At 50.7% G+C, this 55,252-nt stretch carries 62 protein-coding genes, 1 pseudogene and 1 riboswitch (2 of these 64 cut by a window edge); of the genes and pseudogenes, 47 read left to right on the top strand and 16 right to left on the bottom strand.

What is annotated here, in order from left to right; all coding sequences use genetic code 11:
• The 5 genes from JUF13_RS05515 to JUF13_RS05495 all read left to right on the top strand — a co-directional run.
• Positions 1 to 82, top strand: partial view of an EbsA family protein gene (locus JUF13_RS05515; protein ID WP_203638297.1) — the end only. It extends 335 nt beyond the left edge of the window; the window shows 82 of its 417 coding nt (coding positions 336-417); the start codon falls outside the window, past its left edge; its stop codon occupies positions 80 to 82.
• Entirely contained in the window at positions 82 to 1,737 is a 1,656-nt protein-coding gene (locus tag JUF13_RS05510) for a formate--tetrahydrofolate ligase (protein WP_203638296.1), read from the top strand. The genes JUF13_RS05515 and JUF13_RS05510 overlap by 1 nt, the downstream gene beginning before the upstream one ends.
• A gap of 757 nt (positions 1,738 to 2,494) precedes the next feature.
• Positions 2,495 to 4,069: an ATP-binding cassette domain-containing protein gene (locus JUF13_RS05505; RefSeq protein ID WP_203638294.1), complete on the top strand. Its 1,575-nt coding sequence runs from the start codon at positions 2,495 to 2,497 to the stop codon at positions 4,067 to 4,069.
• Between the two features lie 152 nt (positions 4,070 to 4,221).
• Complete coding sequence (locus JUF13_RS05500; RefSeq protein ID WP_203638292.1) at positions 4,222 to 4,575, top strand: YrdB family protein; 354 nt, start codon at positions 4,222 to 4,224, stop codon at positions 4,573 to 4,575.
• A 147-nt stretch (positions 4,576 to 4,722) separates the two neighbouring features.
• The gene (locus JUF13_RS05495; protein WP_203638290.1) at positions 4,723 to 5,943 is read left to right on the top strand and encodes an RNA-guided endonuclease InsQ/TnpB family protein; all 1,221 of its coding nucleotides are present in this window, start codon (positions 4,723 to 4,725) and stop codon (positions 5,941 to 5,943) included.
• A 120-nt stretch (positions 5,944 to 6,063) separates the two neighbouring features.
• Here JUF13_RS05495 and JUF13_RS05490 read toward each other — a convergent pair.
• Positions 6,064 to 6,393: pseudogene (locus JUF13_RS05490) on the bottom strand (transposase); the annotation flags it as partial.
• A 619-nt stretch (positions 6,394 to 7,012) separates the two neighbouring features.
• Between JUF13_RS05490 and lspA the strand changes: the two are divergent.
• From lspA to JUF13_RS05465, 5 genes are all read left to right on the top strand, one after another.
• Entirely contained in the window at positions 7,013 to 7,477 is a 465-nt protein-coding gene (gene lspA / locus JUF13_RS05485; RefSeq protein WP_125762514.1) for a signal peptidase II, read from the top strand.
• Positions 7,477 to 8,400: an RluA family pseudouridine synthase gene (locus tag JUF13_RS05480; protein ID WP_203638287.1), complete on the top strand. Its 924-nt coding sequence runs from the start codon at positions 7,477 to 7,479 to the stop codon at positions 8,398 to 8,400. Before lspA ends, JUF13_RS05480 begins: the two co-directional genes overlap by 1 nt.
• A gap of 137 nt (positions 8,401 to 8,537) precedes the next feature.
• Positions 8,538 to 9,071 carry a bifunctional pyr operon transcriptional regulator/uracil phosphoribosyltransferase PyrR gene (gene pyrR, locus JUF13_RS05475; RefSeq protein WP_203638285.1) on the top strand — a complete coding sequence of 178 codons (534 nt, stop codon included), beginning with the start codon at positions 8,538 to 8,540 and terminating at the stop codon, positions 9,069 to 9,071.
• Positions 9,072 to 9,093: 22 nt separating this feature from the next.
• Positions 9,094 to 10,173, top strand: coding sequence for a carbamoyl phosphate synthase small subunit (locus JUF13_RS05470; RefSeq protein WP_203638284.1), 1,080 nt, complete (start codon positions 9,094 to 9,096; stop codon positions 10,171 to 10,173).
• Positions 10,174 to 10,175: 2 nt separating this feature from the next.
• A complete protein-coding gene (locus JUF13_RS05465) occupies positions 10,176 to 12,749 on the top strand; it encodes a carbamoyl phosphate synthase preATP-grasp domain-containing protein (protein ID WP_203638282.1) in 2,574 nt (857 codons plus the stop codon).
• Positions 12,750 to 13,463: 714 nt separating this feature from the next.
• Here JUF13_RS05465 and JUF13_RS05460 read toward each other — a convergent pair.
• Positions 13,464 to 15,170 carry an NFACT RNA binding domain-containing protein gene (locus JUF13_RS05460; protein WP_203638281.1) on the bottom strand — a complete coding sequence of 569 codons (1,707 nt, stop codon included), beginning with the start codon at positions 15,168 to 15,170 and terminating at the stop codon, positions 13,464 to 13,466.
• A gap of 199 nt (positions 15,171 to 15,369) precedes the next feature.
• Between JUF13_RS05460 and JUF13_RS05455 the strand changes: the two genes are divergently transcribed.
• The 6 genes from JUF13_RS05455 to JUF13_RS05430 all read left to right on the top strand — a co-directional run bounded on the left by JUF13_RS05455 (position 15,370) and on the right by JUF13_RS05430 (position 20,859).
• Positions 15,370 to 15,798 (top strand): MarR family winged helix-turn-helix transcriptional regulator, encoded by a 429-nt coding sequence (locus JUF13_RS05455; RefSeq protein ID WP_125762526.1) that lies wholly within the window; start codon positions 15,370 to 15,372, stop codon positions 15,796 to 15,798.
• Between the two features lie 7 nt (positions 15,799 to 15,805).
• Positions 15,806 to 17,119 (top strand): alkaline phosphatase family protein, encoded by a 1,314-nt coding sequence (locus tag JUF13_RS05450; RefSeq protein WP_203638279.1) that lies wholly within the window; start codon positions 15,806 to 15,808, stop codon positions 17,117 to 17,119.
• A complete protein-coding gene (locus JUF13_RS05445; RefSeq protein WP_203638278.1) occupies positions 17,103 to 18,356 on the top strand; it encodes an MFS transporter in 1,254 nt (417 codons plus the stop codon). The genes JUF13_RS05450 and JUF13_RS05445 overlap by 17 nt, the downstream gene beginning before the upstream one ends.
• 195 nt (positions 18,357 to 18,551) lie before the next feature.
• Positions 18,552 to 19,418: a DegV family protein gene (fakB, locus tag JUF13_RS05440; RefSeq protein ID WP_203638276.1), complete on the top strand. Its 867-nt coding sequence runs from the start codon at positions 18,552 to 18,554 to the stop codon at positions 19,416 to 19,418.
• Positions 19,419 to 19,468: 50 nt separating this feature from the next.
• Positions 19,469 to 19,566: riboswitch (THF riboswitch) on the top strand.
• A 24-nt stretch (positions 19,567 to 19,590) separates the two neighbouring features.
• Entirely contained in the window at positions 19,591 to 20,133 is a 543-nt protein-coding gene (locus JUF13_RS05435; protein WP_203638275.1) for a folate family ECF transporter S component, read from the top strand.
• A gap of 285 nt (positions 20,134 to 20,418) precedes the next feature.
• Entirely contained in the window at positions 20,419 to 20,859 is a 441-nt protein-coding gene (locus tag JUF13_RS05430) for a GtrA family protein (protein WP_125762538.1), read from the top strand.
• A 103-nt stretch (positions 20,860 to 20,962) separates the two neighbouring features.
• On the opposite strand, the gene JUF13_RS05425 is transcribed toward JUF13_RS05430, so the two are convergent.
• Complete coding sequence (locus JUF13_RS05425) at positions 20,963 to 21,475, bottom strand: VanZ family protein (protein WP_203638274.1); 513 nt, start codon at positions 21,473 to 21,475, stop codon at positions 20,963 to 20,965.
• Between the two features lie 227 nt (positions 21,476 to 21,702).
• Positions 21,703 to 23,097 (bottom strand): YhgE/Pip family protein, encoded by a 1,395-nt coding sequence (locus JUF13_RS05420; protein WP_203638273.1) that lies wholly within the window; start codon positions 23,095 to 23,097, stop codon positions 21,703 to 21,705.
• 258 nt (positions 23,098 to 23,355) lie between these two features.
• On the opposite strand from JUF13_RS05420, the gene JUF13_RS05415 reads away from it, so the two are divergent.
• The 5 genes from JUF13_RS05415 to JUF13_RS05395 all read left to right on the top strand — a co-directional run bounded on the left by JUF13_RS05415 (position 23,356) and on the right by JUF13_RS05395 (position 26,877).
• The gene (locus JUF13_RS05415; RefSeq protein ID WP_203638272.1) at positions 23,356 to 23,913 is read left to right on the top strand and encodes a TetR/AcrR family transcriptional regulator; all 558 of its coding nucleotides are present in this window, start codon (positions 23,356 to 23,358) and stop codon (positions 23,911 to 23,913) included.
• 87 nt (positions 23,914 to 24,000) lie between these two features.
• Positions 24,001 to 24,870 (top strand): hypothetical protein, encoded by an 870-nt coding sequence (locus JUF13_RS05410; RefSeq protein ID WP_203638271.1) that lies wholly within the window; start codon positions 24,001 to 24,003, stop codon positions 24,868 to 24,870.
• A 252-nt stretch (positions 24,871 to 25,122) separates the two neighbouring features.
• Positions 25,123 to 25,464 carry a helix-turn-helix domain-containing protein gene (locus JUF13_RS05405; protein ID WP_203638270.1) on the top strand — a complete coding sequence of 114 codons (342 nt, stop codon included), beginning with the start codon at positions 25,123 to 25,125 and terminating at the stop codon, positions 25,462 to 25,464.
• On the top strand, positions 25,454 to 26,263 hold the full coding sequence (locus JUF13_RS05400) for an ImmA/IrrE family metallo-endopeptidase (protein WP_203638269.1): 810 nt from the start codon (positions 25,454 to 25,456) through the stop codon (positions 26,261 to 26,263). Before JUF13_RS05405 ends, JUF13_RS05400 begins: the two co-directional genes overlap by 11 nt.
• A 122-nt stretch (positions 26,264 to 26,385) precedes the next feature.
• The gene (locus tag JUF13_RS05395) at positions 26,386 to 26,877 is read left to right on the top strand and encodes a hypothetical protein (RefSeq protein WP_203638267.1); all 492 of its coding nucleotides are present in this window, start codon (positions 26,386 to 26,388) and stop codon (positions 26,875 to 26,877) included.
• Between the two features lie 117 nt (positions 26,878 to 26,994).
• Here JUF13_RS05395 and JUF13_RS05390 read toward each other — a convergent pair whose 3' ends face one another.
• A complete protein-coding gene (locus JUF13_RS05390) occupies positions 26,995 to 28,740 on the bottom strand; it encodes an MFS transporter (RefSeq protein WP_203638265.1) in 1,746 nt (581 codons plus the stop codon).
• 155 nt (positions 28,741 to 28,895) lie between these two features.
• Here JUF13_RS05390 and JUF13_RS05385 point away from each other — a divergent pair, with 155 nt between their 5' ends.
• Positions 28,896 to 29,459, top strand: coding sequence for a TetR/AcrR family transcriptional regulator (locus JUF13_RS05385; protein WP_203638263.1), 564 nt, complete (start codon positions 28,896 to 28,898; stop codon positions 29,457 to 29,459).
• Between the two features lie 250 nt (positions 29,460 to 29,709).
• A complete protein-coding gene (locus JUF13_RS05380; protein WP_203638261.1) occupies positions 29,710 to 31,233 on the top strand; it encodes an endonuclease MutS2 in 1,524 nt (507 codons plus the stop codon).
• A 58-nt stretch (positions 31,234 to 31,291) separates the two neighbouring features.
• Here JUF13_RS05380 and JUF13_RS05375 read toward each other — a convergent pair whose 3' ends face one another.
• Positions 31,292 to 32,194: a sensor histidine kinase gene (locus JUF13_RS05375; protein ID WP_203638260.1), complete on the bottom strand. Its 903-nt coding sequence runs from the start codon at positions 32,192 to 32,194 to the stop codon at positions 31,292 to 31,294.
• A 13-nt stretch (positions 32,195 to 32,207) separates the two neighbouring features.
• The gene (locus tag JUF13_RS05370) at positions 32,208 to 32,882 is read right to left on the bottom strand and encodes a response regulator transcription factor (RefSeq protein ID WP_203638258.1); all 675 of its coding nucleotides are present in this window, start codon (positions 32,880 to 32,882) and stop codon (positions 32,208 to 32,210) included.
• Positions 32,883 to 33,032: 150 nt separating this feature from the next.
• On the opposite strand from JUF13_RS05370, the gene JUF13_RS05365 reads away from it, so the two are divergent.
• From JUF13_RS05365 to JUF13_RS05335, 7 genes are all read left to right on the top strand, one after another.
• On the top strand, positions 33,033 to 33,965 hold the full coding sequence (locus JUF13_RS05365; protein ID WP_203638341.1) for an ABC transporter ATP-binding protein: 933 nt from the start codon (positions 33,033 to 33,035) through the stop codon (positions 33,963 to 33,965).
• Positions 33,949 to 34,713 carry an ABC-2 transporter permease family protein gene (locus JUF13_RS05360; RefSeq protein ID WP_203638256.1) on the top strand — a complete coding sequence of 255 codons (765 nt, stop codon included), beginning with the start codon at positions 33,949 to 33,951 and terminating at the stop codon, positions 34,711 to 34,713. Before JUF13_RS05365 ends, JUF13_RS05360 begins: the two co-directional genes overlap by 17 nt.
• A gap of 15 nt (positions 34,714 to 34,728) precedes the next feature.
• Positions 34,729 to 35,109 carry a hypothetical protein gene (locus tag JUF13_RS05355; protein ID WP_203638254.1) on the top strand — a complete coding sequence of 127 codons (381 nt, stop codon included), beginning with the start codon at positions 34,729 to 34,731 and terminating at the stop codon, positions 35,107 to 35,109.
• Entirely contained in the window at positions 35,109 to 35,291 is a 183-nt protein-coding gene (locus JUF13_RS05350; RefSeq protein WP_203638253.1) for a hypothetical protein, read from the top strand. Before JUF13_RS05355 ends, JUF13_RS05350 begins: the two co-directional genes overlap by 1 nt.
• A gap of 132 nt (positions 35,292 to 35,423) precedes the next feature.
• Complete coding sequence (locus tag JUF13_RS05345; RefSeq protein ID WP_203638252.1) at positions 35,424 to 35,783, top strand: hypothetical protein; 360 nt, start codon at positions 35,424 to 35,426, stop codon at positions 35,781 to 35,783.
• A 182-nt stretch (positions 35,784 to 35,965) separates the two neighbouring features.
• Positions 35,966 to 36,616, top strand: a complete 651-nt coding sequence (locus JUF13_RS05340; protein WP_203638251.1) for an endonuclease III domain-containing protein — start codon at positions 35,966 to 35,968, stop codon at positions 36,614 to 36,616.
• Positions 36,617 to 36,771: 155 nt separating this feature from the next.
• Positions 36,772 to 37,269, top strand: a complete 498-nt coding sequence (locus JUF13_RS05335; protein ID WP_203638250.1) for a cysteine hydrolase family protein — start codon at positions 36,772 to 36,774, stop codon at positions 37,267 to 37,269.
• Positions 37,270 to 37,346: 77 nt separating this feature from the next.
• On the opposite strand, the gene JUF13_RS05330 is transcribed toward JUF13_RS05335, so the two are convergent.
• From JUF13_RS05330 to JUF13_RS05315, 4 genes are all read right to left on the bottom strand, one after another.
• The gene (locus tag JUF13_RS05330; RefSeq protein WP_203638249.1) at positions 37,347 to 37,487 is read right to left on the bottom strand and encodes a hypothetical protein; all 141 of its coding nucleotides are present in this window, start codon (positions 37,485 to 37,487) and stop codon (positions 37,347 to 37,349) included.
• The gene (locus tag JUF13_RS05325; protein WP_203638248.1) at positions 37,465 to 38,421 is read right to left on the bottom strand and encodes a quinone oxidoreductase family protein; all 957 of its coding nucleotides are present in this window, start codon (positions 38,419 to 38,421) and stop codon (positions 37,465 to 37,467) included. Before JUF13_RS05325 ends, JUF13_RS05330 begins: the two co-directional genes overlap by 23 nt.
• On the bottom strand, positions 38,421 to 38,849 hold the full coding sequence (locus JUF13_RS05320; protein ID WP_203638246.1) for an SRPBCC family protein: 429 nt from the start codon (positions 38,847 to 38,849) through the stop codon (positions 38,421 to 38,423). The genes JUF13_RS05325 and JUF13_RS05320 overlap by 1 nt, the downstream gene beginning before the upstream one ends.
• A gap of 78 nt (positions 38,850 to 38,927) precedes the next feature.
• Positions 38,928 to 39,746 (bottom strand): helix-turn-helix transcriptional regulator, encoded by an 819-nt coding sequence (locus tag JUF13_RS05315; protein ID WP_203638244.1) that lies wholly within the window; start codon positions 39,744 to 39,746, stop codon positions 38,928 to 38,930.
• A gap of 167 nt (positions 39,747 to 39,913) precedes the next feature.
• On the opposite strand from JUF13_RS05315, the gene JUF13_RS05310 reads away from it, so the two are divergent.
• Together JUF13_RS05310 and JUF13_RS05305 are read left to right on the top strand one after the other, a co-directional pair.
• Entirely contained in the window at positions 39,914 to 40,177 is a 264-nt protein-coding gene (locus tag JUF13_RS05310; RefSeq protein WP_203638242.1) for an AbrB/MazE/SpoVT family DNA-binding domain-containing protein, read from the top strand.
• A complete protein-coding gene (locus tag JUF13_RS05305; protein ID WP_203638240.1) occupies positions 40,171 to 40,512 on the top strand; it encodes a type II toxin-antitoxin system PemK/MazF family toxin in 342 nt (113 codons plus the stop codon). Before JUF13_RS05310 ends, JUF13_RS05305 begins: the two co-directional genes overlap by 7 nt.
• Positions 40,513 to 40,840: 328 nt before the next feature.
• Here the strand turns inward: JUF13_RS05305 and JUF13_RS05300 are convergent, their stop codons facing one another.
• From JUF13_RS05300 to JUF13_RS05290, 3 genes are read right to left on the bottom strand one after another with little or no spacing between them, the layout of a single operon-like run.
• The gene (locus tag JUF13_RS05300) at positions 40,841 to 41,512 is read right to left on the bottom strand and encodes an ABC-2 transporter permease (RefSeq protein WP_203638238.1); all 672 of its coding nucleotides are present in this window, start codon (positions 41,510 to 41,512) and stop codon (positions 40,841 to 40,843) included.
• The gene (locus JUF13_RS05295; RefSeq protein WP_203638235.1) at positions 41,509 to 42,366 is read right to left on the bottom strand and encodes an ATP-binding cassette domain-containing protein; all 858 of its coding nucleotides are present in this window, start codon (positions 42,364 to 42,366) and stop codon (positions 41,509 to 41,511) included. Before JUF13_RS05295 ends, JUF13_RS05300 begins: the two co-directional genes overlap by 4 nt.
• Before the next feature lie 33 nt (positions 42,367 to 42,399).
• The gene (locus tag JUF13_RS05290) at positions 42,400 to 42,990 is read right to left on the bottom strand and encodes a TetR/AcrR family transcriptional regulator (protein ID WP_203638233.1); all 591 of its coding nucleotides are present in this window, start codon (positions 42,988 to 42,990) and stop codon (positions 42,400 to 42,402) included.
• A 339-nt stretch (positions 42,991 to 43,329) separates the two neighbouring features.
• Between JUF13_RS05290 and JUF13_RS05285 the strand changes: the two genes are divergently transcribed.
• A complete protein-coding gene (locus tag JUF13_RS05285; RefSeq protein WP_203638231.1) occupies positions 43,330 to 44,028 on the top strand; it encodes a hypothetical protein in 699 nt (232 codons plus the stop codon).
• A gap of 178 nt (positions 44,029 to 44,206) precedes the next feature.
• Here the strand turns inward: JUF13_RS05285 and JUF13_RS05280 are convergent, their stop codons facing one another.
• Positions 44,207 to 44,389 carry an antitoxin MazE gene (locus tag JUF13_RS05280; protein ID WP_225893671.1) on the bottom strand — a complete coding sequence of 61 codons (183 nt, stop codon included), beginning with the start codon at positions 44,387 to 44,389 and terminating at the stop codon, positions 44,207 to 44,209.
• Positions 44,390 to 44,549: 160 nt separating this feature from the next.
• Here JUF13_RS05280 and JUF13_RS05275 point away from each other — a divergent pair, with 160 nt between their 5' ends.
• From JUF13_RS05275 to JUF13_RS05225, 11 genes are all read left to right on the top strand, one after another.
• Positions 44,550 to 45,410: an ABC transporter ATP-binding protein gene (locus tag JUF13_RS05275; RefSeq protein ID WP_203638229.1), complete on the top strand. Its 861-nt coding sequence runs from the start codon at positions 44,550 to 44,552 to the stop codon at positions 45,408 to 45,410.
• A 1-nt stretch (position 45,411) separates the two neighbouring features.
• Positions 45,412 to 46,287, top strand: coding sequence for an ABC transporter permease (locus tag JUF13_RS05270; RefSeq protein WP_203638227.1), 876 nt, complete (start codon positions 45,412 to 45,414; stop codon positions 46,285 to 46,287).
• A 6-nt stretch (positions 46,288 to 46,293) separates the two neighbouring features.
• Entirely contained in the window at positions 46,294 to 46,764 is a 471-nt protein-coding gene (locus JUF13_RS05265) for a LytTR family DNA-binding domain-containing protein (RefSeq protein ID WP_373300832.1), read from the top strand.
• An 11-nt stretch (positions 46,765 to 46,775) separates the two neighbouring features.
• Positions 46,776 to 47,171, top strand: a complete 396-nt coding sequence (locus tag JUF13_RS05260; RefSeq protein ID WP_203638224.1) for a DUF3021 domain-containing protein — start codon at positions 46,776 to 46,778, stop codon at positions 47,169 to 47,171.
• 36 nt (positions 47,172 to 47,207) lie between these two features.
• The gene (locus JUF13_RS05255) at positions 47,208 to 47,852 is read left to right on the top strand and encodes a Vat family streptogramin A O-acetyltransferase (RefSeq protein WP_203638222.1); all 645 of its coding nucleotides are present in this window, start codon (positions 47,208 to 47,210) and stop codon (positions 47,850 to 47,852) included.
• Positions 47,853 to 47,893: 41 nt separating this feature from the next.
• Positions 47,894 to 48,181, top strand: a complete 288-nt coding sequence (locus JUF13_RS05250; protein WP_203638220.1) for an ArsR/SmtB family transcription factor — start codon at positions 47,894 to 47,896, stop codon at positions 48,179 to 48,181.
• Between the two features lie 137 nt (positions 48,182 to 48,318).
• Positions 48,319 to 49,665, top strand: coding sequence for an MFS transporter (locus JUF13_RS05245; RefSeq protein ID WP_203638218.1), 1,347 nt, complete (start codon positions 48,319 to 48,321; stop codon positions 49,663 to 49,665).
• A gap of 300 nt (positions 49,666 to 49,965) precedes the next feature.
• The gene (locus JUF13_RS05240) at positions 49,966 to 50,406 is read left to right on the top strand and encodes a hypothetical protein (protein ID WP_203638216.1); all 441 of its coding nucleotides are present in this window, start codon (positions 49,966 to 49,968) and stop codon (positions 50,404 to 50,406) included.
• Between the two features lie 149 nt (positions 50,407 to 50,555).
• Positions 50,556 to 50,999, top strand: a complete 444-nt coding sequence (locus JUF13_RS05235; protein ID WP_203638214.1) for an NUDIX hydrolase — start codon at positions 50,556 to 50,558, stop codon at positions 50,997 to 50,999.
• A 137-nt stretch (positions 51,000 to 51,136) separates the two neighbouring features.
• Positions 51,137 to 51,775: a TetR/AcrR family transcriptional regulator gene (locus tag JUF13_RS05230; RefSeq protein WP_203638212.1), complete on the top strand. Its 639-nt coding sequence runs from the start codon at positions 51,137 to 51,139 to the stop codon at positions 51,773 to 51,775.
• Between the two features lie 129 nt (positions 51,776 to 51,904).
• Complete coding sequence (locus tag JUF13_RS05225) at positions 51,905 to 53,197, top strand: YhgE/Pip domain-containing protein (RefSeq protein ID WP_203638211.1); 1,293 nt, start codon at positions 51,905 to 51,907, stop codon at positions 53,195 to 53,197.
• A gap of 68 nt (positions 53,198 to 53,265) precedes the next feature.
• On the opposite strand, the gene JUF13_RS05220 is transcribed toward JUF13_RS05225, so the two are convergent.
• Entirely contained in the window at positions 53,266 to 53,517 is a 252-nt protein-coding gene (locus JUF13_RS05220; RefSeq protein WP_125762601.1) for a fatty acid kinase subunit FakA-related protein, read from the bottom strand.
• Between the two features lie 107 nt (positions 53,518 to 53,624).
• On the opposite strand from JUF13_RS05220, the gene JUF13_RS05215 reads away from it, so the two are divergent.
• The 3 genes from JUF13_RS05215 to JUF13_RS05205 form a co-directional block, all read left to right on the top strand.
• A complete protein-coding gene (locus tag JUF13_RS05215) occupies positions 53,625 to 54,236 on the top strand; it encodes a TetR/AcrR family transcriptional regulator (protein WP_203638209.1) in 612 nt (203 codons plus the stop codon).
• An 8-nt stretch (positions 54,237 to 54,244) separates the two neighbouring features.
• Complete coding sequence (locus tag JUF13_RS05210; protein WP_203638207.1) at positions 54,245 to 54,517, top strand: AbrB/MazE/SpoVT family DNA-binding domain-containing protein; 273 nt, start codon at positions 54,245 to 54,247, stop codon at positions 54,515 to 54,517.
• A gap of 183 nt (positions 54,518 to 54,700) precedes the next feature.
• Positions 54,701 to 55,252 carry the 5' portion of an alpha/beta hydrolase gene (locus JUF13_RS05205; RefSeq protein ID WP_203638205.1) on the top strand. Its footprint extends 294 nt past the window's final position, so the window shows 552 of its 846 coding nt (coding positions 1-552); it begins with the start codon at positions 54,701 to 54,703; its stop codon lies off the right edge, out of view.

The raw sequence follows: 55,252 nt of genomic DNA, 5'->3' as shown, positions 1-55,252 counted from the left end.
ATTACCACGGAACTCGGCAATCGAACTCGCCAGCCTCTTGCAGGATGCGATGGTTGCCAACGGCGTGAAGGAGGAAAATTAGTGAGCGATATTGAAATTTCACAAAAAACACAGTTAGAACCCATTGAACAGGTCGCGGGCAAGGTCGGCTTGACCCCCGACCAGATCGAACCCTACGGCCATACCAAGGCCAAGATCAACCTCCCACTGACGGGCAACCATACCCCGGGTAAATTGGTGCTGGTCACCTCGATCAACCCCACACCCGCTGGTGAAGGCAAGTCGACCGTCGTTGTGGGGTTGGGGGATGCCCTGAACCTATTGGGTCATCAAACTGTTTTGGCCTTGCGGGAACCGTCGATGGGCCCCGTCATGGGGATGAAGGGTGGCGCGACCGGGGGTGGCTACGCCCAAGTGGTACCCATGGAAGACATCAACCTCCATTTTACCGGGGACATGCACGCGCTGACCGAGGCGCATGACACCCTGGCCGCTCTGATCGATAATCACATCCAACAGGGCAACGAGCTGAACCTGGACCCCCGCCAAATCGTGTGGAAACGGGTCTTGGACATCAACGACCGTGAGCTACGCCAGACCGTTATTGGCCTGGGTGGCCGGACGTCCGGGGTGCCCCGGCAAGATGGCTTTGACATTACCGTGGCCAGTGAATTAATGGCCGTGCTGTGTCTGAGTGAAGACCTGACGGACCTTAAGCGCCGGGTCAACCGCATCCTGATTGGCTACACTTATGACAAGGAACCGGTGACGGTCGGCGACTTGAAGGTCGGTGGGGCCATCACACTCCTGTTGAAGGACGCCATCAAGCCCAACCTGGTCCAAACGCTGGCGCACAACCCGGCCATCATTCACGGTGGGCCATTTGCCAACATCGCCCACGGCTGTAACTCGGTGCTCGCGACCCAGACGGCCCTGCAACTCGGCGATTTTGCCGTGACGGAAGCCGGCTTTGGGGCCGACCTCGGTGGGGAAAAGTTCATGGATATCAAGACCCCCGTGCTCGGTCAAACGCCAGATGCCGTGGTAATTGTCGCCACGGTACGGGCCCTCAAGTATAACGGTGGGGTCAAGCGCGCCGACCTGGAAGCAGAAAACCTCGACGCCCTGCAACAAGGGAGTGCCAACCTAAAGCGCCACATCACCAGCATGCAACAATACGGGGTGCCGGTCGTGGTCGCCATCAACCGTTTCACCAGCGATACGGACGCCGAAATTGCGGCCTTAACGGCTGACGTGACCGCCTGGGGCGTTCCCGTCGCCACCACGACCGTTTGGGCCGATGGGGGTGCCGGTGCCACTGATTTGGCCGAAAAGGTCGTCACGGCCACGCAACAGCCTAAACATTTCAAACGACTCGCACCAGCTGGCACGGACCTGATGACGCAAATGACGGCCATCACTCAGAAAATTTACGGTGGGGCCAAGGTCGAGTTGTCGGCTAAGGCCGCTCGCCAGTTGAAGACCTTTGCCAAGCACGGCTGGGACAAGTTGCCCGTCTGCATGGCCAAGACTCAATACTCCCTGACGGACGATGCCCACCAATTGGGTGCACCCACGGACTTCACGATTCACGTGCGCGAGTTTGCGCCACGGTTGGGGGCCGGGTTTGTGGTTGCCATGACGGGGAACGTGCTGACGATGCCAGGGCTGCCAAAGCACCCGGCCGCACTGGACATGGATATCGATGCAGACGGCAAGATCACTGGGTTGTTCTAAGGATTAAATCTGTCGTTGGTAGCGCCTCCGGGCCGGTGAAAATGGGCCGTGGCGCTGTGGGCGCACGTCTGGAGCCTGAGAAGCGGTCTCCAGACTTACTTTGAGCCGGAGAGCGCGTCTCAAAGATAGCAGTTACCTAAGCGGGAAACCCGCTAAGGTAACTCCCACGGCTGAGCCCATTTTCACCAGCCCTGCGGCTAACATGGATTTAGCCCGGCACAACGCCGTGACCTTTCCCAGAGTATTTTAGGATTGGACTGCATGTGTTGGCGTCGATGTCTGAAGGCGGTGTCTCGCTGGCTTCGATAGCAAGTCTATGGGCTGCCGTGAGAACCAGCCGTGCGCCTTGGCGCGCCTCTGGTCACTTCTACGACCGGCCCAGTTTTCCCAGCCCTGCGGCTGACACGGATTTAGCCCGGCACAACGCCGTATTTTTGCCATGGCTCTTGCCTGATTTCAATGTGACAGGATGGTTTGTCCAATCAAACTAGTCGAGCTGACACTAGTTGTTAAATTGTCAGTGGTTGAATCCAGTTTTAAATTAAAATAAACATTGCGTGTGTGATTTCGCGCAATTAATAATCGAAGAAGCGTTAGTTACCTTTCTAAATGATTGGGAACTAGCGCTTTTTGCTGTTCTTTGGGTGGGAGATTGGCATAATTAACGAAAAGGGTGGTTGTTAGCAAAAAAAATGATAGAATGATTATAATATGAGAGAATTATTAAAATTGAGATACTGCTTAAAGGGGTGAGCCAATGAAATTTGTGAATAAGAAATTAGTGGGGCTGGCGATTTTTACCGCGGTGCTGGCAGGGTTGTCGACGCCGTTTAATGCCGCAATGTATGCCTTTATCTTTCATATCATTGAGACCAAGCACGTTAGTTGGATTGTGCCGTTTGTGATTGTCATTATTTTGGGCTACTTTGGGTTCAGTCTGGCCACGTACTTGAATACGGTCGTGATCAACAAAAATGTGGTCACGGTCAATCGGCGGTTGAAGACGCAGCTGTTGCGGGGGCTGTTACAGCGGCGAACCGTGGATTCCAAGGATTTTGTGGCGACGAATCTGTCCTTTTTCATGAACGATTTGAAATTGCTGGAGGACAACTATATTCGCCAGCTGTTTGCGTTAATCAGCGTGCTAGTGACCTGCGTCGTGACCCTGGCCTATTCGCTAGCCAATAACGTTGAGCTGACGCTGGTCTTCATGGTCTTCATGATTTTTCCCTCAGCGATTCCGCGTTTATTCCGGAACCGGATCAATGTGCGCAGTGAGGCCTGGTCGCGGCGTAACAGTCAGTGGTCGGGGACGCTGAAGGACGTGTTGAAGGGTGCCCTGGCGTTGCGTCAATACCGAGCGTTACCGGGAATCGAACCAAAAACGACGGCGGCCATTCAAAACGTGGAGCACGCCAACGCCGCCATGAAAAATGAAATCGCCCTGTCCAACGCGGTGGTGGAAGCCATTTTCTACGTCTGTACGCTGATTCCCATCGGCATTGGGATCTACGCCACGATTCAAGGCCGCATTAGCTTGTCCCAGTTTGTCGCGATTCAGTACTCGTCGAACTGGATCATCAACAGTGCCGGTCAAGTCGTGAACAGCTTTAACACGCTGAACAGCACCGGCAAGATTCGCCAGCGCATCAAGAACGCGGTCCAACCGGTCAATGAGCCGGCGGCGGTCACGGCTGGTTTTGAAAAATTAACCCTGACGCAACTCGGCTTTAACCGACAGGAAACACCTATCTTGCACGATATCGATCTGGCCGTTTCCCGGGGCGAAAAAATTCTGATTCAAGGGGAATCCGGCAGTGGCAAGACGACGCTACTGCGACTGATTGATGGGGCCTTGGCGCCGAGCAGCGGGCAGGTCGCCATCAACGGCGGCCCCGTCAAGCAGTACGCGGGGATGAGCACGGTCAATCAGTCACCAATTGTGTTTAACGACACCCTGCGTTTCAATTTGACATTGGGCCTGGACTTCACGGACGAAGCGGTCACCCACGCCTGTCAGGAGGCTGGTCTCATGGACCTGGTCGACCGCGACGGCTTGGACTACCAAATCGGGGATGAGGGCCAGAACCTGTCGGGCGGGCAGGTGAAGCGACTAGAGATTGCTCGCGCCATTTTATTCGACCGCGAACTGATCTTCATTGACGAAGGCACGGCGTCACTGGACGAGCAAACCTCAATCGCCATTCACCAAACAATCCTGCGCTTGCCCAAGACCATCATCGAGGTCGACCACCACATCCCACCGGAAGTCCGGCCGTTGTTCGACCACGTGTACCAGTTGCGGGATGGTCAGTTGACGATGCAAGCGTGAGTTGAAACAAAACAGGATACGAAAAAAATAAGCAATAAGAAATGAAGGCGAACAAGAAATGAATCGATTGCGGTCGCCAAAAAAATGCATGAATCAAGCGGATTCGAGAATGGTAGAAAACAAATCTTGAATTTTTGAAGGAGTTGAGCTGAATGCATATTCTTTTTCAAATTAATGCGCTGTTAAGATTTTTAATAGAAATGATAACTCTAATAACATTATCTTTTGTAGGTTTTACAAAATATAAGTTACCACTTAATTTACTGATGGGGATTTTAGTACCAATTGTAATTTATGTGATTTGGTCTGTTTGTATGGCTCCTTTATCACCAAACAGAGTGGACCTACGTTTGAGAGTAACGATTGAGATTGTCATTTTTGGTCTCTGTAGTTATATGATAATAACTAAAATGTCAGTTCGTGTAGGGACTGTATATGGAGTTGTAGTTGGTCTGAATGCAATAATGGCACACATTGGAGATGGAATATATGGCAGTAGTTTATAAAATGGAAAATGTTTATTAAAGACTAAGCAGAAAACCTGCGATTTTAATCGCGGGATGAATGCCAGAACTTAATAATCTTTTGAAACATATGTTCCCCTGCAAGGCTAAACATGGTATACTTAATCCAATCTACAGGGGAGGTATCCATTGGTTAAACTAGGGCGAACAATTAAGTTGAGACTCTATCCAGACACGAATCAAGCAGAACAATTTCTAACAATGAGTCAAGAGTATCAACGATTAGCTAATGTTGTTAGTCAATGGATTTTTGACCACGAGTTTCAGTTAAGTTGGTTAAAGATCAATCACCATCTGTACAAAATATTTAGGCAAGAATCACCACTCAATAGTCAGATGGTCCAGTCTGTCTTTCGGACAGTGGTGGCTCGTTACAAGACAGTTCAGGAACAGATGAAACAGCATCCTTACTGTTACAAGAACGAAGAACACAAGTGGATTCAAGTTCCTAGAGACCTGAACTGGTTGGTGAAACCCATCCAGTTTCGGCGACCCCAAGCGGATTTGGTTCGCCATAGCAATTATTCTTTTGTAGAAGGCATGCAACAAATCTCGATAACCACTCTAGGTAAACGGACTAAGTTGGGATTCACTGATAAAGGATTCGAGAAATACTTCACCGAGGATTGGAAACTGGGTACCGCTAAGCTGGTCCACACCCAGGGGAAGTGGTTTTTGCATATTGGTATCACAAAGGAAAGTAGTGATTTCAATCCCAAGGATAGCCCTCAAATTGTGGGTATTGACCGTGGCCTGCGCTTTCTAGCGACTATCTTTGATAGTGAAGGCAAGGCACTATTCTTTGAGGGTAAAAAAATCTTACTTAGACGAAAGAAGTTCCTGGAGATTCGCCGGCAACTACAAAGTAAAGGTACTAAATCTGCCAAGAAAAAGTTGAAACGGCTAGCGCAACGAGAGAACCGCTGGATGACCGATGTGAATCATTGGTTAGCTAAGACACTCGTTACACGATATGGCTCACACACACTTTTTGTCCTGGAAGACTTAACCAACGTAACATTCAACACCGATGATCTGCCTAAGTCCTTACGAAACAGCCATCGTTCCTGGTCTTTCTTCCAGCTAGAATCATTCTTAACGTACAAGGCTCAGGCTATTCAGAGCACCGTCGTAAAAGTGAATCCAGCATTCACTTCACAGAGATGTCCGAAGTGTGGCCTAGTTGAGAAGACTAATCGTCATCACGAAACTCACGAGTATTGGTGTGCTCAATGCCAGTATCGTTGTAACGATGACAGATTAGGGGCAATGAATATTGAGATGTTGGGCCAAGAATGGTTGAGTGGTGTCAAGAAACCAAAGATTAAAAAGCTAACAACTGTTGGGTAGATCCTGATAGTTAAACGGGTAGCTGTCAATTACCCGATGATGTTGCCACTACGAGTAGGAGTGCCTAACCGGCATGTTGGACTACTGTGTCGCCAGACACGTGAGCGACAAGCCTCTGAATTAATTCAGGGGCAATTGACCGAGAATTGTGTTCAATATCGATTCACTCATATCAAGCTTTTTAGCTATACCAGTTAGGGCTTTCAACAACCGATCCAAAGCATTAGTGAATGCAATTTCTGGTAAGGGTCGATCATCCTGGTTCTCTCGTTGCGCTAAGGCCAAAATATCATAACCTATTAGGACCAGTGCCATGTGGCCGCAAAGTCCGTCGTAGCTTTGAATCTGGGCTTTATCGAATTGAAGATATTGTTTGGCAACTTTGAAATAGCCTTCAATCTGCCAGCGACGAGCATACATTTGAATGATCTCTTGCGGGTGAAAATCAGAGGCTGAATGATGCATATTAGACATGGGCATAGATTCTCCTTGTATACTTTTTTAGACGACTCAAATATACAAGCATGGAGTAATCCATGTCTATTTTTGTACAGTAAAGGCCCGGCATGCCGGGCCTTTACTGTACAATTTAACTTTCAACCTTTAGGTAAATAAACTAAACGTAATCAGAAAATGACAGTGCTCCTTGAAACCAGCGCGCCAACGTCAGCCGTGCGGGTGGTCAAACTGGCCCAGCTGGGGAATTTGAGTGGGCGGGAACCTGAACGTTGGTGAAGTCATCAAAGTCTGAGGTAGGGAAACAGGCAACTTTGCTTGAATCCTGGAGCCAGAGACCAGTGGGGTGACTACCTGTGTCGGGGGTGTTTGACCGGTGGACTTCCGGTCTTACAGCCCGGGACGACCTGAAAGATCCGCGGGTTTCGGGGCTTTGAGGCGAAGGTGAAGACCGCTCTTTGGCTTCACCTGGTCCCCACAGGTAGTCGCCCCGCTGGTCGGCGGCGGAAGGATTCAGACAAAGTGGGAATTTTCTAGTGTGGAGAAGGGCGCGGGGGGCCATTTTCTGGTATACTTTTCGGTAACGACTTATAGGAAAGGTGTTCCGGATTTTATGCTGATTGCAGATACAATCTTAATCGTGCTACTGGTGGTCATTGACCAGTGGATCAAGCACGCGGTAGTGGTCAACATCGCCCTTGGTGGCGAGCACCCACTCATCCCCGGCTTCCTGTCGCTCACGCACCTGCGTAACGACGGGGCCGCCTGGAGTATTTTACAGGGCCAAATGTGGTTCTTTACGGTCATCGCCATTGTGGCGTTAGGCATCATGGGCTACTTTTTCTGGCAGTACCGCAATCAGAAAGAACACTGGGTAGAGGAACTCGGCCTGACTCTGATGATGGCGGGCACGATTGGTAACTTTATTGATCGCCTGCTGCAAGGCTACGTGGTCGACATGTTCCAACTCGATTTTATTAATTTTCCAATCTTTAACTTCGCCGACAGCTGTTTAACGGTCGGCGTCATCTTAATCGCGATTGGCGTGTTCTTAGCCGATCGACGGGAGGCACAGTGATGCAAGAAACAGATTTTCAAGTAACGACTTCAGACCGGCTGGATAAATTGGTGGCGGATAACGTGGACACGATTTCCCGCTCACAGGCGAAAAATGCCATCGAGGCCGGCCAAATCACGGTCGACGGCCAGCCAGTCAAGCCTAAGGCCAAGCCCAAGGTCGGCGCGACGGTGCACATTGCACTGCCAGACCCCGTTCCTTTGGATTTGACCCCCGAAAATATTCCCCTCGACATTGTTTACGAAGATGACGATGTTATCGTGGTCAACAAGCCCCAGGGGATGGTCGTCCATCCCGCCCCCGGGCACCCGGACCATACGCTGGTTAACGCGCTGCTGTACCACAGCCCGTTGTCGAGCATTAACGGCACCCTGCGGCCCGGCATCGTCCACCGCATCGACAAGGACACCTCGGGCCTGTTGATGGTGGCCAAGAATGATCACGCCCATCAGAGTTTGTCGGCCCAGTTACAGGCCAAGACCAATCTGCGAGAGTACGTGGCCATCGTGCACGGCAACTTCAAGGAAGAGAACGGGACCATCAACGCGCCCCTGGGCCGGTCACCGAAGGACCGCAAGAAGCAGGCCATCGTCGCTGACGGGCGGCCAGCCGTGACCCATTTCCGGGTGCTGGAGCGTTATGGGAATTATTCCCTGGTCGCTTGTCGCTTGGAAACTGGCCGGACCCATCAGATCCGCGTCCACATGGCCTACATCAACCATCCCGTTGCGGGTGACCCGTTGTACGGCCCCAAGCACACGCTAAAGGGGGCGGGCCAGTTCCTACACGCCCGTGAATTGGGCTTTAAGCAACCCACGACCGGTGAACAGTTAGACTTCACCGCGCCGGTTCCCGAAAACTTCGCCAAGGCCGTGCGCCACTTGCGCCAGCAGGCGGGGTTACCGGTTGACAAAGCAATTTAGTTTTCTTAAGCTAGCACTAATCAGATAAACGGGTTTGCCGAATCAGGCGGGCGGGTTTCTTCACCATTTTGCCGAAGAAATGCGCCCGTTTCCTGCACTTACGCTAACGCCGTGAAACTTTTAAGGAGGAAATACAGATGGCAAAGGTAGTTGTGGACGCAATGGCAATGCAACGGGCCCTGACCCGGATTACTTACGAAATTATCGAACGCAATAAAGGGGTCGATGATCTCGTCATTTTAGGCATTAAAACGCGGGGCGTTTACCTCGCGCGACGGATTGCTAGTCGCTTGCAACAACTAGAAAACGTCACGGTTCCCGTGGGTGATCTGGATGTCACGCCGTACCGCGACGACATCGAGCACGATGCTCAGGGCGAACCCGAAGTTACGGCGACCAACATGGATTTCTCGGTCGCTGGTAAAAAGGTGATCCTGGTGGACGACGTCTTGTACACCGGTCGCACCATTCGTGCAGCCATGAGTGCCGTCATGGACTTGGGCCGGCCCAAGAGCATCAATTTGGCCGTTTTAGTCGACCGGGGCCACCGGGAACTCCCGATTCGGGCGGACTTCGTTGGCAAAAATATTCCGAGCTCCCAGCGCGAACGGATCAAGGTCTCTGTCAGTGAAATTGACGACCGTGACGCCGTGGAGATTCAACAGGCATAAGGGGCAAGGGGGTCGATTTTACATGGCAAAACGCTATTTGATTTTAGAAGACGGCTCGGCCTACGCCGGTGAAGGCTTCGGTGCCGGTGCCACGACGAGCGGAGAGGTTATCTCCAATTTAAATCTATTAGGCTATCAGGAAACGATTACCGATCAAATCTACCACAACCAAATTATTATCTTTGCCCAGCCAGCCATTGGTAACGTTGGCATCAACCACGATAGCTACGAGTCGATTTTGCCCACGGCCAAGGGGATGGTGGTTCGAGACGTCACGAACATCTCGACCAACCGTTTATCCCGGCTGTCCCTTGACGAATTTCTCCAGCAGCACAACATTCCCGGCATCAGTGGCATTGATACGCGCCACCTGATCCGGAAGCTCCGCCAAGAAGACGGGCCGATGAAGGGCAGTATCGTGGATGTGGCCGATGCCCATGCCTTTGATCAGCTGAACGCCACGGTGCTGACGAACCGGCAAGTCGACCAGGTGGCCACGCCTAAGCCCTATCCGAACCCGGATACGGGGAAAAACGTGGTCGTCATTGACTTCGGTCTGAAGCATGGGATTTTGCGGCAGTTATCCGAGCGCCGCTGTAACGTCACGGTCTTGCCGTGGACGGCCAGCGCCCAGGACGTCTTGAACCTGGATCCGGACGGGGTCTTACTCTCCACCGGGCCCGGCTCACCACTCGACCTCGGCGAAGGAGTCCTCGACATGATTCGCGAGGTCCAAGCGGAGATTCCACTCTTTGCGATTGGCCTGGGTCACGAGCTCTTTGCCCTGGCCAACGGGGCGGAGCTGACCATGCTACCGGTTGAATATCACGGCAGCAGTCATCCTATTCGCCGAATCATTACCAACGATATTATTTATGCGACACAGGGTCAGGGGTACGCGGTGGTTGCCAAGTCAATCGACCGCGACCGCCTGATCACCACCTACGTGGACCTGATCAACGGGACCGTCCAAGGGTTACGCCACCGGGACTTTCCGGCTTTTTCGGTGCAATTCTTTGCGGACGGCGCCCCGGGTCCTCACGAGAGTCGCGATTTATTTGATGAATTTATGGAAGCCATGACAGCACGCCGGGAGGGATAAGCTTGCCAAACTTGGATAACATTCAAAAAGTTTTGATCATCGGCGGCGGGCCAACCGAGATCGGTCACGAAACGGAACTCGATAGTGCCACGGTCCAGATCATTACCAGCTTTAAGAAGCACGGGGTGCGGACCCTGATCATTGACAACAACCCGTTCTCCGTCGCGTTGGAAGAGATTCAGCCGACCAACATGTACGTGCAGGCGGTCACAACCGCTAATGTCCGTCACATTATTGAAAAAGACCGGCCCGATGCGATTTTGCCGACACTGGGTGGCCTGCTAGGCATTCGAATTGCCCAGGAACTGGTTGAAAATGGCGACCTGGCCAACTTTGACGTGCGCCTGCTGGGGATGCCCACCACGACCTTGCAGCAGATCAACAATCCGGCCGACTTGAACGCCACGCTCAAGGAAATTCATGAGCCCGTGATTGAGGCCCAAGTCGTGGGTACCCTCGACGAGGCGCGGGGCCTGGTCGAAAAGATTGGGTTCCCCCTGATTGTGAAGCCGGTAGCGCCCAGACTGGACACCAACCGGACCGTCTGTGACAACGTGGATGACATGTTTAACGCGTTGACGCAGGGCTTCCAACAGTCCCGTTTTGACCAGTGCACCCTGGAACGCAGCGTGATCGGGTACAAGGAAATCGAAATGGTGGCCGTCAGAGACGTCGCCGACACCGAGGTCCTGATTGCCGGCTTGGAAAACGTCGATACGATTGGGATTCACTCCGGCGACTCCATTCTGGTAACGCCACCCCAAACGCTCAACGACCGTGAGTATCAAGACTTGCGGGACGCCACGTTTCGGATTGCGACCGAGCTGGGCATCGTCGGGGTCTTACACCTGCACTTTGCCCTGAACCCGGCGAACCAACACTTCTACGTGACCAAGATTGCGCCATACTTCTCGCGGGGCGTGGCATTGGCGGCTCGGACGACCGGCTATCCGATTGCCCTGGTCAATGGTGCCTTGCTGCTGGGCCAGAAGCTGGTCGACGTCAAGCTGCCGAGCCAGTACGTCAAACAGACCGCCATCATGGAGCCAACCATCGACCACGTGAGCGTACGGATTCCCATTTGGCCCTTTCAAGAGGTCCCCGATGCCGACCAGCATCTGAATACCGTCATGAAGGCCGTGGGCTCGACCGTCGGCGTGGGTCGTTCGGTCGAAGAGGCCATGTTAAAGGCCGTGCGGAGCTCGCAGTTCTCGCCACGAGATGTCTTGCCCTCCGTCAGCAATCTGACCGACGGGGAAATGATTCGGCAACTGATCCATCCGTTGGCGAACCGAATTCTGGTGTTAATTGAAGCCTTGCGGCGGGGATACGCGCCAGAAGAGTTGAGCGAATTAACGAAAATTGATAACTACTATTTCGTGAAACTCCGCCATTTGTTAACGATTGAAAAAGAAATTCAAGACAACCCCTTAGACGTTGCCATCCTAAAACGGGCCCGGTACTACGGGTTCGGGGACGGGATGATCGCCCGTATCTGGCAAACGGATACGGCCACGATTCGCCATCTCTCAGCACAGGCCAAGATCACGCCGACCTACAAGATGATCGAACCGACCGCCGGGGAATTTCCCGAGAATCTCAGTGGCTACTACAGTACCTTCGAGTACGAAAATGAGAGTCAGCCCCTGGGCGACCGGACCGCGCTGGTCTTGGGTCGGGGCGGGAATCAGTTAGGCCCCAACTCCGCGGCGGAATACTTCACGACGGAAATGCTCAAACAACTGAAGCGCGCCGGGTACCATACTATTTTGATGAATACCAACCCGAATGCCGTGGGCGTGGCACCGGAATTTACCGAGAAACAGTACGTCGACCCGATTCAACTGGGGGATGTGCTCAACGTGATTCAGGTCGAGCACCCCGACATCGTCATCGTCCCGGGGAACCGGCACTACCTGACCCGCGAGTTGGGCAAATTGCCAATAAACCTGCACGTCCTACCACCCGACCAAGAAACGGGCGAACCCGCTCCGGAAATGGCGACGATTGGCGTCAGCCTGTTTGTGCATAAGCAACAGAAGATTGCGGTCGGCGTCATGGACATGATTGCCCCCGGCATTAACAAGTCGTTGGCTCAGGTCACGGCCTTCCGGATGCCGGCGGAACTGCCCAAGGCCAAGCGCGTCAACCTGGTCGAACAGGCCAAGGAGGCCGTGAGTGAACGGCAGGTCACGGGGATGATCCAAGTTCTCTTTGCCCCCAAGAGCGATGACTCACAACAGCTAGTCGTCGTTGGCGTGCGGCCGACGCGGTTGACCGAGATGGCCTTTCTGAGTAAGGTTACCGGGGTCAACTGGGTCCGCATGCTGACGCGGCAACACATTGGCACGCTGGACGAAGGGGAGCTGGCCAAAATCAGCATTGATCTGAACAGCACCCGGGTCGCCTTGATGAACGCGGCCTTCCCGTTCCGGCAGTTACACGTGTTAAACCGGCCGGGGACCACGGATCAAGAAGTTGGGGCGACGATTGCGTTTGGGTCTAGCGAGGCGCTGACGCTGACGAACCTCAGCGACACCTCCGAGCTCGACCAAATCATCAACCGCACCATCTGACCATTGGCTGGTTACACTGTCGTTGTCATCGCCTCCGGGCTGGTGAAAACTGGGCCGTGACGCTGTGGGGAGGACGCCCCGAGCCAAAGGGCGGTCTCGGGACTTGCTTTGAGCCGCGAAGAGCGCGTCTCAAAGTCACCATGACCTGAGGGAAACCCTCAGGTCATCCCACGGCTGAGCCCATTTTCACCAGCCCTGCGGCTGACACTGGTTTAACCCGCCGGTCGACTGGGTTCGGTGAATGGATTTGGTCGACGGGGTCTTAGAATTTGCTGAATTTTAGATTGATCAAATAATGTATACAGCAAAAAGGCGTCACACCAACGATTTGGTGTGACGCCTTTTTGCGTTTTGAACTAGTTGTTATTAGCAATTAGTTGCTGAATCATACTTTGACTCGTGTTACGCATTAGTTGGTGCAGGCAATTGAGCGGCTCCGTGTAAGAGATGCGCTAGTTACACGGAGCATGAGTAGAATACCTGCAGGCAAGCTAACAGGTTATCTGGATGTCAGCCGTCCGGGTGGGCAAAATACCTTCAGCCGTGGGAATGGCCTTAGTAGCGGTAGCTACTTAGACCATTGGCGACTTTGAAACGCGGGTTGGGCGGTTCAAAGCGAGCCCGAAGACCGCTCTTTGGCTTCGGGTGTCCGCCCACAGCGTTCCGAGGTATTTTGACCACTCGGTAAGGCGCTGGCAACATCCGGGTAACCCCTTAGTCAGCCAGTTTTTCTACGAGGTCGCTTTGGGGCGTGACGTAGACCGTCCGCTGACCCGTGAAGATAACGTACCCTGGTTTGGCCCCATTTGGCTTGTGCAGCCGTTTAACGGGCAGGTAGTCTACTGGCACGTTGCTGGACTCACGGCCCTTAGAGAAGTAGGCAGCTAGGTTAGCGGCCTCCATAATGGTCTCGTCACTCGGGTGTTCCGCGTGAATGATCACGTGAGAGCCCGGCATGTCCTTCACGTGAAGCCAAATATCGGTGCGTTTGGCCGTGTGGAGGCTGAGTTGGTCGTTTTGCAAGTTATTCTTCCCGACGGAGATCTTGGTGCCGTCGCTTGCCGTGAAGCGGTCTGGCTTGCTGACCTTTTGCCGTTTTTGCTTCTTGCTCTTCTTTTGGTGATCGTGGTCTCTGAGATAGCCACCTTGTTGAAGTTCCAGGCGGATGTCGATCAGGTCCTTGGGTGCGGCCAGTTCGATTTGGGCCATGATATTGGTAAAGTAGTCCACATCGGTCTGGGTGATCTTCAACTGTTCATTGACGTAGATGACCGCGTTCTTGGCCTTTTGGTACCGTTTGAAGTACTTCTGGGCGTTTTGGTTAGGGGACAACTGGTTTGATAGTTGAATCTTTAGGTCCCGGTTCTCGTCGTAGAAGTTCGGCAGGGTGACCGCGGTCTCGCCACGGGTGACCTGGTTCAGGTAGGTCGTGAGGATTTCTCCCTTGATCCGGTATTCGTCGGCGTTTTCGGTCTCAGCTAAGGTCCGTTGGAGCTTCTTGAGCTTGGTGCGGTTCTTCTTCAACTCGTTGCGGACGACGCGAATCAGGACACTGCCTTGTTGCTGGACCCGGTCACGTTCGGCCTTGTCCTGGTAGTAGGTGTCGAGTAGTTCGCTAAGCGTGGCCGAAGACTGTTGCGTGCCCGCCGTGGGGTACGGAAAGGCCGTGAAGCTGGTCTTGTTCTTCGGTGAGATCTCCAGAGTTGGTTGCGGGTTATCGAAGCCAGCAAAGAACTGTTGGAACTGTTCGGCGTGATCGCCCGTTTCGTGAAGCGTCGCCGCCAGAGCCGCTGCCGTATCTTTGCCCAGCCCCTGATACTGGTGCTGGAGTGTTTGGGCGAGGACTTCCTGGTTCGGGTAATCCCGAATCGTTTGGTCTAGATCATCGCGGACGCCGGCAAACGGATCATCTAAGTCCTGCTTTGGCGGCATGATGTACTGCGCCCCCGGCAGTAGGAGCCGGTAACGGTTTTGGTCGGAACCGACGTGCTTGATGGCGTCTAAAATTTTCATGGAGGCGCCGTCGACTAAGATGACGTTACTGTGACGGGCCATGATTTCAATGATTAAGAGCAGTTCCTGTTGGTCACCCAATTCGTTACGGGAGGTGAAGTGCAGGTGGACGACCCGGTCGTTAGCGACTTGGCTGACGTCCTTTAGGATAGCGCCTTGCAGGTACTTCCGCAGGATCATGGTAAAGTTGGTGGGTACGGGGGGATTGACGTAAGGAATCTGCGTCACTTGAATCCGCGCGTAGGTCGGATTGGCCGACAAAAGGATGGGATAGTTGTGGCTGTTGGCCCGAATCGTCAGGACAATTTCGTTGGCGTAGGGCTGATTGATTTTACTAACGCGACCGGTCGTGAGCGTCTGACTCAACTCGTGGACCATGGCGTGGGTGAATGAACCATCAAAAGACATTGCGGCACACACCTTTCTATTAAATAAATTTATTTTTGAATTCGAAAAAACGGCACAAGTTAAAGTATAACGGCCTCGCCGCCGAAGTGCAAAGAAGATTGTTCGGAATTATTCGGGAGGTGGCAAATTTTCCCACAACTGGGCCTTGTGGTCACCAACCAAATCGTTGTACAATACAATCAAAAGGAGTGAGGGTCTTATGAAATCAAGTCTAGCAGCGTTGATGGCAATCAACAAAGTTCAACAAACGTTGCTCCAACGGATGACCAAGCAACATCACCTGACCGTTTCCGAATGGCAGTTACTCGACCACATTGGTGGCGGGGAGAACACCCAAGAAATTTTGGCGCAACAAACCAAGCTGGATACCTCGACTCTGAGTCGCCAGCTCAAGGGACTGGTGGCTAAGGAAATGGTGACCAAGAAAGCCATTGGTCGGGACAAACGTCAGTTGGTATATACAATAACGCAGCAGGGCGAGGATACCGCCGAAGAGATCAACACGGCCTTTGAGGCCTTATCCGACCAGGTCTTTGAACACTGGTCCACGGATGAGCGTAATTTATTACAGATTTTATTGAACCGGTTAGATAAAAGTATGGATCGTCGTCGGACGGTCGAGAACTAAGGAGTGAGTGATTATTCAACAGAGATTAGTGGTTATTTCTTTGGACGCGCTGGGCAGTCGCGATTTGGATGAGCATTTAGATGAGCTGCCTAATTTACACCGGCTGGTCGTCACCGGGACCCGGGTCCGCCAGGTGCGGGGCATCTACCCCACGCTGACGTATCCCTCGCACACGACCATTATCACGGGCCAGTACCCGCGGGTCCACGGCATCGTCAACAATACCAAATTACAGCCGCAACGGCAGTCACCGGACTGGTACTGGTACCAGCGTGATGTGAAGGTGCCCACGTTGTACGACCTGGTTCGCCAACAGCATAAGCAGACGGCGGCCTTCCTGTGGCCCGTGACGGCCGGCAGTAAGATTACCTATAATTTAGCAGAGATCTTTCCCAACCGGATCTGGACCAATCAAGTGCTGGTCTCACTCAAAGCTAGTAGTCCGGCCTTTCTGTTGCGGATGAATCAGAAGTACGGGCATTTACGTCGGGGTATTCAACAGCCTGAGCTCGACGACTTCATCACGGCCTGTGCGGTCGACACACTGACCCACAAGCAACCGTGGTTAACGCTGATTCACCTGGTCGACATGGACAGCATGCGGCACCGCTACGGCGTGCGCTCGGCTGAGGCCATGGCGGCGCTAAAGCGACTGGATAAACGGGTCGGTCAGCTGATTGATGCGACGATTGCGGCGGGAACCTTTGCCGAAACGAACTTTGCCATTCTGGGGGACCATTACCAGATCAACGTCGACCACATGATTCACCTGAATCAGGCCTTTGTCCAGCGAGGTTGGTTAACGCCGACCGCGAATGGGACCGTCAAGAATGATTGGCACGTTTTGGCCAAGTCTTGTGATGGGAGTACCTATGTGTATACCCGCAATTTTGCGGACACGAAGAACTTACGGGAGCTGTTAGCAGCAACCCCTGGGGTCACGGCCGTGATTGATGGGCAACAGGCTACCGAACGCGGGGCCGACCCGCATTGTCGCTTCATGGTCGAGGCACAAGCCGGGTATTACTTTACCGATGAGACCAACCGGCCCGCTGTGGTCGAGGCCGTGGACCCGGCTAGTCTGGGCCAACCCGACCGGTACCATGGCGTGCACGGGTACGATCCCGACAAGCCGGATTACTTCACCACGCTGGTCTTAAACGGACCGGCCGTGAAAGAAAATCAGACAATCGACCAAGCGCGGTTGATCGATGAGGCGCCGACGTTTGCCAAACTGTTGGGGCTCCAGTTCCCCGAACCCTTGCCCGGTCACGCATTGACGGCGGCCTTTAAGGGGGTTCCCGATGCGTCGGCTAAATAAGGAACAATGGAGCTGGGTCTTCTACGATTGGGCCAACTCCGGTTACGGTATCATTGTCACAACCGCCGTCTTGCCCATCTACTTCAAGGGCATTACGGAGGCCAGTGGGGTCACGGCGGCCAATGCCACGGCCTACTGGGGTTATACCAATAGCCTGGGGACGTTGCTCGTGGCCGTCTTAGCCCCATTTCTGGGAGCCCTAGCGGATTACCAGGGATTTAAGAAACGGTTACTGACGGGGTTTGCCTCGCTGGGGATGCTGATGACGGTGGGGCTAGCGCTCTTGCCCGCAACCCAGTGGCAGTGGCTGTTAGTCATCTATATTCTCTCCGTGTTGGGCTATTCCGGGGGCAATCTCTTCTACGATAGTTTCCTGACGGATGTGAGTGACGACCAGCAAATGGACCGCATCTCCAGTGTCGGCTATGGCTTTGGCTATCTGGGTGGTGTCATCGCCTTTATTCTATTTATGATCCTGCAACTGACCCATGGTTTCGGTCAGCTGTCGAGTACGGCCGTGGCCCGGTGGGGCTTTGTCCTGGCCGCCGTCTGGTGGGTCGTCTTCTTCATTCCGATTCAACGCAACGTCCACCAGCGCCACGCCCTGGCCGTGACCCAGGCACCACTCAAGCAGAGTTGGCAGCGCGTATGGGTCACGCTCAGTCACATTCGCCAGCACAAGTACCTGGCCTGGTTTCTGGTGGCCTACTTCTGCTACATCGATGGGGTCGATACCATCTTTACCATGGCGACCTCGATCGGCTTAGACATCGGGATTACCAGTACCACCTTGATTGTGGTGCTCCTGGTGGTCCAGCTGGTGGCCTTTCCGTTCTCGATTCTCTATGGGTGGTTAGCGGAGAAGACCAGTACGCGCTTGGGCATTCTGATTGCCATTGTGATGTACCTGTTGATCTGTGTGGCCGCTCTCAACTTGAAGACGGTCGGTAGCTTCTGGTTGCTGGCCGTGTTGGTGGGGACCAGTCAGGGGGGCATTCAGGCGCTTTCCCGGTCGTACTTTGGTCGACTAGTCCCCAAGGAACGTTCGAGTGAGTTCTTTGGCTTCTACAACATTTTAGGCAAGTTCTCCGCCGTCTTGGGTCCCATCTTAGTGGGGGTCGTGACGCAGTGGACCGGGCAGTCGCGCATTGGGGCGGCCTCGTTGTCGATTCTGTTTATCCTGGGGCTCGCTATTTTCTGGGCGATTCCTAAATCAGCGACTGAAAATTCAAAATAGATGCGTCTTTGGGTCGGTCAGCCTCATTTTGTGGGGATGCACCGGCCTTTTTAAATGGTATCGTCCGTGACGAACAGGCGGTTAAGGGAATTTTAAGAATGCCCGTTGGTGGGGCTTTTTAGAATCGTTGGTTTCCATCGTTCCGGAAAAATGTTATTCTAGGTAAACGAATGAAAAGATAAAGTAGGTGTAAAGATGAAGATTGCTGTGGTCACCGATAGTACCAGCTATTTGTCCGCAGAAGAAGTTGAGCGGTATCACATTCACGTTGTCCCGATTCCGGTGATCATGGATGGTCGCTCCTACGATGAAGATGTTGATATCTCCACCAGTGAATTCTACGAGAAGTTACGCAATTCTAAATCATTCCCCAGCACGTCACAACCGCCGCTGGGCGAAATGATCAATTTATATAACCAATTAGCCGATGAGGGCTACGACGCCGTCATCAGTATTCATCTGGCCAGCACCATTTCTGGCTTTGTGAACCAATTGAAAAATATCGCCCCCACGATTGAAAATATCCGGGTGATTCCGTACGACTCCCAAATCACCGTTAAATTGATGGGCTATTTGGCCATTGAGGCCTCCCGGATGGCCGCTGAGGGAAGTACCCCCGAAGCCATCATCTCACGCTTAGACGACTTGCGGTCCACGATTGGCGAATACTTCGTTGTCGATGACCTCCAGAACTTGGTGCGAGGTGGGCGGTTGTCTAATGCGTCCGGATTCATTGGCAGCGTCTTACGGATCAAGCCGTTACTGACGTTTGATGATGAGACTCACGAAATCGTGGCCTTTGAAAAGGTCCGGTCCCGTAAGAAGGCGTTGGCCCGGGTCGAGGACCTCTTCGTTGAGGCGCAAGCCCAGGTGGATTACCCATTACGGGCCTTGGTCATCAACGCCAACGATCCCGAGGGTGGTCAGACCTGGGCCACCAAGATTGCGACGCAGTATCCGGAAATTCCGGTCGAGCAATCTTACTTCGGTCCCGTGATTGGCGCGCACTTAGGGGAGAAGGCCTTGGCCTTAGCCTGGATCAAGGATTTTGATCGCGCATAAGTCGTGCAAGTCGGTAATGAATATGGTATGCTATCTTCTGTAATTAAATTTACGGAGTAGGAAGTAAGGCGTCAAGTGCTGGTGGAACGCAATGTGAACACCGGACGAAGGGAATGTGTCCCGCGATCTTATTTCCGCATTGACCGCAGCAATGTGGCAACTCCCTTAGGAGATGTCTGAATTGAAGACGATGGCAAAAACCCAGCTGCCAAAGCTGGACACTTTGAGTTTGGTAACGATGGGACTACTGATGGCTTTACAACTGGTGATCAGTCGGTTCTCGGTCGGCAACAGTTTTATCAAGGTCAGTTTTACCTTTCTGATCGTGGCGTTGTTGGCCAAATGGTTTGGTCCCTGGTGGGGGATGATGACGGCAGCTGTCGTCGACGTTGTGGGGACCCTAATGACGGGTGGGCCGTTCTTTATCGGCTTTACCGTGTCAGCAATCCTAGGGTCGCTGATCTACGCGGTCTTTCTCTACCAGAAGCCAGTGACATGGACCCGGGTGATTCTGGCCTCGGTGCTTATCTCCTTGTTGGTCAACGCCTTGTTGAACACCTTGTGGGTAACCATCATGTACCACACACCATTCTGGGGCTTACTGCCGGTTCGGCTGGTTAAGCAACTGATCGTGACACCAATCCAAATTGTGTTAGTTTACCTGTTGTTGCAGAGTCGCGTGATTCAAACGATTCAGGAACGTTTAAATCGATAGTGATCTGAGCACCGTTTTGGTTAAATCCAGGACGGTGTTTTTAAATGCCGTTATGGTGAGGACAATAAACTAATTACTTTAACTTATAGTAACAAACCTGACCACCACTACCACAACATCACACAAACCAATTAATAAACAGCACCCGTCACTAGCGAAAAAATCAGGTCACCGGCCCAACCCTTAACTTTTTCTATGAAATCGGGGTGGGTGCTTGCGCCAGTAACCGATTTCGACTATAACGGGAGAAGATAAGATGAGCAGAATTCAGGGAGGACGAACAACGTGAAACGACTATTACAACTCTATACTAAATATCAGGATATCTTGGCGTACCTGATTTTCGGGGGCCTGACGACACTGGTCAACTTGGTCGTTTTCTACGTCACGGCGACTTTGTGGGGCTGGAACTACCAGGTCGGCAACGTCTGGGCCTGGTTCCTATCCGTGTTATTTGCCTACCTGACCAATCGGGTGTGGGTCTTCCATTCCCACTTCACGACGTTCAAGGCCTTAGTCAACGAGGTCGTCTCGTTTTTCCTGGCCAGAGGGGCGACGTTGATCATGGACATGGCTATCATGTGGCTGGGGGTTTCATTGCTGCAGCAAAATGAAATGCTGACGAAACTGGTCGACCAAGTGGTGGTCGTGCTGGCGAATTACTTCTTTAGTAAATGGTTCGTGTTTAAGAAAAACAAAGCGTCTTCAGTAAACGAACAGGACTGAATCTATTAGCTAGAGTCTTAGCATTAATCAGGACAAAACAAGGCACCGCTGTTATCTCTCGTGGATAGCAGTGGTGCCTTGTTTGTGTGTGCATTTTAAATAATTAAGCCGCAACCCGTTCCGGGCGTTGTCGATGACTAGCCGTGAGTCGGTAAAAGGCGGCGACGGCCAGGCCACCGATGACGATGCCCAGCGCATTGGCCAGGACGTCGTTGATGTCGCTGCTCCGATTGATCAGCCAGTGATGGGAGAGCACGTATTGGATGGTCTCGACACTGCTGCCAACGAAGAGCCCGCAGAAGCCGACGCCGAAGAGGGACAGCTTAGGGAGCGCCCATTTCAACAGGAGCCCCAGTGGAATCGTTAAGATAATATTTTCCAAGAATCCGAGGTTGAAGACGTCTAGGTTGGTCAGATTGACCCGCCCGATGCCAATCGGCATGATGTAAATGCCAGTGCCATCAAATGAAATCGGGGTGAAAAGAATGGCGGCTAAACCCGTTAAGTAGCTTAGCACTAAGAGGGCGAACCAGCGATGTTTACCACCGGTTGCGACGATGAGCAGGCCGCTTAGTCCAGCCATTAAGATAATGAGTAATAAGGGTTCCCAACGCATCGAACCACCTCCGTGAATTTTTGTGTGTCTGTCGTGTCCGTTAACATGTTCCTAGACTACAACAGAATTCGCGGTTACGGGGACTTTCGACCGGAGTTTTAAGGTTTCTTGGGGCCTTTAGGAAAATCGTAAGGACTTGGTCAAAGAAACATCACAGTTTTTCGGGGATTTGTGGTTAGCGCTGGGGACTAAAAAACGGCTACCGGTGGGGGTAGTCGTTTTAGAATTCAGTCAGCGAGTGCGTTTCGTTTCAAATCCAACTGGAACCGCACAATAATCAGGCCATTTAACCCGATGATCATCAGCAACATCGTCCACCAGGCGCCAGGTAAAGCCAGATTGGTAGAAATGGCCGACCGGAGCACCTGAATCAGGTAGGTCATCGGTAACCAGGGATTGAGGGCTTGGGCCAGCGGACTCACTAAGGGGAGCGGGTAAAGACCACCGGAACTGGCCAGCTGCAGGACCAGGACGATGGAAATCAGCCAGGTTCCGAAGCCGCCTAGTAGGAGTCGTAAGCAGAAAATGAGGGATAGAAAGAGCAGCGACCCGATGAGAATGGCGCTGAAGAGCATCAGGCGGGACTGGACGGTTAAGGTGTTGGCCTGGCGCAGGGTCGCGTAGAGCAGACCACTTTGCCCCAGGGCGACCGTACCGATGATGACGGCCTTGCTGGCCCACCAGGTGAGGGCGTTACGTGGCCGACGGTAGGTTCGGCGGCCGTCGTACATGGTACCGAGGGCAATGCCACCGACGTAGAGCCCGATGGCAATCGCAAATGGCGCCATACCAGTGCCGTTGTTGGGTACACTCGCTACATCATGGCTGTGAGCAATTACGGGTTGAGCGAGGACCCGAGCGTTAGCGGGCCGGGTTGCCAGGGTCGCCAGCCGTTGACCTCCAACAGCCAAGCTGGTTCCTAGCGATTGACTGCCGGTGTGAAGTTGCGTCAGGCCTTGTTGCGTGGTGGTTAAGCCAGCAATCAGGGCGGGTTGCTTGACCGTTTGTGTGGCGACTTGCAGGGAACGGTTGCCTGCTTGCAGGCGCTGGGTGCCGCTAGTGAGCAGCCGACTCCCTGCTGCTGCCCGCGTCATTCCGGCAGCGGCACCATGGAGTGCCTGCAATAACACCTGAGTCTCTAGTTGCGTGACGTTACGGCTGACGGTCGCCGTGATGGCATTGGCCGCGCCGGTCGTCATTTTTGAGACGATGAAGTTGGTGCCTGAGTTCAGGTCATAGTGTAGCTGGAGTTGCTGGGGCGCGTCGGTCAGAAGCGTCGTCGCGTTGTGGGAAAAGTTGGCAGGAATCGTGATGACCAGGTAAAGTTTGCCCGCCTTGAGCCGGTGGTGCGCCGTGGTAGCGCTCAGGTGGTGAAAGTCTAACGCTGTGGACTTGTCCAAGTTACGGGTCAGCTGCTGGCCAATAGCGACGCGGTGCCCCTGATCGGTAACGGGTTGGTCGTGATTGACCACGGCAACCGGGATATCAGCCGAGTGGCCGTACGTGTTCCACATAGAGGAGAGGTAAAAGTAACAGTAAATTGCGGGAATCAACGCAATCATTAACAAGACGACCAACATCATTTTGTGTTGGCGTAGGTAGGTCCATTCGGCTTTGAGCATGAGCAACCGCCCCTTTCAAATTAACAGCTTGTTGATTGAACGGGGCTAGCATAACAGCACGAAAATGTTCAGACAATCAACATCTTGGTACCAATTGTTGAGTTGCTCAGACCAGCGGGTGACTGTCGTTTCTTTGCGAAACCTTATCAAATCAGCTGACTTAACCAGCGACACTGTGGCCGGTGATGTTGTTTGACTGTGACGTTCAAAAGTTTTTTAATGGGAGCCGACTAAACAATCTGTTCAGGGAGGTGCATCATGGAAACGGATGCGAAAAGATTGGCCACGGAGGTCAAAATTCAGCGGGCCTTTATCCAGTTGGTGACGACAGTTGGGTTTGATCGGCTGACCGTTCAGAAGTTGAGTCAGACGGCGCACATTAATCGGGGGACTTTCTACCTCCACTACTTAGACAAGTACGACTTGTTAACTCATTTGGAAAATGACCTGGTGGCACAGGTCCAAGAAATCTTCCAGCGGTACCCCAAGCCAGGGACGGGGGCAACCACGACGGATGCTTTTGGGAAGCTGTTTACCTACCTGTACCGTCAGCGGCAGTTGGCCGTGGTTCTGTTAAATAGCCCGGCTTCGCAGTTGCGTGGGCGGGTCAAGACGCTGATTTTGACCGTCATTGGTCCAGCCACGGCCTCGCCCATTTCACCAGCTATCGCGCGCGAATTGGTGGCGCAAGGCATTCTTGATTTTGTGGGTAATTGGTTAGGGCAGGAGCCCGTGCCATCGTCGGAGCAGGCTTACACACTTTTCAAGCAGACCAGAAGTCTGTCGCCACAACAGTTGTTGGGGGTCACCGAGTGAGTCTACGAGGGTGATCACCATCTTGTTGTGTAAGCGCTTAAAAAAAGCAGTGATCTATGATATGATGGTGCCAAAGGGGTGGAAACCATGAAATTACGACAAACAGTCGGGATCGTCTTGGGGTTAACCGTCGGCGTGACACTGGGGCTAGCTTCGGCTCAGACCGCGCAGGCTTCGCAGAAGTACACGGTGGTTTCAGAAAAGTGGCCGACTCAGCGGCCAACTTATCGGGCGAAATATCCTAATAAAAAGGTGACCATGTGGAATAAGAAACACACGAAGCGGCACGGTTACTTGACGGATAGGCCGAATACAACCTTTTCTCGGGCCTCAACCGTGGTCTTAAAACACGGTCAGACGAAAGCCGTTTACTACTACCTCGTTGCGGGTGGGACCAAGGCCCATCCGAAGGCGACGGCCGGCTACGTTTGGCGGGGGTATGTGACGCAGGGGTTGGCGCTGGACCGGCTAAAGAGTCGCTACGTCCCAATGGGGTGGTTCACAAACAATCGGGACTACCAAGACTACCTCAAGCTCTCGCCAACTCAGGGCATTACCCGGGCGATAGCAAAAGCATTACCTAACATGAAATTAACCTATGATTTAACCAATATTGCGGCGTACGAATTTGGGCAGAAACTGGGTAACGAGGATCCAGCCCTGCCAATGGTTAAGAAGAGTGTGCTGAAGCCAAATAAGTATCAGCACGTGACCTATTTCCCTAAGGTGACTGAATATCTGGCAACGAGTAACGCCGTCAGCACGACGAAGCGGGTCAAAAAGGTTAAGCAGATTTTGGCCAACGACTACGGCTATACGGCTGCCAAACTGGGAAAGCTTAGGCACTATGAGATTGGCTTAAACATCGAGGAAAATGTTAAGGGAAAACCTTCTATCGATAATGGTCCGAATGCAGAAAAGTTCTACGCGTTTGCGATTGGGCAACGGGTGGACTAGTGAGGCTAAAGATCTTAAGCTTAAATATTAACGTGATAGGAACCACCGCCATTTGAAACATCGGTGGTTAAATACCAAGCAAAAGGTGCCCATCTTCTCAGAAATGTTTGAGAGGATAGGCACCTTTGTTTGGCAGGGCCTGAACGTTACGATTAAAATTCTAAATTAACAAATAAAATTCTTTTCTTGTTAATATTTACAAATCTGTTAAAATGAATCTAACTGTTAGAAGACATTTACGGAGGAATTCAAATGAATAACGCTGTCGTGATTAATAATGTTCAAGGCTGGCTAAAGGCTAATAACCGGTCACAGAAGTGGTTGGCCGAGCAAATTGCCGTTACCCCAGGATTAATGAGTCAAATTTTTAGTGGTAAGCGCAAGCTACAGACGAAACAACTCATTAACATTGCGAGCGTCATTAATGTTCCTTTTGAGGAGCTGACCATGAGCCAGGCAGAACAAACCTTGCAGACACCTAGCTATAAGTTGCGGGGATCGTTGTCAAATGAAAACTCGAAGCAAGCCTTTGATCAGTTACTTTGGGATATCGAACGCTACGTTGAACTAGAGGAGAGTGCTAATGGCAGATGATGTTAAGACCGTGTTTTCTGAAAATATTGCTGAGATTGCGGCCAATGCGTTTCTTACGGAGAACTTTGGTCTAGATATCTTCATGGGTGCCGATATTGAAAGTGTCCTATCAGCTAGAGCCTGGGTAATTTATCAGGACGTTGACGATTCAGAATATTCTGGTGCAGCAGTTTCGTTTCGTCAGCAAAATTTTGTTGTCTTAAATACTTGGCAGCCATTACGTGCACGGTATTATAGTGCGGCTCACGAGTTGTGGCACTTAGCCCTGAAAGCGGAACTCTTTGGTCCTGAGAATAAAAAAATTATGGCACAGGTCCAATTACCCTTATTTGATATGGAACGTGCAGCGGATCATTTTGCTGCTGCAGTGATGATGCCTAAGGAAGCCATGCTGGCAACCTGGTCAAAATATGTGGGGTTACAACCATCAACGGATAAACAAGTTGCTCAAGCCGCTATTGTGCGTATCGCAAACATTTCATCAATGCCTTATGTGGCGGTCACTCGGCGGTTGAAAGAGTTAGGACTCCTCTTAAGTAAAAGCTTAGTGAACTTGTCGGAAAGTGACTGGCGTGATTACGTCTGCCACTCAAATTTTCCACCCAGTTCCTTAGATCAGGCTGTCCATTTTAAAAAATTTGCTGGAATGGCTGAACTCATTAACCAGTTAGTGGCGAAACAGCAAATCACCTTGACGGAAGCTTCGAGCTTAGCGGCACATACTGAACCTCAGTTGGCGGTTGACCTTTTGAATAGACGGCAAGAACAAGTTGACCGACTCAGTGAGGACAATGCGTGAATAGACGAAAAGCACGTGTATTTATCGACACAAATATGTTGATTTTTGCTATGCAGTACCACAAGGAAAATGTTTTTGAATAGATTGAGTTACTGTACGGCAACGTCTGGATCCACATGGATGTGCTAGCAGAGTTATTACAAGGTCGAGCAATTGTGGAACGTGAAATACGGCAGCGTAATTGGCAGATCTTTGACACCAGCAAGCTAACCGCAAACGAAAAGGTTATTTACGCCAGTTATGTGGCTGAAATTAAAAATGCTTTTCGCCAAATGAACTTAAAGCGTGCGGCTCAAGGAAAACGGGCGAAGAATACCGCTGATATTGGTGAAATTGCCACGTTAGCCGTTTGCTTACTCGAGGACGCTCAGCTTATTTGTAGCGATGACGCGGATATTCAAACGGTTGTTAGACAAGAGCAATATTCTTACATTGATGTGGATGGGGCGCAACATCTGATTGCCCAAAACTCGGCTGAAGATTTTTGTGTTTACTGTGTGACCGAAGCTGGCGTTGCGAAATCAAAAGTACGCCACTTCTACAAAACCTTGTTTGAAGATACAACTACTCGTGCGTACAAGCTGGCGGCGTTAGATGATCGCTTTGGAGAGTAAATTACACCTAAGAAAAATAGTATAGTCTTTCGAAAAAGTGGTGCAATTGGGAACTTACGTTAAAAAGGTGTCCATCTTCTCAGAATTTATTGAGAGGATGGGCACCTTTACTTCATCTTAGTCTTCACGACGGAACTTGAAAACTGGCACAATCAGCAGGGCTGCAAACGGTAACCAGCTTAGGCTACCAAAGACATTTAAGAAAGCGTGGTTCAAATGGTGCTTCAGCGCCTGCCGAATCGTGTGGACTAGATTAGCCAGCTCCTGATTAAGTTGCTGGACTTTTTGGGTAATCTTGCGGTTAACGGCTAGCGTAATGGTGTGGTGAATCTGCTGCTTCGTGACCTGGGGAATCAGGGACGGGGAAACTTGTTTGACCGTGGCGAGTTGCTGGATGGCTTGGCGATAGGCCACCGTTGCCTTCTGTTGGCGGGTTGCCTCTGAGATAGTCACGGTTGGAGACGTCACAGTTGCGGCCGTCGCGGTCACGGTGGTGCTGTTCGGATTGAGCTTCCGCCGTAGCTTACGAGTCAACGTGTTTTTCTGGGCAGTGGTGACGTTGGCCAATCGACTCACTTGCGTCTGAGCATCGGCTAACGTGTTTCGCTTTGCTTGGGTCACGTTGCTGGTCAGCAGGGTCGTGAAGACTGCAATCGCCAGGACCATCCCCACTTGCCGCAGAACGTTTGCGACGCTTTGCGAGCTGGTTAACCGTGAACCGTGGAAGTCGGCTACCGCTAGAATATTAGCTGTTGCGGCGACTAAGCCATAGCCTAGGCCCAATAGAACGTCTGCGAGAATCAGCTGGTGGTAGTTTGACCCCATGGGAACGGTGCTCAGCAGTAGGTAGCTCACGCCCATCAAGAGAAAACCAGCGGCGACAATGACTTTGTTATTGATGCGCTTGATCACGAGTGAGGTCAAGATGACCGTAATCATTACGGTGACCGAGTAGGGTGTCATTAACAGCGCGGCCTTGAGCTCGCTAGTGCCATGGACCCGCGTTAGAAATGTGGGCAAGAGGACGGCCATGCCACCTAAGAAGAAATTGCAGAGGACCAGCGCCAGACTTGAGCCGTTAAAGTTGCGGCTCCGGAACAGTTGTAGGTCGACCATTGGCACTTTCGTGTGACGTTCCCAGAAAAGAAAAAGAAGAAAACCGATGAGGGCGAGAGCAAATAGACTGAGAATGACGGGAGACTGCCAGCCCCAATCATTTCCCTTGATCAAGCCCAACGAGAGACTGAAGAGCATGATCATGCTGAGAGTGGCACCAAGCCAGTCAATTTTAACGTGGGTTGTTTTTTCGTGGCGGAGGGGTAAGACAAAGCCAAACACCAGTAAGTCCAGGACGACCAAGGGCACGTTGATAAAGAAGACCCACCGCCAGCCAAAGTATTGGGCGACGATACCACCGATGGTTGGTCCTAAGGCAACGGCCAACCCCTGAACACCTGCCAGAGCAGCCACGACGCGGTTACGGTTAGCCATGGAGCTGAGGTCTAAGCCAATGACCATGCTGGTTGGAATGATGGCTGCGGCGCCAATACTTTGGATGGCCCGAGCAATCAGCATCCAGGTAAGGTTAGGCGCCATGCCGGTCAGAAGTGAGCCGGTCCCAAAGACTACCAGTCCAGCGAAGACAAATTTATTCTGACCGAAGCGTTCCGCCAACCGGCCAAACGGAATAATTAACGTGGCGAAGATGATTGTGTAGACGTTCAGTGCCCACGAGAGTTCCGTGAGGCTTTCCCCAAAAGCCGACTGAATCTCGGGTAACACGATGGTCATAATGGAGACGTCCATCATACACAGTAAGTTACCTAAGAGTAAAACGGGTAAGACACCTTTTAATTTGTTCATATGCTTCTCCCCCTTTAGCTGACACATCTGAGTCGGTGTGTCTCATCTGTGACACCTTGACTCTAACAGCGTATACTGAGGGAGACAAGCTGTGCGGCGCTAATGACAACAAGTGCTACACAAGTCGGGAATTTGTGACAGGAGGTCGGAACAGCATGAATGGACAAGAAAGACTGGCACAGCAGTCTAAGGCGTGGTTGATTGCCGCGCTCTTTGATTTATTAGCCGAGCAACCTTACGAGACGATTACCGTTAAACAAATTGCGGAACAGGCACAGCTCTCTCGCCGAACCTTTTACCGAGCATTCCGAGATAAGGATGACCTACTGGATGCGTATAACCGTGAAGTAGGTCAGCGCTACCTGACCGCGCTACAACAGATTGCGCCGCAGAAGATGGTATTTAAAGATGTGTTGACGTACTTCTTTGACTTCTGGTGGCAGGAACGAAAACAGCTTCGGTTGCTGATGGAACAGGGACTATTCGGTCGGATGCTGGCCAAGATTACCCCAATGGCCAACGAAGTTTACCGGGTCTTCCCAGCTCCGTGGCACATTGCGGGGTCACCGACCGAAATCGCTTACATCATGAGCTTTGCAGTTGGGGGCTTTTGGAATGTCTTGAGTCAATGGCTAGTCAAGGACCAGCCAGAGTCACCAGCGGAAATGGCTACATTACTGATGGCTGGCTTGCAGCGGTTGGGAGAAACGGCAGAGTAGATTTTAAAATAGCCCTCAGGAAGTGTACCCAGACCTTCCCGGGGGCTATTGGCCGGCCTGAGTTTGCTCAAAGCCACCCCGTATGTTACGGTTAGAGTCTACGGAAAAATGAGGAGTGACGTTAATGAGTGTGGTAGATTGCCGTGAAATGTCCGGCAATAATTCGTACACAGATTAGCAAGCAGCACGACCAACAGTTCAATGAACCTTATGAAGCGTTCCGCCAGGCTGTTCGCTGCAAGGAGAGAAAATGAATTTAAAAGAAATTACCCAATTAGATCAAATCTTGGCAAAGGTCGCCTCGTTTACTCACAGTACTCGGGCGGCCACGGCCATTCAAACCGCGACCAATCAGACCGACATCGCTAGCGTTCGCAAAGAACTGGCACTGACGACGGAAGCCCACCAGTTATTGGCCAATAACGTGGTCTTTACCTACTTTGACCTGGACCAGATGGATGCCCTACAGACAAAGCTGGATCAAGGGCTGATGTTAAACGCGCCACAATTGGACCTCGTCAATCACTTTTTGATTAACCTACGTCGCTTGAAAACGACCCTGCAGGCTAATCAGCAACAGGCCACTCACCTAACAGACCTGCTGGCGTCATCGACTCAGCTCACCGGGCTACAACAACGTTTGGAACACGTCATCGTGCACGGCCAGGTGGCGGATGATGCCACGCCTGAATTGGCTGAGATTCGCCAAAAAATTGTCAAGCAACGGCAACAGGTCCAGACGACCTTGACCCAATTTGTCCAGAAGCATCCCCATTCCGTCCAAAGCAAACGCCTGATTACCCGCAACGACCGGGTTTGTGTCCAGTTGAAGGCTGGCGAGAAGAACAAGTTTAAGGGCCAAATCATTGACCAGTCCTCGACCGGCTCAACGGTCTTCTTCGAACCGGCAACGGTGGCGAAGAAGGGTGCCGTCCTCGCGGGGGTGATTGCGGACGAGAGCGCCGAGGTTTATCAATTACTGGTGACCTTAACCGGAGATGTCTTGGATAACTGGGACGCCCTGACCGAGAACCAAACGCTCCTCAGTCGCTTTGATCAGATTATGGCGCGGGGCCAGTACGGTTTGGAAACCGGCAGTCAGTTGCCCGCACTCAATACGGACCAGCACGTGAAGATTGTCGCCGGCCGCCATCCCTTGTTAAAACACGCGGTGCCCCTCGATATCGAATTGACGCCGCAACAGGGCCTGATGATCACCGGTGCCAACTCCGGGGGCAAGACGGTCGTTTTGAAGACGATTGCGCTATTTGCCCTGATGATCCAATTTGGCTTGGAATTGCCGGTTGATGCTGGGACACAGATGCCCGTCTTCAGCCAGTTTTGGGTCGACATCGGCGATAACCAAAGCATCACGGCGCAGCTCAGTACCTTTGCCGCCGAGATGACGACGCTGGTCGACATGACCGATCACATTCAGGACAACGCTTTAGTCTTGCTCGATGAAATTGGGAGCGGGACCGATCCGGAAGAGGGTTCTGCCCTGAGCATTTCTATCATCGAGTATCTTCGCCAGAAAAAGGCAACGATCATTGCGACGACCCACTTCAGTGCCATCAAGGAATACGCGGTGGACTGTCCAACGTTTATGACGGCCACCATGGCCTTTGATCCAAAAACGCTGGAGCCCACGTATCACCTGTTACTTAACCAGGTGGGGGCGAGTGAGGCCGTGTGGCTAGCCGAACGGTTGGGCTTGTCCCCAGCTATTCTGGCCGACACCCGGCAGCGACTCGCAGCGAAGGAAGCTCAGTAAAAATCACGAAAAAAGGCGGTAACCGCTATGAGCTGGTTGCCGTCTTTTGCTGTGGAAATTAGTCTAGTGGGCGGGTTGTCCTGAAAGTTAAGCGCACCGTAAACTGCTGGTTGTCGGTCTTGATGGCTAGTTTCCCGCCCAAGGTAGTCACCAGGGATTGCACAATGTTCAATCCCAACCCGAGACTTTCTGTGGAGTGATCATCGGTGGTGTAGAACTGCTCAGTCGTCATGGAATTTTCCACTGAAGTTACCGCGGTTTCATTTTGAAATTCGAGACAGATATGCTGATCATCCAGCGGTTTTAGGCTGACAGTGGCTGAGTTCTGTGCGTATTTGAGCCAGTTACCGACCAGATTTTGAACGATTCTTTGGAGTAAAAGCTGGTCGGTCGTGAGTGTGATATTAGGTGTAATCTGGGGAGTCACAGTAATCTGTTTTGCAGTCAAATCATCAAAGAAGCCAAACAGTTCCTGCTCCAGAAAATGGGACACGTTCACCGATTCCAGATTTAAATGATTCGCTTTGGTACGCACTAAATTAAAATCCATCAAGTAGCGTAAGTAGTAGTTGACGGACGCCAGGTTGTCTAGCACGCGTTGCAGGTTAGTTGGCGTGGCGGCCGTTGGTTTTTGCTGAATCAACTGGACGTAGCCAGTGGCCACGGTCAGCGGTGTCTTGATGTCGTGCGTGAGGTTAAGCAGCATTTGCTCCAGGTGATGTTCGCGCTGGTACTCCGTTTGCTGGAGATTCTGAGTCTGGCTAAGCATGTGGTTCAGGGCCAAGGCCAGGCGTTGAAGGCCGCCGAAATGAAAATTACTTGTGATGCCTGCGTTGGTGGTGTGGGTATTGATATAGGTGAGATCCGTTGTGATGCGATGTAGTGCGCTGAGCAGTTGACTCAGGATAATCACAAGAGCCAGGACCACCAAGACTAAGATGCCGATGATAAAAGTTAACATGAGTCCCTCCTTATCAAGCCAGTCGGACGCCGATTCCCCAGACGGAGACGATATAGTGTGGCTGTTCAGCCAACTCATTTAGTTTGATCCGAAGATTACTAAGATGAACGTTGAGGGTGTTCTCGGCATTTTGATAAGGTTCACCCCAGACCGATTCGTACAGCTGAGCCTTTTCAAAGACCTGGTGGGGTTCCTTGAGGAGTAGCTTCAGTAGGTTGAATTCCTTTTTAGGTAAGACTAAGGGCTGGTTAGCAACCGTGATATGATGGGTGTTGCTATCCAAGCAAATTTCGTTAAACTTTAGGACGTCAGGTGCTGGCTGAATCGTCGAGGGCAACGCGCGTAGTTGAACTTGAATACGGGCCAACAGTTCATCAATGTCGAACGGTTTGGTCAGGTAATCGTTGGCCCCTGCTTGAAGTAAAGCAACTGTTTTGGTCTTCGACTGAATGGCGGTCAGAACCAGGATGGGCACACTGGAGGTTTTACGGATCGTCTTCAGGACGCTTTCGCCAGTAATGTTCGGCAACATCAAGTCTAGAATGATTAAGTCAGGTTGCTGATCATTAAAAATTTGTAAGGCACTGATGCCATCTAAGGCAGTTAAAATTTGGTAGGTGGGACTGAGGACATCGTGCAGGAGGTCCTGAATATCGGTATGGTCTTCCACGATTAGAATTTTTTGCATCGTTTTAAAAGTCTCCTTAAGGTACGTTTCAATTATAGTCGAATCGGTTCATCGTCACAATTTAGGTTAAATTAAGGTTTATTTATACCGGGGCTTTAGAAAGCTGCCGTACATTAATCAGTGTTGAGAACGCTGAGGGGGGAATTCATTATTAGTGAGAACGTTTTAGTCGTCAAACATGTCAGTAAGAAATTCGGGGAATTCCAGGCGCTGACTGACATTAGCATGACCGTCAAGGCGGGGGATATTTACGGTTTAATTGGCGAAAATGGGGCGGGAAAGACCACGTTGATGCGGCTGATCACTGGGTTATCTCATTTAACCGCGGGAAAAATTACCCTGTTGGGCGAATCAGTGGGTCACTATTGCCATGCGCTGCGGCGAACGGGGGCCATCATTGAGAATCCCGTTGCCTTTCCCAATCTGACCGTTAAGCAAAATTTGAAGCTGTGTGCGATTCAACACGGCCTTGCCGAACCGCAATTGATTCCGGAAGCCCTAGAGTTCGTGGACCTTACGGCTAAACAGGCGACCAAGGCCAACCAATTATCACTGGGGCAACGACAACGACTGGGACTTGCCCTAGCCATCCTACCTCGCCCGGATTTTTTGATTCTGGACGAGCCCATCAATGGTCTTGATCCAAACGGGATTATCGAATTCCGTCAATTAATCAAGCGGCTGAATGAAGAGCGTCACACAACTATCCTGATGGCGAGTCATATCTTGTCGGAATTGTATCAGGTCGCTAACCGATTTGGGATTATTCATCACGGCCGATTGATCAAGGAGCTGACCAAGACGGAGTTAGACGTGATCAATCAGTCTGGTCTGGAGATGACGGTAGACCGGGTAACACTCGCAGGACAGGTCTTAGACCAGGCGGCCATCGGCAAATTTGTGATTCTCGATGATCATCATCTCATCGTCCAGCAAACTACACTGTCGGCCGCAGCGATTAACCGGGAACTGGTCGAAAATGGGGTTGCCGTTTCGGCAGTCGTTCAGCGTGAAAGCTCGTTGGAACAGTACTATACCAAATTGATTGCTGAGGAGGACCAGGCGGATGTTGAATCAGATTAAGGCGGATGCTTATCGTCAAATTCATAGTCGGGGGAGTTATTTCACACTTGCGGCCGCTATCCTCTTAGGTGGCATGATTACGCTTAATGGTAGTTTCTACGGCATTATGGTCAGCTCGACCACCATGCGTCGCCTGGGGGCAGCCAATTGGTCGGCGCTGACCGGCCTGAGGAGTGCGACGTTGTCGGCAACGATTCTACTGTACCTAGCGATTGCCTTGTTTGTGCTGGTGATGGGTCAGGAATTTTCTAAAAAGGTTTATAAGAATACCTTAGTCTCGGGGATTTCACGACTAGCCTTTATGACTAGCAAGTTGATGACGCTGCTGATTGATGTGATTGTCCTGACAGCTAGTTACTACGGCGTTGTTATTCTGGTTGGCGAATTGACCGGTTGGTCGGCAGGGGCACCACTACTCACGTTGATACAGACATTGGGTATGATGTTATTGACGATTTTACTTTTTATTGATGCCATTCTCAGCATGGGCGTTATCATCTTGATGTTGACGGATTCAATCGTGACCGCCGCGCTATTTATTACACTGTGGCCGGTTCTGATGGCGACCTGTTCGGACATGTTGGGTTGGCGGTGGCTGACATACATTGATTTTACCGATGTCGTTCAGAAGATTGCCTTGGGAACGTTGAAGATCACCAGTCTGGTTCCGTACTTGGTCGTGTGTCTGGTCATTATTATCGTTGCAGGTGGGGCTTCAGCGATGATGTTGCAGCGTAAAGAATTATAGGGGAGATATCAGTAGATGAGTAAGTATAAGGTTTTGGTGAAGGGGTTAATCGCCGTCCTAATTATTGTGTTCTTAGGTGTTGAAACCGTCAAGATAGCCCGGATGCCACATCATTTAACGACTCAGCAAATTTTGCAACGATTCAGTTGGCATATAAACACGAAACAGGGTTCTGTCGGAATTGCTAAGTTTTCTAAGTCAATGATGGAAATCACCGACGCCCATTCTAGTCGTCACTATCACTATTCAGTTGACGATTATAATCAGGTGTTAAGCATCAGAAGTGGCCGTCTTAGGGGCCGGTATGCCATGAAAATGGATACGATTGATTATAAACTGGTTCCGGAAAAGAGGCATTGGGGGCAGCAGGACATTCGATTGATCAGAATCGATTGATGGGAGGCAAAGAAAATGCTATTTTTGCTAGAGTTACCTTTATTTTTGTTGCGAATGGGATTACTGATGTTCAGATTATTTTTCCACTTATTTTGGGTTGTTCTGATAGTCTTTCTGTTAGTTGGTGTCCTGGGTTGGAAGGTGATCTTGCCGATTGTTTTTTAACGGGTGTCGGTAAATAGATAAGCTCGAAACAATAGTTCAGTCAATGGCATAGGTCGTTGACTGAACTATTTGTGATTTCTGGGGATTAGATTGTTTTGTTTCTCAATGGTATCGCTTAGACTAAACAATTGATTGAGGAGGGAACCACTATGGACAAGAAAGCAGTCATCATCCGTAAGTATTTTGAGCTTTTGGATTTAGCATCGGCTGATGAGCATGCTCTGAGTGAAATAATTGGGCTCTTTTCAGCTAAAGCCGTTGTTAAGGGTGCCAACGGTTTTGTCGCCAATACGCCAGTAACAATCGCGAGTTTCTTTACGCATTTCTTTCAAGACAATCAAGAGCTACACCATCTTTGTCATGTTGTGATGGACCAAGGCGTTTACAAGGCTGAATGGGTCGTCGCGGGCCGTAAGCGTAGTGGCCAGCTGTTTGCCTATCACGGGTTTGATCGCTATGAGTTTGATCAAGATGATAAAATCAAATTTTTGCAGGTTGAAATTGGTTAGTACAGGGCTACATTGAAAAACAAAAATTGGCCTTAGAAATTTGACGATTTCTGAGACCAATTTTTTACGCGCATTGGCTCACCACTAGATTTCCATCGAATTAGTCGGTCCAGCTCTTATTTTGCGGTAAACTTAAGTCAGCAAGTAAACACCAAATACGTTGAAGAAATCGAGGGAGTCGTATGTTAACGGACAAACAGATTGTGTGGGCCATTCACCAAATGGAAGAGGAAATGGGACCAGTTGGGCCATCCCTGGATTCGCGGACACCCTTTCAATATTTAGTCTCAGTAATTCTGAGTGCGCAGGCGACCGATGTGTCGGTGAATAAGGTCACCCCCACGCTGTTTGCCAAGTATCCCGAACCCAAAGATTTAATGGCAGCCAACGTGACCGACGTTGAATTGATTATCAAGAGTGTTGGGCTTTTTCACAACAAGGCACGCAACATCATCAAGACGGCGCGCATCGTGCACGAGGAGCTCAACGACGTGGTGCCAACCGACCGAAAGGGAATCATGGCCTTGCCAGGGGCGGGGCGGAAGACGGCCAACGTGGTCTTGAGCGACGTCTTTGCTCAGCCAACCTTTGCGGTGGACACCCACGTTTCGGCTATCTCCAAGCGGCTGCATTTTGTGGACCAATCGGCATCCCCCTTACAGGTCGAAAATAAAATCGTGAGCGTGCTCCAACCGGAAGAGTTACATCGCGCCCACCACACCATGATCGAGTTTGGCCGGAAATACTCGATGAAGCTGACGCCGGACAAGGAAGTCTGTCAGTTGATTATTGACTGTGATAAATTGAATGAGGAAAATGAGGCTGCGGTCTAAAAAATTTTGGAGTTGATGGTCTAGGCTGTGGGCAATTTGTTGATTTAATTGTTATGAATAATATTTCTGTTGCCTGTATAAATTTTTAGAGACTTGCGGGGTCGAATACGCTATGATAGACAGTGAGCAAAAGATCCCTGAAGGAGGCCATCAACATGGCAGATGTCTTATTAGTCATAGATCTTCAAAATGGTGTTTGTGACGGCGACCAAACCGCTGTGAACTTGCCCCAAGTTATCGCGGGTGTTAACGCACGAATTGCGGCGTACCGGCAAGCGAAAAAGCCCATCGTTTTCGTCCAACACACGGACGCAGACCTGGTTCAAGGCACGCACGACTGGGAATTTATTCCCGAACTGGACTACCGAGACACGGATCCCGTTGTAAGTAAAACGCATGCCAATGCTTTTTACCACACCAATTTACGACGTGTCCTGACCGGATTTGCCGCAGAGTCCTTGGAAATTTGTGGGGCCCAAACGGAGTACTGTGTCGACACCACGGTTAAGGTGGCTCACGGTATCGGGTATGACCTGGAAATGACGCGGGGGTTAACAACGACCGTGGACAACCAATTCATGACGGCTGAACAGACCATTGCCTTCTTTGAGGGCATTTGGGATAAGCGCTTTGTCACGATGCGAGAAGCGTAATCACATAATTTAATGTCATTCTAAAGGCGCCTTGAGCTGGACAGTTGTCAGCCGAGGCGCCTTTTTATGTGGAAATTTTAGTGGGAGCGCTTAAAGAGCCACAGCAGGCCGCCGAGAATACAGCCAACCAGGAGAGCCCGAATTCCCCAGCCAATTAGCCAGAGTGTTAAGAGTTGTGGTAATAAATGGGTCCAATCAATCGTTAAGTTCATGAACATAGTTAGTAGCCTCCTGTTGATAGGTTAAGAGAATGCGACCGGCTGAGTGTTTCGTCATCAGGTGATGTTGGGCGGTCTTGACGGCGGTAAACGGCAACCGTTCTTGAATCACGGCGGTGAGCGCGCCCGTAGCCAGCTGGTTGAGCAACCACCGGTAGTTACCGGGGGTAATGGCCCCACTAGCAAAGGTAAATGATTGTTCCGGAAAAGCTGGTCGATAATCCGGTAACGCTAGTGACAAGATATTTGCCGGTCCCAGTTCAGCGCTTAAATGATCTAGTAGTGATGTATTGCCAGCTAAATCAATGAGTTGGTCGACATTAGTCGTTGTCAGTTGTTCTTCTAGTGGTCGGTCGTAGTCCAGTACGTGTTCGGCGCCTAAATCAGTTAATAAGGCGTGGCGGCTGGAATGTCCCACGGCAATGACGTGACAGCCCGCCAACCGGGCCAACTGGACCAGGTAGGTACCGACACTCCCGGTGGCGCCGGTGATGAGTACCGTTTCACCCGCGGTCAACCGGGACTTTTTCAAGGCGAAGTAAGCGGCATCGGCGCCACCAATCACCGTTGTGGCATCGGCCAAGGACACGCCTTGAGGGACCGGAACCAGGAGTGGCGGTAAGGCCGAGAGCAGTTGTTCCTGGTGGCTGCCGGCCAGTTGAATGCCAATCACGGGTTGGTTACGAAAGCGGGCGTTTCGCAACTGACCAACCTCGCGGACAATGCCGCCAAACCCATAACCGACCACGATGGGGAGTTTGACCGGGCGGCGTTGTTTCAGTTGACCGGTCTCGGTGAGTACGTCGTAGGGCATGACCGGGGTGAAATGAGTATCGACTCTGACGGCGAGTGGATTCAGCAATTTTGGCGTGGGCTTCGTCACAAGGGTCAACGCGTCAATGCCGTTGTAGGAGTCTTGCACGATAGCTTGCATTAGCTGAGCACCTCCCGAGAGGATTCGGCGAGGGCGATTAGGTGGTGGAGTTTCTGGGCAAAGGCCTGTTGAGCGATGGGTGCCAATAGGCGTAAAGGTAGGGGCAGGCCGCCGGTGCTGGTGACGCGGAGTTCTTCGGTGAGGATGGTGGTCGCTTCTGTGGCTAGGCTGAAGACGAGGTCATAGGCCAAGCGGCCGCCCTGACTGTGGTAGATAATTTGGTCGGCAGTTGCCGTGACGGATAGGTCTTCATGTTCATTGAGAGCGGGCGGTTGACGGGTAAGCTGAAATTCGGTTGCGACGGTTGGAACGACTTGGATGATCTCTTCGTCCCACAGGGGTAAATTTTCCGGGTGGACGAGAATCTCGCGTAAACGGTCGGGCCGAGCATGAGTGCTGATGACGTTTTGAAATAAGTTTTCTGACATTGAAAAAAGGCCTCCCTTGATTGGATGGTCTTACTTTAAGCGTTTTATCCGCCAGTTAAAAATCAGAATACTGATAGTCTAAAATTTTTCGGGCACCTTTTCGTGAAACAGGTCCGATAAAAATTGTTGTTTCTGCCGAGCGGCTTCGGCATCGTTGGCGTGACCAGCCTGCTCGGCCAGTTCTGCCAGCAGGCGGTAACTGTTGGCTAGCATGTAGTGCGAGTCATGGTCGGTGATGTAGGTGATTCCTGCTAGGAGGCGTTCTGTAGCGACCGTGGTATCCTGCAAAAAATAGGCAGTCAGGGCGGCCAGGTAGAAGAGGATATTGTTATTTTCTTCGTAGGGGCTTTGGTCGAGGTTGGCGAGCGCCTGCGTGATTAACTGCGCTGCACTCTCGGGTAGCTGTTGTTTGGCGTGCACGGTGGCGAGCGAGGCCAAAGCCAGTCGCGTCAGGGTAGTCGGCGTCCGTTTCTCGGTCATGGACGTGGCGAACTGGAGATTCTGCTCGGCGGCAGTGAGTGACGGGTCGACGTGGAGTTGCGCCACGCCCAGATAGTAGTAATAGGCCTGTGTCTGTTGGGCGGTGGTCACGGCGTCTTGGGTACTGGGAGCCGTTAAAAAGTCGGCCAGCTCCTGGTAGCGGTGCTGATTACAGAGCCGCTGCATGTGGGCGTTCAACTGATCATCCCCACTAATGGCAAAGTCGGTCGCCAGGCTGATTTCATCGAGCGAAATGTCTAGACGGTGACAGAGCGCCAGCAAGAGCTTAGCATTGGGCGTGTACCGATCATTTTCGATGGCTGACAACATGGACTGGGCACAGATGCCGGCCGCAACGGTCTTTTGTGAGCGGTGCTGGTGCTGGCGAACTTGCTTAAGCGTGGTTCCGAGTGACATGGCGATTCCCCCTTGGATGAGTGATTAGGTCTAATTTACCTGGTTTGGGCAGGGAATGCTAGTGACAAGCTGAAAAATTAAAGTTGTGTTGTGGGTAGAGCGAATGCATTGATTAATGTATCTACATGGTATATACTTTCTGAAACCAGTGATTGGAGGAGATTAACGTGGCAACTACTGAAGAGCAAATTCATTTGGCCAAATGGGGAAACTCAAAAGCAGCTAGAATTCCTAGTAAGATTATTAAGCAATTAAATTTAGCCGATGATCAGGAACTGACTGTCAGAGTTCAAGATGATTCAATTGTTCTAACACCAGTTAAGAAACGGCCATCCAATATTCATGAGTTGTTTGCAGATTGGAAGGATGACGGCAAGCGTGATCAGGAATTAGACTGGGGAAAAGCGGAAGGTCATGAATTACCATGGTAAGCCAAGGTGATATATTTTTCATAGATTTTAATCCCAGTCGTGGTCATGAACAGATGAATCGACGACCTGCGATAGCATTAAGCAACGACCTAGTTTTTCAGACGAGTCATATGACTATTGTTGCCCCCATCAGTAGTACCAAGCGTAATTTCCCGATGTATTATCAGTTAAGCAGTAGTCGACAGGTGTATGGAAAAGTATTATTGGATCAAACAATTGCGCTTGATTTACTTGCTCGAGGGGTTACAGAGAATCTTATTGTTGATCGGGTATCCAAAAGTGAATTAACTGATATGATTAATCGATACAAGCTTTTGTTTAGCATTGATGAGTGAGTCCAGCGAAAAAGAGCAAAAGCGACTACAGCCTCAGGACAGAAACGTAACTCTATTTGCTTTTTGAATAAAACACTGTATATTGTAGACAGAAGCAAAGGGCAAATTTTAGCTTCTGGTTGGTCAGGCAACCTAAAAACCAGATAATTTTTGCTAGCGGTTCTGCTACTAGCCCCGTCTGCTGAAGACAAAAAATCCAGATAACTTCTGTCAGTGGTTTTGCTACTGACCCCGTCCGTTGGGAACGAAAAACCTGTTCTTAATTGAGAATTAAAAATAAAGGAACATCGCCTTAACCTGTTATGGTAAGTGCGATGTTCCTTTATTTTTAGGCGTCACTCGGATGAAAACCAATCATGCTGCGATAATAAGAATATCCCAGCAAGATAACAACCAGCCCCGTGATAGTTAGGAGTAGGCTAGCCAACCCGTGTTGCGTGACAATTGCGGCAATCTGGTTGAAAATATTTTGCCCGAAAGCGGTGCGCTGCACACAGAGATAGCTACCGCCAACAATTGCCCCAATAGCAGCACCAACCACCGACATGAAGGTTTGCGTTGCCTCTGGCCCATGTTTGAGCTGGTACGGCACGATAATGACGAGCACTGCCAGGATCAGGATGCCGACGAGATAGGCTTGTTGAAAAATGGCCGCTAACGTCAGCTGCCACCGTTGCCAGCGGGCAATTACCCAGGTCGTCCCGGTCATAATCAAAACGGCACTGCCAACGCTGCCAAATAGTAGCAAATATTTCTGGTGAAGATACGTTTGCTTGGTGATGGGCAGTGTCAGTAGAAATTTCAGCCCGTGATTCTGTTGATTGGCGCTCAGCAACGATAGCGTTAGCATGCTGAGCATAACAGCAAAGATGCCCATACCAATTTCAATACCCCATTGACCGAACCATAACAGACAGAGGGTTGTTAGGCCCCAGGTGAGGCCAACCGCCAGTCGTTGCCGCTTAAACAGATAATAGTCTTGCAGCCAAAGTCCTTTCATGCGACTGGCACCTCCTCAGCTGGTTCAGTAAAGTTCAGGAGAAGCTCATCCACAGTCGGTACCTGAATGCCCGGAATCGTGGTGAAGGCCAGTCGATTGGGTGTCAAACAGGTCATTTGATTGTTACGAACCCAATACTGGCTAAGGAGCGTGTGGTCGAGTTGTGCAAATTTTTGTTTCGAGACGGTAAACAGGCCGTACTGGTCGCGTAAGTGTTGGGCGTCTGTCTGTAGTCGGAGTCGGCCAGCCGTAATGAGGATAATATTTTCGGCTAAAGCATCAATATCACTCGCAATGTGTGAGCTAATTAAAATGGTTGCCAGTGGATAATGGCGATGATAGTCCTGAATCATCTGAATGAGTGTCTGGCGCACGGTAACGTCGAGACCCGTGGTCGGTTCGTCTAGAATCACTAAGGTTGCGGCGTGTGAGAGGGATACCAACAGTTTTAATTTGGCCTGCATCCCCGTCGAAAAGTTTTTTAGGCGTTGTGAAAGTGGTAAGTCTAAGCGGTGACAGTTGGCCAAGAAGTCGGCCGTCATCGTCGTTGGGTAAAAGGCCGTTAGCAGGCGATTGATTTCGGTAATTGTGAGACTTTCGTTGAAGCCGCTGTCGGGAAAAGTGGTGCTGACAGCCTCACGATGGGCCGTTATCCAAGTAACTAAGGGCTGATTGGCGATACTTAGCTGCCCGTGATCCGGTTGATCTAGGTTTAGTAAGAGTTTGAACAGCGTTGATTTACCAGCACCGTTGGGGCCCAGAATACCGGTTATCTTACCCGCAGGAATGTTCAGGGTTAAATCTAAAGTGAAGTTGGGATAATGTTTTTGAATTTGGTTAAGGGTTATCATCATAACCACCTCGAAAGGTTAGATTTAAATTGACAACTAACCGTTAGTCTGACCATTCAACCCGTTAAAGAATAACTGAATTAAGTCTGTTAGCACTCGTTGATCAGTGATGGTCGTCTGGCCTAAATTAAAGAAGGCTTGAATGTAAATGCGCAGGGCCGCTGGCGAGTGCTGTTGCTTAATACCACCGCTGCTGACACCTAGATCAATCAGTTCCGACCAAAAGGCATCCAATTTGGCTAAGTAGTTGGGACCGGTCTCCGGATGACCGGTTTTTCCTTGAAAATCATCAGCTGCATACCGTAGATAGTCGGGATTGAGCTGTTGACTCAAGTCGAGCTGCTTCGTCATCATTTTCGTCAGTTTAGCCTGAAAATCCAATTGTGAGTCGTGGAGAATGGCTAGGTTCGTCGCAATGCCATTGTCGATGTCAGCCAGATAGACGGCGTGAGCCAACTCATTCTTGTTGGGAAAATACTTATAGAGGGTTCGCGTGGAAACCTTGGCCTGCTTGGCAATAGCGGTGATGCTGGTTGCTTGAACGCCGTCACGTTTAAAGTATTTAGCGGCAGTGGCCAGAATAACCTGTTGATGGTGCTGCGCATTTAATTCTCGTTTAGTTGTCATATTTATAGTCCCCATTATAATCTAAAAAGTAAAATATATCAATGCAAATATTTTACTTTTATGAATTGTCTGCAATTAGGTTAAGTTTACCAGGTTTTGTGGGTTGTCGCAGGATAGATAGTGGCGCTAGGCAAACTTGTCTGTTATTCTGGCGTTAAAGGGTCGAAATCTGTGACCATGGGTGGCTTGCAGGGTGGCAGGCGTTTTGTGAGCAAGTGGTCACTCCCCTAAAAGATTGCACCTTTAGAACATCTTAATATATTACGATTGAAATACCATTGACACATTCCTGTAACCTGCCTATACTAGCTTTAATCTTTGGAAGAGGAGTGGGAATATATGAAAAAATCTTTAGTATTGATGACTGTTTTAGGAATGGTTGCGCCATTGGCATTGGCCGTACCAGCTTCTGCTAAGAGTACAACAGCTGTTGCCACTGCGGCAACGGCTAAGCAAAGTAAGACCTATACCATCGCTTCATCTAACTTCTTCAAGCAGGCCAAGACGGTGCACACCAAGGATGCCAAACCGGTCGTTTACAAGGCCAGCATCGCCGCTGATCGGCCAACCATGACGTTGACGGCTAAGGGGAAGCTGAAGTCAGGCACCACTTACAAAGTTACGAAGCAAGCCACACTGAAATTAAACGCCAAGAAAAATCAGACCTACAGCTACGTTAAGGGGCAGGGCTGGGTCGTTGCCAGCAAGTTAACGGCCGGCAAGTTTAAGGCCGCTGACGGTGTGAAGATCAAGTCTGTGAGTTACACCATCGTGTCATCCAGCTTCTTCAAGCAAGCCAAGACGGTGCACACCAAGGATGCCAAGCCAGTTGTTTACAAGGCAGCCATCGCCGCTGACCGGCCAACCGCTAAGTTGACGGTCAAGGGGCAATTAAAGGCCGGCACGACTTATAAAGTAACGAAGCAATTAAAGTTAAAGAACTCAGCCAAGAAGATCCAAACGTTTAGCTACGTTAAGGGCCAAGGCTGGGTCTTGAAGAGTGCCTTAACCAGTGGACAATTCAAGAACGCTGACTAATTGGGGAATGGGTTTTACGCGTTAAGAATGGTCACTGAAGTAAGGGGAGTAAAGCATCGGTCATCCGAGAGGTGGCGGTGCTTTTTTATTTTGGAGAATTAAAAGGCTAGAGCACGCGTGATGCAACCACGGTGTCCTAGCCTTTTTCGGAATCAATTGGGAGAGAAAATCAAGGAATTTAGTCACGGTCCCAGTCAGCATCCGCTTTAGAAATACTGTCACGGAAGCCAGTCCAGTCATTCTCGTTAGAAAACAGCTGATTGCGTAACGGCGTCAGGACCAAACTATCCCCATTGTTAGTAATTTGATACCGGTCGCCAATACGAATGACCAAATTTACGAATGGTTGTTTCCATAGCATTATCACTCCTCAGGTGAATAGGTTTAACACAGCGTCTTCTAACCAAACTCTTTTACCCGCCCCAGTTTACCACTTACCCAGCAAAAATCGCCACTTACCCCAATCACCGAGACGCCACGCGCGCTTACGGTGTATTCTCCTGACATAGGAGATGAGGCAGATGCTATTAGAAGCGCACCACTTAACCAAGACTTTTGGGGAACACATTGCTGTTAACGCGGTCGACCTACAGATTGAAAAGGGCAGTTTCACCGCGTTGCTAGGACCAAATGGGGCGGGCAAGTCGACGACCATGAACATGTTGATTGGCCTGCTACAACCGACTGCCGGCCAGGTGACTTATGACCATACCCCTAAGCTGGGCGTGGTCTTTCAGGGCAGCGTGCTGGACGATATCTTAACGGTCCGGGAAAATTTACAGATTCGCGCTGGCCAGTACCGGCACGTCCCCGCAGACCGGGTCACCGTTTTGAGCCAACAACTGGGACTCACCGCGTTTATGGCCCAACGCTACGGCACCTTATCCGGTGGGCAACGACGGCGTGTCGATATTGCCCGGGCCCTGATCAACGAGCCAGACATTTTATTTCTGGATGAACCCACGACCGGGCTGGATATTCAGACGCGGCTGGCCATCTGGACGCTGATTCAACGGTTACAGCGAGAGAAGCAGCTGACCGTCATCCTGACCACACACTACCTGGATGAGGCCGACTCGGCAGACAACGTTATCGTGATTGATCATGGCCGAATCCTAGCTCAGGGTACGGCGGCTGATATCAAGACTCGCTACGCGGCGGACCGGTTAACGCTAACCTCCCCGGATGTGGCGCAACTGGCAGCTCGAGTGGCTCGGCAGCCAATCCGGCGCACTGCCAACCAATTAGTTTTTAGCCTACCAACAATGCAGGCGGCACTCGATATTTTAACGGCCAATCGGCCATTGATCAGCAATTTTGAATTCCGGCCGGGCACCATGGATGATGCCTTCCTGGCCTTAACGGGAAAGGAGATGCGGTAACATGCTAGCCATGATCAAACGTAACTTATTGCTGTACTTTCGGGATCACAGTGGCGTTTTCTTCTCACTCTTGGGGGCGCTCATCTCGTTTGTGCTATACCTGGTCTTTCTTAAGCAAAATATGTTGACGAGTTGGCACCAGATGCCGGACGCCAAGCCCTTGCTCGACACGTGGTTAATTGGGGGCACGCTGGCGATTACCAGCATTACCACGACCCTCACTAGTCTGGCATTGATGGTCACGGATAAAGAAAAACACATTGCGGACGACTTGACGTTGACCGACGCCGGTCCATTGCGCCTATTCACCAGCTACCTGATTAGTGCCGCGGTGATTGGCACGCTGACGCAGCTGGCGATGTTTGGCATTATGTGGGGTGGCTTTTACCTGACGGATGGCCTGACGCTGTCGGGTACGGCGGTTCTGAACACGCTGGGGCTCATGGTCACAAGCTCTTTGTTGGCAGTGGTGGTGAATGCGGCCATCGTCCAAGGCATTCACACGGTGGACAGTTTAGGCAAACTGGGGACGATCATCGGGACCGCGGCCGGGTTCCTGGTGGGCAAGTACATCCCCATTGGGGCCTTGCCTAGTTTCGCGCAGAGTATGGTCAAATTCATCCCCGGCAGTTACGTGGCGGCGCTCTATCGGCAATTTCTGATGGACGACAAGCTGAAATCAGCCTTTGCTGGCCATCTAGCAACCCGCCATACCTTTGAACGATTGATGGGTATCCGACTAAACTGGTCGACCTTGTTGACCCAACAGGAAACTTACCTCATAATGGGATTAATCTTTAGCGGTACCGTGGCGCTGGTGTTTGGGCTGAAATGGCTGCAGATTCAGCGCCGACGCCAGTACCTACGCGAACGGTAAGTTAAAATGGGGGGGATCAGCGTGCGGCATAAATTTGAACAGAACGAGACGATTGATCCGGCTGATCCCTTAGTAGTGGTGGAAGCAGCCGCCGAGAGTCCCGAGACAGCGGCGATTATGACCTATCTGGGGAACTACCAGGTGGCACATGCGGGGATTATTCCCGTGAAAACGCCTGATCGGTTGGTGATGGTCAAGGCGGCCACGATTATTCTCGCCGATGTCCAGCACGAGACGCTGATGCTGTATACTACCACCGATACGATTACCACACACGAAACGTTGCGGCACCTGATCCAGCGCTTAGCCAACCCCAATTTTGTCCAGGTCTCCAAGCATGGCGTCTTAAATTTAGACCACTTGCAGTCCTTGGAGGATAGCTTCTCAGGCAACATGACGGCGATTTTAACGAATCAGCTTAAGACCGCTGTGAGTCGTAAATACGTTAAAGACTTAATGAGCAAACTGGGCTTGTAGGAGGGGAAGCTATGACTAAAATACTCAAGTACGCCATCAGAGGTGTGGGTTATGGCGCTGTTGCCTACCTCCTGCTGATTGCCTTTAGCGTGGCCCCCACCAACGTCTTCCCGAAAAATGTGGTCAGCCTGCTTTTGGTGAGTGGAGCAATTGGTGTTCTCAGCATGATTTTTGACAGTGACCATGAAGAAGTGGCTTGGCCATTGGCGTTTGGCATTCATTTTGTCGGGACGGCCGCACTGATATTAGGGCTGATGTTCTATAATAACTGGTCCATTGGCATTTTCTTCTGGGTTGAGTTTGTCGTGATCTACGTTGTCATTTGGGCCGTTGTGATGTTGAACCAGCACCTTCGTGTCAGTCAGATCAATCAGGCGTTGAAGCAACGGGCCAAGCATAAATCGTGAAAGTCAGCCTAAATTGTGTCAAAAAGGAGTAAAGCCATGACAATTCCATCCGCAACAGCCGTCTATCCCAATCCAGCCATCAAAGAGGTCGTCTTTGTCAAAAATGTGATTCACCGTCCAAATATTAAGGTCGGTGATTACACTTACTACGATGACCCGGTGGCCCCGACTGACTTTGAGGCCCACGTGACGCATCATTACGAATTTTTAGGTGATAATCTGATTATTGGTAAGTTCTGTGCCATTGCCAGTGGCATTGAGTTTGTGATGAACGGCGCCAATCATCAGATGCAAGGCCTATCAACGTATCCCTTTAACATTTTGGGTGGTGACTGGCAAAAGTTTACGCCGGACCTGACCGATTTGCCCTTAAAAGGCGATACGGTCGTGGGTAACGACGTCTGGTTCGGCCAGAACGTCACGGTTTTGCCGGGCGTGACGATTGGTGACGGCGCAATCATTGGCGCCAATAGCGTGGTGACCAAGGACGTGGCACCCTACACCATCGTCGGTGGCAATCCAATTCGGCTGATTCGCCCCCGATTTAGTTCAGAGGTCATCCAGGCATTAGAAAAGTTGGCCTGGTGGGACCGTGATATTACCTGGATTACGGCCAATATTCCGACATTAATGAGAACGGAACCGACCGTTGAAAAGGTTGCCGCATTGGCCGGCTCATAGGAAAATAGCGTCATTCAAAAATTAAGTCTAGGATGAGTGAAATGCTAAATCAATCACAAAGAAGCAATGCGTCTGTCCAAATTTTCAAGGCCCTGGCCGATCCCATTCGCCTGGCCATCATTCAGCATCTGAATCAGTTGGACCACAAGGTGGCTTGTGGCGAGGTCGGTCGTGCCATGCACATCAGTAAGACTTCCGGGTCGTATCATTTTAAAATTCTCCAGGAAGCGGGATTGATCTCCGTAAACAAGGTCGGCCGTGAAAAATATGTCCAGCTAGACCGTTCGACGTTTGACCACTACTTGATCCATTTCTGGCAGAATCTTTAGCGCATTAGACCATTGCAGAGTCGTTCCCCCGGGAGCGGCTCTTTTTAATTTTGGTGCTTGTCAGCTGACAAGGGGCATGCTATGGTTACATAGTTCAAAAGCTTTTGAACTATTAAGCAATCTTAGGAGATGGGGCAATGACAGGGGAAACGTATCGATTGAAATGGATTCTGGGGTTAACCTCGTTAGGATTTTTCATGGCCATGATGGACGCGATGATTGTGACAACGGCATCGACGGCTATTCGCACGGACTTTCAGATTCCTGTGGGGACGCTACAGTGGGCGCTAAATGCCTACAATATTACCATTGCGGCGATTCTATTGCTCGGCGTCGCCTTGGGTGAGCGCTGGGGCCGGCGCCGCATCTATTTATGGGGAATCTTGGTTTTCACCATTGGTTCGGTATTCTGTGCGCTGGCGACCAATATTAGCTGGCTCATTCTGGCGCGGGTCGTTGAGGGACTGGGGGCCTCGGTCATGACGCCTATGTCGATGGCTATTCTGACCAATGCCATGCCCGCTAACCAACGGGGTCGTGCGCTAGGAATTTGGAGTGGAATCGGTGGCTTGGCCTTGATTGTCGGCCCGTCTTTGGGTGGATTCATCGTGGCCCAACTGACTTGGCAATGGATTTTCTGGATCAACGTGCCCGTTGGCCTCTTGGGTATCCTATTGTCGCGGCACTACTTACCAGAGAGTCAGGGGCAACGGGAACTGATTAGTCTCCTTGATAATGCGTTGATCATTATTGCCATGGCGGGAATCATTTGGGCACTGTCCGCAGCGACCACTGGCGGCAACCTAAATCTCATCTTGGGTATTGGGGGACTCAGTGTCGGGGCGGCGGGCTGGTTCCTTGTCCGGCAAACTCGGGAAGCGGTGCCCATGGTGCCACTGACCCTTTTCCGTGAGGTAACCTTTACGGGCGGCAATCTCGCAACGGCTTGCCTCTACGGATCAATGTACGGGGTCGTTTTCTTCCTGCCCCAGTATCTGCAGACCGGGCCACGGGCAACAGCGTTAACGGCTGGGCTGGAATTACTGCCGTGGACGGGAACGTTGGTCTTAGTGGCACCATTCGCGGGAAGAGCTGTCGACCGCTTTGGCGAGCGGGGAGTCGCAACGCTGGGCTTACTGTTCCAAGGGTTGGGGTACTTATTGTTGGCAGCGTTCGTCCATCAAACTTATGCTTGGTTAATCTTGCCACTAATGCTGGCTGGCGTTGGATTATCAATGGCAGGACCGGCATTACAGAAAGCGGTGCTGGGGGCGGTGCCTAACGTCATGATCGGCAAGGCGTCTGGCATCTATAACGTCTTTCGATTGTTGGGTGGGGCGTTGGGGACGGCAATTTCAGTGATGGTTTTCTATCAGTTTCACCAGTCGGGATTTGTTAGTGGCTTTCAGGCAGCGATGATTGGGGCGGCCGTGATTTCACTGCTGGGTATGATTGGGTCTACACAACTAAATGAGCGTGATTGAAATTTTTGAACAAAGGTTCACGGCAGCAAATAATTTTCTGCCATGGATTTTGTGTACAGATTCTTTACTCGATTGTTTGGTTGATTTTACAAAGTAGGCCTAGTAAGTAATTTTGTTGTTGTGCGTAATAGCTCTAGGTTGTACCATCAACTCAAATTTAGGTGACAATTATTAAAAAGTTGGTGATTTTAATTTTGACATTGGCAACACTGGGAATTGCTGGCCCGGTGATTACCAAAGCTGTGGTTAATTCACAGGTTCGCCAATCAGCTTACTGGTTACCTGAAGGGAGCTTTCCGGATGATGGCGATTTTGGTGATGGTCTGTATCAAGGTGGGTAGAATCTTAAAAATTTATTTACAGAGTTTGTTTCCAGTAGGCCTTTATCTAATTTTAGTTTCACGGACGGTTGGAACAACGATTATTCTTGATCACAGTATTTTTACCATTTATTTCGTTTTGTCATGGTTAATCGCCTATCCATTCATTGCCCGTCAAAGCCCAACGTGGCTTAAACATTTGGGGCGAAATCAAGCGAATATCGCTATGAGGTTTCACAATAGCGATTTGGCTAACTATGACCGGGGGTCTAACTGGCGCGTTGCGCATACCCGTGTTTCTTATTTGCCCATCAGGACTACCATGCCTAGTACTGGATGGGGGGCGTGGTTGATTCGTCAATTTTACTGCTTTGTTTTAATTGTATTTGCACCCATAGTGTTGATTAAGCGAAGACTTTAATAGATTTTGAAGTCCAGATGGTAATTTCCGGTCTGGGCTTTTTGGTTGATAAGGTGTTTGTAACTGGATATTCTCAAGGCAGTCATATGTGTATCATTTATTGGCCAGTTGGCGTTTACTAGCAGTAAACCAGACGATTGGAGGCCAAAATGTTGAAAAAAATGTTGAATCGGTTAATTGCCCACGTTATTGTCCCCACTAACAAGGGCATCGTGGTGCTTCGACGAACGCAGATTGAACGGGGAGAGACAAATGTTTTTCCCGGTTGGTGGGACCTGCCGGGTGGCTTAACCAGCGACGGCGAATTTCCACAGGCAGCGGCGGTAAGGGAATGTGCGGAAGAAATTGGCCTGCGGGTCACGATTCAGCGAATTATTCTGGAAACCTCGAACGTCGATGCGGCTAAGGCGACCTTGTTCACCAGGCTAATTTACTTGGCGGATGAGGTTGACCTTGGGAATGGGCAAAACATTCGGTTAGACCTCGCTGAACATGATCGCCTTCAGTACCTGACCTCACTGGACCAGCTGACGGAAAATCATCGGCTCATTCCCTATGTGGTCACCGCGGTCAGTCAGGTACTTAAAAAATAAGTTCAAGGGAAACAGTCCTTGGGCTTATTTTTTTATCGCCGGCAGGGGTTTGTAAGTTAACCGACTCAGAAGCGTAAACATGTCAGCACTTTGCGGGGATTTAGACTTTAATGGAGACGGAGAGGAGTGATTCACCGATGACTGACGAAGAAAAATTGCAACGCATTTACGCGGCGGCGAGTGAATTGTTCATTCAACCGGGCTATCATGAGACACAGATGCAAATGATTGCGCAACGGTCGCAGATGGCCGTGGGTACCCTGTATCGCCTGTTTAGCGGCAAGGAGGCCCTGCTGGACTACGTCTTCCTGACAACGCTACCGACGACCGTGGACCGCCCGCAAACGTTTCCCTTACAGCCCGTTGATCCGAGAGAACTGGTTCGGCGTACGGAGGCCGCGTATGCCGGCTGGAATCATCAATTGGCCGGGCAGCAGGCCACCGACTTTGATCAGCTACTAACGGCGCTATTCAAGGCGTTCAAGCGATACGCGCGTTACTTCTTAATTCTTGAGCACAATCCCACGGTCAATCCGGCCCTGACGGCGCTATACCGGCAGCAACGGCAAGAAATTTATCAACGGGTGGGCGACTTTTTTCAACGACAACGACTCAACCTGGCTGACCCGCAACGTAACGGGGTAATCGTGGTGGACCTGGTGTTCTGGTGGTGCGCCCACAAGCGCTACGACAGCTTTGAAACGGAGATGGCGCGTAGTGATGACGAGCAAATGCTGGCCGTCGTCCGCGACATGTTGCGGCGGAGCTATCAGTGAGCCCCTTAATTAGCTAACCGGTCAAAGGCACCGTGAATCGCCGCCAAAAATGGCAATTTTCCCGGGAGTGTTTAGACTGGGTAGCAATCGAATGAATGATTCGTTCATTCGTAAAAGGGGGAAAGTCACATGAAATCTCGAGAATGGGTCTACCTCAAGCATCATCCAGCACTTTGGCGAATCCTATTAGGTATCTTAGTGATTCCGCTATTTTATGCCGGATTATTCCTGGCGTCCGTTTGGAATCCATACGGGGAATTGCATCATTTACCCATGGCCGTCGTCAATCAGGACCGGGCCACACGGACATTGGACTGGGGACGAACGGTGTCCCGGAAGTTGGTTAAGAGCAAGTCACTGCAGTTTCACCGAATGACGGCGGCGAAGGCTCAGCGGGAATTGAAGGACGGTCGGCTATTTCTAGTCTTAAGGATCCCGGCCAACGCGTCGCAAACACTGAGTCATTTGGCAACGGCACCTACGCAGTTGAAGGTGACCTATGACACCAATGCCGGTCAGAGCACGGTAGCGGCAAAGATGGGCGCGACCGCGATGCAGAAGCTACAGACAACGCTGAATCAGGCAACGGTTCAAGCCGAGTTACAAGCCAGTCAAGCGGCGGCTCAGCATGTCGGCAAACGGTTAACGTTGACGGCGAAACAATTGGGTCAGCTACAGCAGGCTAGCACGGCCGGCTTACCAGCGACACAGCTCGCCGCGGCCACGCAGAAAATTGTGAACGGGTTAACGCAAGCGGGTGTTCAGCTCAGCGCAGTCCAGCGAGCGGATCAATTGAAGCAATTGGCCATGCCCGTGAAGTTGATGCAGCATGACGTGGTGGCCGTCGCCAACAATGGTACCGGCATGGCGCCGTACTTCATGGCCATTTCCTTGTTTGTGGGGTGCATCACGCTGAATATCATTTACGACGCCCGCAAGCGTCACGGCAACTACCGAAACTTTGCGTTAGCCTGGCTGGATAAAATGGGATTTCTCTGGGGTTTCGTGGTATTGGCGGCATCGGCCATGTGGCTAGGCGTGTGGTACATCATTGGGCTGCGACCGCTGGAGCCGGGAAAAACGTATCTGCTGTGCCTGTTGATTGTCTTGGCATTCTTCAGCCTGGTGACCTGTTTCCGGTTATGGTTTGGTCTGACCGGGGCGTGGTTAATGTTACTATTCATGCTTTTTCAAATTGGTGCGTCGGGTGGAACGTATCCGATTGAATTGACCAATCCGTTCTACCGCGCCGTTCATCCATACTTGCCGATGACCGTTGCAATGGCTGGATTGCGGCATACGATTTCGCTAGGCGGTTCGATTGCGGGAATCAGCTGGATTCTGGCCGGAATTGCGGTCGTCTTTAGTTTAGGGACGTTGGCATACTTTTACTGGCACCGAACGGATCCGGCGGTGATGTAAAGGCTTTGATTAAAAAAGATCAGAATCTCGAAGATTCTGGTCTTTTTATTATCATGTAAATATTCCGCCTAGCCCTTCAAGCCGCGCGACTGACGGTCCATGTCTTCTACAACAACGTCAAACATTTCACCTAAAGAAGCACAGTATTCAAGCACTTCCCAGGGCTTGTTCGTGTGAAAATGAATCTTGATCAACGTTTCATCCCCAACAGCAATGAGAGAATCCCCGTCGAAATTTTGTTGAAAATAGGCGTTGATTTTGTCTTCATCTAAATCTTGGCCCTCGATTAAACATTGCGTATCGTACTTATATTCAGTCATATTTTGCATCTCCTGTGGTTGTTACGTCTTTTACAGTACACCGTACTGTAAATGGCGTCAAGTATCTTCGGATATGCTATACTTGGGACAAATGGGGTGAACGATGGATGAGTAAAACTAAGGAACGAATCGTCGAAACAGCAATCGCGCTTTTTAATAAGAGTGGCTATGCGGCAATTTCTTTGCGTGATATTGCCGACGCAGCCGGAACGACGATTGGCAACCTAACCTACCATTTTCATCATAAAGAAGACTTGCTGGTTGCCATCCAAAAAAAAATCGAGTTAGACTTTGTTAATTTTGCGGATGATTCTTCTGAGACTGGTGAGGCGGCTCTGAATGAACTAATTATGATTTTTAATAAATCTGCAGAGTTAAAGGCACACAATAGCTTCTTTTTTACGGATTTCGATGCCATCATTAGCGATAACCCAACGCTTAGAAAATCAGTTCAGGCTTTTCGCAAACGATTATATCAGGCCTATCAACAATGTTTTGCTAAGCTGGTCAAGCTTGGGGTTTTTCGTAAAGATATTTCATCCCAACAGTATGATTGCCTGGTATTAGCGTTGCTGACAATGGATTATGCGTGGGAACTAAGGTATTCGCCTAAGCGTGAGTTTAACCCAACAAGTGATACGGCGGCTCTAAGCATCAGTGCTATCTATCCCTATCTAACCGAACGGGGAAGAACTATTTTTAATAATAGTGAAGGATGATTATGACTATGATAAGAGACAACAAGACACTCAAAGTTTCCAGCAGGGGGCGCGTGGTTATTCCGTTGGACTTTAGAAAAAGAATGCATCTTTCAACCGGTGACCAGCTGGAAATGACGTTGAGCGATGATGGACGACTGATCCTTGAAAAACTGCCGTCCAATTCTGATTGGAAAAAACTTATCGCTGATATTCAAGTTGAACAAGTGACGGTTGAGCAGGATGGTCGCTATGACCCTGTAAAATCGCCAAATTTTGATAAATGGATGCACGAAGAATAACAGCTCATTGGGAAGGCAACGCGGTTGTTCGCTAAAGGGATCAGGTTTTGATTCAGCTTGCCTTGAATCAGAACCTGATCCTTTTAAATAAGTCTTGCCTTAGAGTCCACATCAAGGTTTATACTTGGTCCGATAAATCAAGTGACAGAAATTTTGTCGCTACAAACGGGGAGAAAATGTGATATGAAAAGAAGATTGTTACTATTTCTGGTAATCGGACTACTTGTTTTAGGTCTGGCGGCTTGTGGCACGACCAGTAGTCAGTCAACTGCATCAAATTTACCGAATGCTAGTAAATATGAGCCCACGCTGTTTTTCCACGGTTGGGGAAGCAGTTATCACGCTGAGGAACAGATGGCGCACGCGCTCGTCAATGCCGGTCTGACGAAGACCATTATGCGGGCAACCGTTTCGAAGCAGGGTAAGGTCACGCTGAATGGCCGCTTCCACGAGGCTGATGATCACCCCATTGTAGAAGTCGGCTTTCAAGACAGCCGGAATAGCAGTCCGCAGCAGTGGGGACGCTGGGCCCGGGCAACGGTTGTGAAGCTTCAACACCAGTATCACATCAAAAGGTTTAACGTGGTTGGTCATTCAATGGGGAATATGGCCATTATGTATGGCTTGCTGGGAAATTCAGCCAAAATGCCCAAGCTACAGAAGCAAGTCGACATCGCCGGTCATTTTAACGGAATTCTGGGTATGAACGATGAACCCAACCGGATGAAGCTCCGA

Origin of the sequence: Levilactobacillus wangkuiensis (genome assembly GCF_016861605.1) — a bacterium.
GTDB lineage: Bacteria > Bacillota > Bacilli > Lactobacillales > Lactobacillaceae > Levilactobacillus > Levilactobacillus wangkuiensis.
Note: the sequence above shows the minus strand (reverse complement) of the source record. Positions and strands in the feature narration are given on the sequence as shown.

Excerpts from the sequence above, each read along its gene's own strand:
- JUF13_RS05505 (WP_203638294.1), top strand. The coding sequence starts at position 2,495 with ATGAAATTTGTGAATAAGAAATTAGTGGGGCTGGCGATTTTTACCGCG.
- JUF13_RS05500 (WP_203638292.1), top strand. The coding sequence starts at position 4,222 with ATGCATATTCTTTTTCAAATTAATGCGCTGTTAAGATTTTTAATAGAA.
- lspA (WP_125762514.1), top strand. The coding sequence starts at position 7,013 with ATGCTGATTGCAGATACAATCTTAATCGTGCTACTGGTGGTCATTGAC.
- JUF13_RS05480 (WP_203638287.1), top strand. The coding sequence starts at position 7,477 with ATGCAAGAAACAGATTTTCAAGTAACGACTTCAGACCGGCTGGATAAA.
- pyrR (WP_203638285.1), top strand. The coding sequence starts at position 8,538 with ATGGCAAAGGTAGTTGTGGACGCAATGGCAATGCAACGGGCCCTGACC.
- JUF13_RS05470 (WP_203638284.1), top strand. The coding sequence starts at position 9,094 with ATGGCAAAACGCTATTTGATTTTAGAAGACGGCTCGGCCTACGCCGGT.
- JUF13_RS05460 (WP_203638281.1), bottom strand. The coding sequence starts at position 15,170 with ATGTCTTTTGATGGTTCATTCACCCACGCCATGGTCCACGAGTTGAGT.
- JUF13_RS05455 (WP_125762526.1), top strand. The coding sequence starts at position 15,370 with ATGAAATCAAGTCTAGCAGCGTTGATGGCAATCAACAAAGTTCAACAA.
- JUF13_RS05445 (WP_203638278.1), top strand. The coding sequence starts at position 17,103 with ATGCGTCGGCTAAATAAGGAACAATGGAGCTGGGTCTTCTACGATTGG.
- fakB (WP_203638276.1), top strand. The coding sequence starts at position 18,552 with ATGAAGATTGCTGTGGTCACCGATAGTACCAGCTATTTGTCCGCAGAA.
- JUF13_RS05435 (WP_203638275.1), top strand. The coding sequence starts at position 19,591 with ATGTCTGAATTGAAGACGATGGCAAAAACCCAGCTGCCAAAGCTGGAC.
- JUF13_RS05425 (WP_203638274.1), bottom strand. The coding sequence starts at position 21,475 with ATGCGTTGGGAACCCTTATTACTCATTATCTTAATGGCTGGACTAAGC.
- JUF13_RS05420 (WP_203638273.1), bottom strand. The coding sequence starts at position 23,097 with ATGCTCAAAGCCGAATGGACCTACCTACGCCAACACAAAATGATGTTG.
- JUF13_RS05415 (WP_203638272.1), top strand. The coding sequence starts at position 23,356 with ATGGAAACGGATGCGAAAAGATTGGCCACGGAGGTCAAAATTCAGCGG.
- JUF13_RS05410 (WP_203638271.1), top strand. The coding sequence starts at position 24,001 with ATGAAATTACGACAAACAGTCGGGATCGTCTTGGGGTTAACCGTCGGC.
- JUF13_RS05405 (WP_203638270.1), top strand. The coding sequence starts at position 25,123 with ATGAATAACGCTGTCGTGATTAATAATGTTCAAGGCTGGCTAAAGGCT.
- JUF13_RS05400 (WP_203638269.1), top strand. The coding sequence starts at position 25,454 with ATGGCAGATGATGTTAAGACCGTGTTTTCTGAAAATATTGCTGAGATT.
- JUF13_RS05390 (WP_203638265.1), bottom strand. The coding sequence starts at position 28,740 with ATGAACAAATTAAAAGGTGTCTTACCCGTTTTACTCTTAGGTAACTTA.
- JUF13_RS05385 (WP_203638263.1), top strand. The coding sequence starts at position 28,896 with ATGAATGGACAAGAAAGACTGGCACAGCAGTCTAAGGCGTGGTTGATT.
- JUF13_RS05380 (WP_203638261.1), top strand. The coding sequence starts at position 29,710 with ATGAATTTAAAAGAAATTACCCAATTAGATCAAATCTTGGCAAAGGTC.
- JUF13_RS05375 (WP_203638260.1), bottom strand. The coding sequence starts at position 32,194 with ATGTTAACTTTTATCATCGGCATCTTAGTCTTGGTGGTCCTGGCTCTT.
- JUF13_RS05370 (WP_203638258.1), bottom strand. The coding sequence starts at position 32,882 with ATGCAAAAAATTCTAATCGTGGAAGACCATACCGATATTCAGGACCTC.
- JUF13_RS05360 (WP_203638256.1), top strand. The coding sequence starts at position 33,949 with ATGTTGAATCAGATTAAGGCGGATGCTTATCGTCAAATTCATAGTCGG.
- JUF13_RS05355 (WP_203638254.1), top strand. The coding sequence starts at position 34,729 with ATGAGTAAGTATAAGGTTTTGGTGAAGGGGTTAATCGCCGTCCTAATT.
- JUF13_RS05350 (WP_203638253.1), top strand. The coding sequence starts at position 35,109 with ATGGGAGGCAAAGAAAATGCTATTTTTGCTAGAGTTACCTTTATTTTT.
- JUF13_RS05345 (WP_203638252.1), top strand. The coding sequence starts at position 35,424 with ATGGACAAGAAAGCAGTCATCATCCGTAAGTATTTTGAGCTTTTGGAT.
- JUF13_RS05340 (WP_203638251.1), top strand. The coding sequence starts at position 35,966 with ATGTTAACGGACAAACAGATTGTGTGGGCCATTCACCAAATGGAAGAG.
- JUF13_RS05335 (WP_203638250.1), top strand. The coding sequence starts at position 36,772 with ATGGCAGATGTCTTATTAGTCATAGATCTTCAAAATGGTGTTTGTGAC.
- JUF13_RS05330 (WP_203638249.1), bottom strand. The coding sequence starts at position 37,487 with ATGTTCATGAACTTAACGATTGATTGGACCCATTTATTACCACAACTC.
- JUF13_RS05325 (WP_203638248.1), bottom strand. The coding sequence starts at position 38,421 with ATGCAAGCTATCGTGCAAGACTCCTACAACGGCATTGACGCGTTGACC.
- JUF13_RS05320 (WP_203638246.1), bottom strand. The coding sequence starts at position 38,849 with ATGTCAGAAAACTTATTTCAAAACGTCATCAGCACTCATGCTCGGCCC.
- JUF13_RS05315 (WP_203638244.1), bottom strand. The coding sequence starts at position 39,746 with ATGTCACTCGGAACCACGCTTAAGCAAGTTCGCCAGCACCAGCACCGC.
- JUF13_RS05305 (WP_203638240.1), top strand. The coding sequence starts at position 40,171 with ATGGTAAGCCAAGGTGATATATTTTTCATAGATTTTAATCCCAGTCGT.
- JUF13_RS05300 (WP_203638238.1), bottom strand. The coding sequence starts at position 41,512 with ATGAAAGGACTTTGGCTGCAAGACTATTATCTGTTTAAGCGGCAACGA.
- JUF13_RS05295 (WP_203638235.1), bottom strand. The coding sequence starts at position 42,366 with ATGATGATAACCCTTAACCAAATTCAAAAACATTATCCCAACTTCACT.
- JUF13_RS05290 (WP_203638233.1), bottom strand. The coding sequence starts at position 42,990 with ATGACAACTAAACGAGAATTAAATGCGCAGCACCATCAACAGGTTATT.
- JUF13_RS05285 (WP_203638231.1), top strand. The coding sequence starts at position 43,330 with ATGAAAAAATCTTTAGTATTGATGACTGTTTTAGGAATGGTTGCGCCA.
- JUF13_RS05280 (WP_225893671.1), bottom strand. The coding sequence starts at position 44,389 with ATGCTATGGAAACAACCATTCGTAAATTTGGTCATTCGTATTGGCGAC.
- JUF13_RS05275 (WP_203638229.1), top strand. The coding sequence starts at position 44,550 with ATGCTATTAGAAGCGCACCACTTAACCAAGACTTTTGGGGAACACATT.
- JUF13_RS05270 (WP_203638227.1), top strand. The coding sequence starts at position 45,412 with ATGCTAGCCATGATCAAACGTAACTTATTGCTGTACTTTCGGGATCAC.
- JUF13_RS05265 (WP_373300832.1), top strand. The coding sequence starts at position 46,294 with ATGGGGGGGATCAGCGTGCGGCATAAATTTGAACAGAACGAGACGATT.
- JUF13_RS05260 (WP_203638224.1), top strand. The coding sequence starts at position 46,776 with ATGACTAAAATACTCAAGTACGCCATCAGAGGTGTGGGTTATGGCGCT.
- JUF13_RS05255 (WP_203638222.1), top strand. The coding sequence starts at position 47,208 with ATGACAATTCCATCCGCAACAGCCGTCTATCCCAATCCAGCCATCAAA.
- JUF13_RS05250 (WP_203638220.1), top strand. The coding sequence starts at position 47,894 with ATGCTAAATCAATCACAAAGAAGCAATGCGTCTGTCCAAATTTTCAAG.
- JUF13_RS05245 (WP_203638218.1), top strand. The coding sequence starts at position 48,319 with ATGACAGGGGAAACGTATCGATTGAAATGGATTCTGGGGTTAACCTCG.
- JUF13_RS05240 (WP_203638216.1), top strand. The coding sequence starts at position 49,966 with ATGATGGCGATTTTGGTGATGGTCTGTATCAAGGTGGGTAGAATCTTA.
- JUF13_RS05235 (WP_203638214.1), top strand. The coding sequence starts at position 50,556 with ATGTTGAAAAAAATGTTGAATCGGTTAATTGCCCACGTTATTGTCCCC.
- JUF13_RS05230 (WP_203638212.1), top strand. The coding sequence starts at position 51,137 with ATGACTGACGAAGAAAAATTGCAACGCATTTACGCGGCGGCGAGTGAA.
- JUF13_RS05225 (WP_203638211.1), top strand. The coding sequence starts at position 51,905 with ATGAAATCTCGAGAATGGGTCTACCTCAAGCATCATCCAGCACTTTGG.
- JUF13_RS05220 (WP_125762601.1), bottom strand. The coding sequence starts at position 53,517 with ATGACTGAATATAAGTACGATACGCAATGTTTAATCGAGGGCCAAGAT.
- JUF13_RS05215 (WP_203638209.1), top strand. The coding sequence starts at position 53,625 with ATGAGTAAAACTAAGGAACGAATCGTCGAAACAGCAATCGCGCTTTTT.
- JUF13_RS05210 (WP_203638207.1), top strand. The coding sequence starts at position 54,245 with ATGATAAGAGACAACAAGACACTCAAAGTTTCCAGCAGGGGGCGCGTG.